This window comes from Cupriavidus pauculus (assembly GCF_022179805.1).
In the GTDB taxonomy this organism is placed as follows: domain Bacteria; phylum Pseudomonadota; class Gammaproteobacteria; order Burkholderiales; family Burkholderiaceae; genus Cupriavidus; species Cupriavidus pauculus_E.
Window position 1 is genome coordinate 1 of sequence record NZ_BPUO01000013.1, and the last position, 57,355, is coordinate 57,355.

At 65.4% G+C, this 57,355-nt stretch carries 49 protein-coding genes and 1 rRNA gene (1 of these 50 cut by a window edge); 35 read left to right on the forward strand and 15 right to left on the reverse strand.

Annotated elements, in window-relative coordinates; all coding sequences use genetic code 11:
* A 5S ribosomal RNA gene (rrf, locus tag MFF62_RS23150) occupies positions 1-102 on the forward strand; the annotation flags it as partial.
* 287 nt (positions 103-389) lie between these two features.
* Positions 390-1,319: a DUF3047 domain-containing protein gene (locus MFF62_RS23155; protein ID WP_238265458.1), complete on the forward strand. Its 930-nt coding sequence runs from the start codon at positions 390-392 to the stop codon at positions 1,317-1,319.
* An 18-nt stretch (positions 1,320-1,337) separates the two neighbouring features.
* Here MFF62_RS23155 and MFF62_RS23160 read toward each other — a convergent pair whose 3' ends face one another.
* Both MFF62_RS23160 and MFF62_RS23165 read right to left on the reverse strand, forming a co-directional pair.
* Positions 1,338-2,363, reverse strand: a complete 1,026-nt coding sequence (locus MFF62_RS23160) for a DUF2891 domain-containing protein (protein WP_238265459.1) — start codon at positions 2,361-2,363, stop codon at positions 1,338-1,340.
* Positions 2,364-2,398: 35 nt separating this feature from the next.
* Positions 2,399-3,592 (reverse strand): M20 aminoacylase family protein, encoded by a 1,194-nt coding sequence (locus MFF62_RS23165; RefSeq protein ID WP_238265460.1) that lies wholly within the window; start codon positions 3,590-3,592, stop codon positions 2,399-2,401.
* Positions 3,593-3,986: 394 nt separating this feature from the next.
* Between MFF62_RS23165 and MFF62_RS23170 the strand changes: the two genes are divergently transcribed.
* The 5 genes from MFF62_RS23170 (at position 3,987) to MFF62_RS23190 (ending at position 9,765) form a co-directional block, all read left to right on the forward strand.
* A complete protein-coding gene (locus tag MFF62_RS23170) occupies positions 3,987-5,588 on the forward strand; it encodes an ABC transporter substrate-binding protein (RefSeq protein ID WP_238265461.1) in 1,602 nt (533 codons plus the stop codon).
* A gap of 182 nt (positions 5,589-5,770) precedes the next feature.
* A complete protein-coding gene (locus MFF62_RS23175) occupies positions 5,771-6,748 on the forward strand; it encodes an ABC transporter permease (protein WP_238265462.1) in 978 nt (325 codons plus the stop codon).
* A 3-nt stretch (positions 6,749-6,751) separates the two neighbouring features.
* Entirely contained in the window at positions 6,752-7,684 is a 933-nt protein-coding gene (locus tag MFF62_RS23180; RefSeq protein ID WP_238265463.1) for an ABC transporter permease, read from the forward strand.
* Positions 7,685-7,708: 24 nt separating this feature from the next.
* The gene (locus MFF62_RS23185; protein ID WP_238265464.1) at positions 7,709-8,707 is read left to right on the forward strand and encodes an ABC transporter ATP-binding protein; all 999 of its coding nucleotides are present in this window, start codon (positions 7,709-7,711) and stop codon (positions 8,705-8,707) included.
* Positions 8,704-9,765: an ABC transporter ATP-binding protein gene (locus MFF62_RS23190; protein WP_238265465.1), complete on the forward strand. Its 1,062-nt coding sequence runs from the start codon at positions 8,704-8,706 to the stop codon at positions 9,763-9,765. Before MFF62_RS23185 ends, MFF62_RS23190 begins: the two co-directional genes overlap by 4 nt.
* A gap of 184 nt (positions 9,766-9,949) precedes the next feature.
* Here the strand turns inward: MFF62_RS23190 and MFF62_RS23195 are convergent, their stop codons facing one another.
* The gene (locus MFF62_RS23195; RefSeq protein ID WP_238265466.1) at positions 9,950-11,146 is read right to left on the reverse strand and encodes an ABC transporter substrate-binding protein; all 1,197 of its coding nucleotides are present in this window, start codon (positions 11,144-11,146) and stop codon (positions 9,950-9,952) included.
* 328 nt (positions 11,147-11,474) lie between these two features.
* On the opposite strand from MFF62_RS23195, the gene MFF62_RS23200 reads away from it, so the two are divergent.
* The 4 genes from MFF62_RS23200 (at position 11,475) to MFF62_RS23215 (ending at position 17,317) form a co-directional block, all read left to right on the forward strand.
* Complete coding sequence (locus MFF62_RS23200; RefSeq protein ID WP_238265467.1) at positions 11,475-13,580, forward strand: molybdopterin-containing oxidoreductase family protein; 2,106 nt, start codon at positions 11,475-11,477, stop codon at positions 13,578-13,580.
* Positions 13,577-14,719 (forward strand): aminopeptidase, encoded by a 1,143-nt coding sequence (locus tag MFF62_RS23205; RefSeq protein ID WP_238265468.1) that lies wholly within the window; start codon positions 13,577-13,579, stop codon positions 14,717-14,719. The genes MFF62_RS23200 and MFF62_RS23205 overlap by 4 nt, the downstream gene beginning before the upstream one ends.
* A gap of 51 nt (positions 14,720-14,770) precedes the next feature.
* On the forward strand, positions 14,771-15,439 hold the full coding sequence (locus MFF62_RS23210) for a TetR/AcrR family transcriptional regulator (RefSeq protein WP_238265469.1): 669 nt from the start codon (positions 14,771-14,773) through the stop codon (positions 15,437-15,439).
* Between the two features lie 195 nt (positions 15,440-15,634).
* A complete protein-coding gene (locus tag MFF62_RS23215) occupies positions 15,635-17,317 on the forward strand; it encodes a long-chain fatty acid--CoA ligase (RefSeq protein WP_238265470.1) in 1,683 nt (560 codons plus the stop codon).
* Between the two features lie 62 nt (positions 17,318-17,379).
* Here MFF62_RS23215 and MFF62_RS23220 read toward each other — a convergent pair whose 3' ends face one another.
* The 4 genes from MFF62_RS23220 to MFF62_RS23235 all read right to left on the reverse strand — a co-directional run bounded on the left by MFF62_RS23220 (position 17,380) and on the right by MFF62_RS23235 (position 20,769).
* On the reverse strand, positions 17,380-17,832 hold the full coding sequence (locus MFF62_RS23220; protein WP_238265471.1) for a hypothetical protein: 453 nt from the start codon (positions 17,830-17,832) through the stop codon (positions 17,380-17,382).
* The gene (locus MFF62_RS23225; protein WP_238265472.1) at positions 17,829-18,335 is read right to left on the reverse strand and encodes a MarR family winged helix-turn-helix transcriptional regulator; all 507 of its coding nucleotides are present in this window, start codon (positions 18,333-18,335) and stop codon (positions 17,829-17,831) included. The genes MFF62_RS23220 and MFF62_RS23225 overlap by 4 nt, the downstream gene beginning before the upstream one ends.
* Positions 18,336-18,407: 72 nt before the next feature.
* A complete protein-coding gene (locus MFF62_RS23230) occupies positions 18,408-19,409 on the reverse strand; it encodes a Bug family tripartite tricarboxylate transporter substrate binding protein (RefSeq protein ID WP_238265473.1) in 1,002 nt (333 codons plus the stop codon).
* Between the two features lie 175 nt (positions 19,410-19,584).
* Entirely contained in the window at positions 19,585-20,769 is a 1,185-nt protein-coding gene (locus MFF62_RS23235) for a porin (protein ID WP_238265474.1), read from the reverse strand.
* A gap of 340 nt (positions 20,770-21,109) precedes the next feature.
* Here MFF62_RS23235 and coq7 point away from each other — a divergent pair, with 340 nt between their 5' ends.
* The 18 genes from coq7 to lpxC all read left to right on the forward strand — a co-directional run bounded on the left by coq7 (position 21,110) and on the right by lpxC (position 41,726).
* On the forward strand, positions 21,110-21,733 hold the full coding sequence (gene coq7, locus MFF62_RS23240; RefSeq protein WP_238265582.1) for a 2-polyprenyl-3-methyl-6-methoxy-1,4-benzoquinone monooxygenase: 624 nt from the start codon (positions 21,110-21,112) through the stop codon (positions 21,731-21,733).
* Positions 21,734-22,260: 527 nt separating this feature from the next.
* A complete protein-coding gene (gene mraZ / locus MFF62_RS23245; protein ID WP_238265583.1) occupies positions 22,261-22,689 on the forward strand; it encodes a division/cell wall cluster transcriptional repressor MraZ in 429 nt (142 codons plus the stop codon).
* A gap of 7 nt (positions 22,690-22,696) precedes the next feature.
* Positions 22,697-23,674 (forward strand): 16S rRNA (cytosine(1402)-N(4))-methyltransferase RsmH, encoded by a 978-nt coding sequence (gene rsmH / locus MFF62_RS23250; protein WP_238265475.1) that lies wholly within the window; start codon positions 22,697-22,699, stop codon positions 23,672-23,674.
* Complete coding sequence (gene ftsL, locus MFF62_RS23255) at positions 23,671-23,988, forward strand: cell division protein FtsL (RefSeq protein WP_238265476.1); 318 nt, start codon at positions 23,671-23,673, stop codon at positions 23,986-23,988. Before rsmH ends, ftsL begins: the two co-directional genes overlap by 4 nt.
* Positions 23,985-25,805, forward strand: coding sequence for a peptidoglycan D,D-transpeptidase FtsI family protein (locus MFF62_RS23260; protein ID WP_238265477.1), 1,821 nt, complete (start codon positions 23,985-23,987; stop codon positions 25,803-25,805). The genes ftsL and MFF62_RS23260 overlap by 4 nt, the downstream gene beginning before the upstream one ends.
* A complete protein-coding gene (locus MFF62_RS23265; protein WP_238265478.1) occupies positions 25,802-27,349 on the forward strand; it encodes a UDP-N-acetylmuramoyl-L-alanyl-D-glutamate--2,6-diaminopimelate ligase in 1,548 nt (515 codons plus the stop codon). The genes MFF62_RS23260 and MFF62_RS23265 overlap by 4 nt, the downstream gene beginning before the upstream one ends.
* Complete coding sequence (locus MFF62_RS23270) at positions 27,346-28,746, forward strand: UDP-N-acetylmuramoyl-tripeptide--D-alanyl-D-alanine ligase (protein ID WP_238265479.1); 1,401 nt, start codon at positions 27,346-27,348, stop codon at positions 28,744-28,746. The genes MFF62_RS23265 and MFF62_RS23270 overlap by 4 nt, the downstream gene beginning before the upstream one ends.
* Positions 28,747-28,759: 13 nt before the next feature.
* A complete protein-coding gene (gene mraY / locus MFF62_RS23275; protein ID WP_238265480.1) occupies positions 28,760-29,929 on the forward strand; it encodes a phospho-N-acetylmuramoyl-pentapeptide-transferase in 1,170 nt (389 codons plus the stop codon).
* A 49-nt stretch (positions 29,930-29,978) separates the two neighbouring features.
* Positions 29,979-31,490: a UDP-N-acetylmuramoyl-L-alanine--D-glutamate ligase gene (gene murD, locus MFF62_RS23280; RefSeq protein ID WP_238265481.1), complete on the forward strand. Its 1,512-nt coding sequence runs from the start codon at positions 29,979-29,981 to the stop codon at positions 31,488-31,490.
* The gene (gene ftsW, locus MFF62_RS23285) at positions 31,487-32,728 is read left to right on the forward strand and encodes a putative lipid II flippase FtsW (RefSeq protein WP_238265482.1); all 1,242 of its coding nucleotides are present in this window, start codon (positions 31,487-31,489) and stop codon (positions 32,726-32,728) included. The genes murD and ftsW overlap by 4 nt, the downstream gene beginning before the upstream one ends.
* Entirely contained in the window at positions 32,725-33,795 is a 1,071-nt protein-coding gene (murG, locus tag MFF62_RS23290) for an undecaprenyldiphospho-muramoylpentapeptide beta-N-acetylglucosaminyltransferase (protein ID WP_238265483.1), read from the forward strand. Before ftsW ends, murG begins: the two co-directional genes overlap by 4 nt.
* Positions 33,796-33,805: 10 nt before the next feature.
* Positions 33,806-35,221, forward strand: coding sequence for a UDP-N-acetylmuramate--L-alanine ligase (gene murC / locus MFF62_RS23295; RefSeq protein ID WP_238265484.1), 1,416 nt, complete (start codon positions 33,806-33,808; stop codon positions 35,219-35,221).
* Positions 35,218-36,201 (forward strand): D-alanine--D-alanine ligase, encoded by a 984-nt coding sequence (locus MFF62_RS23300; RefSeq protein ID WP_238265485.1) that lies wholly within the window; start codon positions 35,218-35,220, stop codon positions 36,199-36,201. Before murC ends, MFF62_RS23300 begins: the two co-directional genes overlap by 4 nt.
* A 39-nt stretch (positions 36,202-36,240) precedes the next feature.
* Complete coding sequence (locus tag MFF62_RS23305; protein ID WP_238265486.1) at positions 36,241-37,137, forward strand: cell division protein FtsQ/DivIB; 897 nt, start codon at positions 36,241-36,243, stop codon at positions 37,135-37,137.
* Positions 37,134-38,366: a cell division protein FtsA gene (ftsA, locus tag MFF62_RS23310; protein WP_061955279.1), complete on the forward strand. Its 1,233-nt coding sequence runs from the start codon at positions 37,134-37,136 to the stop codon at positions 38,364-38,366. The genes MFF62_RS23305 and ftsA overlap by 4 nt, the downstream gene beginning before the upstream one ends.
* Positions 38,367-38,563: 197 nt before the next feature.
* Complete coding sequence (gene ftsZ, locus MFF62_RS23315; RefSeq protein WP_238265487.1) at positions 38,564-39,757, forward strand: cell division protein FtsZ; 1,194 nt, start codon at positions 38,564-38,566, stop codon at positions 39,755-39,757.
* Between the two features lie 390 nt (positions 39,758-40,147).
* The gene (locus MFF62_RS23320; RefSeq protein WP_238265488.1) at positions 40,148-40,654 is read left to right on the forward strand and encodes a peroxiredoxin; all 507 of its coding nucleotides are present in this window, start codon (positions 40,148-40,150) and stop codon (positions 40,652-40,654) included.
* A gap of 154 nt (positions 40,655-40,808) precedes the next feature.
* Positions 40,809-41,726 (forward strand): UDP-3-O-acyl-N-acetylglucosamine deacetylase, encoded by a 918-nt coding sequence (gene lpxC, locus MFF62_RS23325; RefSeq protein ID WP_238265489.1) that lies wholly within the window; start codon positions 40,809-40,811, stop codon positions 41,724-41,726.
* Between the two features lie 78 nt (positions 41,727-41,804).
* Here lpxC and MFF62_RS23330 read toward each other — a convergent pair whose 3' ends face one another.
* The 3 genes from MFF62_RS23330 to MFF62_RS23340 all read right to left on the reverse strand — a co-directional run bounded on the left by MFF62_RS23330 (position 41,805) and on the right by MFF62_RS23340 (position 44,450).
* On the reverse strand, positions 41,805-42,515 hold the full coding sequence (locus tag MFF62_RS23330) for a hypothetical protein (RefSeq protein ID WP_238265490.1): 711 nt from the start codon (positions 42,513-42,515) through the stop codon (positions 41,805-41,807).
* Between the two features lie 14 nt (positions 42,516-42,529).
* Positions 42,530-43,699: a M20 aminoacylase family protein gene (locus MFF62_RS23335; protein WP_238265491.1), complete on the reverse strand. Its 1,170-nt coding sequence runs from the start codon at positions 43,697-43,699 to the stop codon at positions 42,530-42,532.
* A gap of 241 nt (positions 43,700-43,940) precedes the next feature.
* On the reverse strand, positions 43,941-44,450 hold the full coding sequence (locus MFF62_RS23340; RefSeq protein ID WP_238265492.1) for a DciA family protein: 510 nt from the start codon (positions 44,448-44,450) through the stop codon (positions 43,941-43,943).
* A gap of 106 nt (positions 44,451-44,556) precedes the next feature.
* Here MFF62_RS23340 and MFF62_RS23345 point away from each other — a divergent pair, with 106 nt between their 5' ends.
* The 6 genes from MFF62_RS23345 to MFF62_RS23370 all read left to right on the forward strand — a co-directional run bounded on the left by MFF62_RS23345 (position 44,557) and on the right by MFF62_RS23370 (position 53,362).
* A complete protein-coding gene (locus MFF62_RS23345) occupies positions 44,557-45,501 on the forward strand; it encodes a M23 family metallopeptidase (RefSeq protein ID WP_238265493.1) in 945 nt (314 codons plus the stop codon).
* A gap of 230 nt (positions 45,502-45,731) precedes the next feature.
* A complete protein-coding gene (secA, locus tag MFF62_RS23350) occupies positions 45,732-48,521 on the forward strand; it encodes a preprotein translocase subunit SecA (RefSeq protein WP_238265494.1) in 2,790 nt (929 codons plus the stop codon).
* A 108-nt stretch (positions 48,522-48,629) separates the two neighbouring features.
* Positions 48,630-49,853, forward strand: a complete 1,224-nt coding sequence (argJ, locus tag MFF62_RS23355) for a bifunctional glutamate N-acetyltransferase/amino-acid acetyltransferase ArgJ (protein ID WP_238265495.1) — start codon at positions 48,630-48,632, stop codon at positions 49,851-49,853.
* Between the two features lie 66 nt (positions 49,854-49,919).
* Positions 49,920-50,810, forward strand: coding sequence for an ATP-binding protein (locus tag MFF62_RS23360; RefSeq protein ID WP_238265496.1), 891 nt, complete (start codon positions 49,920-49,922; stop codon positions 50,808-50,810).
* 1 nt (position 50,811) lies between these two features.
* Positions 50,812-51,255, forward strand: a complete 444-nt coding sequence (locus MFF62_RS23365) for an NUDIX domain-containing protein (RefSeq protein ID WP_283205371.1) — start codon at positions 50,812-50,814, stop codon at positions 51,253-51,255.
* A 73-nt stretch (positions 51,256-51,328) separates the two neighbouring features.
* Positions 51,329-53,362, forward strand: coding sequence for an OPT family oligopeptide transporter (locus MFF62_RS23370; protein ID WP_238265497.1), 2,034 nt, complete (start codon positions 51,329-51,331; stop codon positions 53,360-53,362).
* A 61-nt stretch (positions 53,363-53,423) separates the two neighbouring features.
* Here the strand turns inward: MFF62_RS23370 and MFF62_RS23375 are convergent, their stop codons facing one another.
* The 5 genes from MFF62_RS23375 to MFF62_RS23395 all read right to left on the reverse strand — a co-directional run.
* Positions 53,424-53,615, reverse strand: a complete 192-nt coding sequence (locus tag MFF62_RS23375) for a DNA gyrase inhibitor YacG (RefSeq protein WP_238265498.1) — start codon at positions 53,613-53,615, stop codon at positions 53,424-53,426.
* An 8-nt stretch (positions 53,616-53,623) separates the two neighbouring features.
* Positions 53,624-54,382, reverse strand: a complete 759-nt coding sequence (zapD, locus tag MFF62_RS23380) for a cell division protein ZapD (protein ID WP_238265499.1) — start codon at positions 54,380-54,382, stop codon at positions 53,624-53,626.
* Positions 54,383-54,644: 262 nt separating this feature from the next.
* On the reverse strand, positions 54,645-55,268 hold the full coding sequence (coaE, locus tag MFF62_RS23385; RefSeq protein ID WP_238265500.1) for a dephospho-CoA kinase: 624 nt from the start codon (positions 55,266-55,268) through the stop codon (positions 54,645-54,647).
* Between the two features lie 52 nt (positions 55,269-55,320).
* Positions 55,321-56,214, reverse strand: coding sequence for a prepilin peptidase (locus MFF62_RS23390; protein ID WP_238265501.1), 894 nt, complete (start codon positions 56,212-56,214; stop codon positions 55,321-55,323).
* 18 nt (positions 56,215-56,232) lie between these two features.
* Positions 56,233-57,355: the 3' portion of a type II secretion system F family protein gene (locus MFF62_RS23395; protein WP_238265502.1), read on the reverse strand. 143 nt of this gene lie beyond the right edge of the window; 1,123 of the gene's 1,266 nt are visible here — the last part of the coding sequence; its start codon lies beyond the right edge, outside the window; its stop codon occupies positions 56,233-56,235.

Genomic DNA, 57,355 nt, shown 5'->3' on the forward strand with positions numbered 1-57,355 from the left:
AGCGAGTTGGAACCACCCCTTCCCATCCCGAACAGGACCGTGAAACGACTTTGCGCCGATGATAGTGCGGACTACCCGTGTGAAAGTAGGTCATCGCCAGGCTCTTATACCCAGAACCCCCAAGCCCGAAAGCTTGGGGGTTTTGCTTTTGCGCGAGCGAAACGCTGCCTGTGTTCCGTGGCAAATCCCCGAAAAGCACCCCTCGTCATGTTGGACTGTTGTATTCAGGGTACCGGAGCATTCCTGCCTCACAGGTGTTCTGATATGTTCTCGTCCAAGCGCTGAAAAATTCAGCACGAAGCAGTCTGCAATACCAAAGCCTCGGCGCCGAATAGCCAGGATGTTGGGATTTCGACGAACGGGTAAGAATCAGGGTCCAGGGGGTTATCGTGGCCATGAAGTTTCGGCCAGCACTGGCTTGTCTGGTGAGCGCGCTCGCGCTTGCCGGTTGTGCATCATCGACGGTCGCTCCGACCGATCCATCCAAGTTGGCTGCCGTCACTGACGGCAATTGCGCTCCATTCGCCGCAAAAGGGCTGTTGAACGCGACAGTTAAAAGCGGTGGCGCAGATGCGCTCGAACTGACCAATCGGGCCGCGAAGTTGTCCGCCGAGGCAGAATCAGGCGGTGGCGATGGCGAGGCGGAAGCCGATCCCGCACCGCTTCCCCTGCTGGCACAACTGCCGCTGTTCTCGACGTCCGCTGATTCGACGACGCCTCCGATGGGCTGGCAGCCCTGGAAGGTCAATCGCAACAAGACTCCCACGACTTATTCGCTGACCGAGGTCGACCAGCGCATGGTGCTTCACGCCGTGTCGGATGCCTCGGCGTCGGGCCTGTACGTGCCGCTGGAACAGCGCGATGCCGGCAAATTGCGCTGGATGTGGAAGACCCGTGACGTGATTCGGGTCGCGGACAACGCTGTCAGCCATCGAGAAGATGCACCGCTGCGGATCTTCGTCGCTTTCGACGGTGATCGCGGCAGCCTGCCGCTCAAGGACCAGCTGATGTACGAGATGGCCCGTATTACCACGGGCCGTGAGATGCCTTACGCCACGCTGATGTATATCTGGGGCGGCAAGCGTCCGGAAGGCAGTGTCCTGAACAATCCGCATACCGATCGCGTCCGCATGATCGTAGTGGATTCGGGTACGCGCCACACCAATGAATGGCGTTGTCATGAGCGCGACCTGCGGGCCGACTATCGCAAGGCGTTTGGCGAGGATCCGGGCAAGGTTCTGGCAGTTGGACTGATGACCGATACCGACAACACCAAGAGCCGCGCCGAGTCCTGGTACGGCGATATCGCGCTGGACTGAGCGGACCGGCTGCGCCGGTCAGCCGACGCCCAGGTCTTCCAGCGCCAGCAGGGCAAAGGTGGCGAGCCAGTGCGTGGCCACGTAGTGGCCGTCCACCGCCTGCGGCAACGACGCTTCCAGATGATCGGACCACGCGCGCACTGCAAACGACTGCAGCGGCGCCGGCAGTGCCGGGCCTAGCAGCCGCCAGCACCACGCGCGTGACAGGTTCAGGCCATCCAGGTGCGACATCTTCGGGTCGGTCCGATCCGAAACCGCCACGGGCGTCAGCCACGTGCCAAGCTCGGCCTGCCCGGGCGAGAACAGATCCCACCATTCCCCGAAGCCGCAGTCGTCCATGACTTGCCGCATCAGCACGGCTTCCATCAGACCACCCGACAGGAATTCATCCCCACCCGGCTCATAGCGCGCCGGATAACGCATGTCATGCGCGAACCAGCGATGCGCGCGCCGCACGATCGATTTGCGCAGCGCCAGGTGCTGGTACTGCCGCGCAAATGCGAGCGCCATCACCAGCGCAAACGCGCTATTGAAGTGCGTGCCCGTGCGGACCGGAAAATCGGCAATGTCGATGTAGTCGATCAGGCGTTGCGCCAGGTGATCGGAAAGAGGCGCGCAGGCGGCCTCCCATCTGGCCGCCTGTGCATCCTGCTGTGCCAGCGCGCCTAGTTCGGCCTGCAGGCGCAGCATCCAGGCCCAGCCGTAGGGCCTCTCGAAGGTCCGGGACGTTGGCCGCTCGAAATAGGCCAGTTCCGTCGCGATGGCTTCGGGCCGAAGCTGCGCATCGAGCGTCTCGCGAATTTGCGCGGCGACGGCCAGGTTCGGCCGCAACGCCAGCAGCCGTACCAGCAGCCAGTGCATGTGCACCGACGAATGCCAGTCGTAGCTGCCGTAGAAAACGGGATGCAGTTCTGCCGGCGTCGCCAGGTCGCCGGCGTTCGCCATCAAATGGTCGACCTTGTACGGGTATGGACGCACGATGTTGTCGAGCGCCACCCGTGCAAAGCGCTCCGCCGTGGCGTCATCCAGCAGCGTATGGGTCATCGTGCGTCGCCAGGAAGGGTCAGTTCAGACGCCGATCAGGCCGGCGCCAGCCACTTTTCCACGAGCTTGACGAAGAACGTCGAGCCCACCGGCAACAGCTCGTCGTTGAAGTCATAGCTGGGGTTGTGCAGCATGCACGGGCCCATGCCATGGCCGGCCTCGCGGTGCGAACCTTCGCCATTGCCGATGAAAAGGTAGCAACCGGGCTTTTCCTGCAGCATGAACGAAAAGTCCTCGGCGCCCATGGTCGGCTCGACATTGCCGTCCACATTGTCGGCCCCCACCAGCTCGCTGGCGATGCCCACGGCGAATTCGGCTTCCGCCGCGCTGTTGATGGTCGGCGGATAGTTGCGGCGGAATTCGAAGTCGATCGTGCAATCGAACGCCTGTGCCACAGCCCGGGCCACTTCTTCCATGCGGCGCTCGATCAGGTCGAGTACCTCGACCGTGAAGGTGCGCACCGTGCCGCCTAGCCACGCTTCATTCGGCACGATGTTGGTCGCATCGCCGGCGTGGAACTGCGTCACCGAGATGACGGCGGTGTCGATTGGTCGCTTGTTGCGGGTGATGATGCCCTGCAGGGCCGACACGATCTGGGCGCCGGTGAACACCGGGTCGCAGCCGTTGTGCGGCATGGCTGCATGCGCGCCCTTGCCGCGCACGGTGATCTTGAACTCGTTGCTCGACGCCATCAACGGGCCGGCGGTGGTGCCGAACGAACCGACCGGCATGCCCGGCCAGTTGTGCATGCCGAACACGGCGTCGCACGGAAACCGGTCGAACAGGCCGTCCTTGATCATTTCGCGCGCACCGCCGCCGCCTTCCTCGGCCGGCTGGAAGATCAGGTGCACGGTGCCGTCGAAATTGCGATGCTCGGCCAGGTAACGGGCCGCGCCCAGCAGCATTGCGGTGTGGCCGTCGTGGCCGCACGCGTGCATCTTGCCTTCGTGCTGGGAGCGATGGCCAAAGGTGTTGGCTTCCTGCAGCGGCAGTGCGTCCATGTCGGCGCGCAGGCCGATGCTGCGGTGGCCACTGCCATTGCGGATCACGCCGACCAGGCCGGTGGTGCCCAGTCCGCGATGGACTTCGATGCCCCAGGATTCCAGGTTCTTGGCCACCACATCGGCCGTGCGCTGTTCCTCGAAGCACAGTTCGGGATGCGCGTGAATGTCGCGGCGAATGGTTTTAATTTCGGCTTGCGCCTGCAGGATTTCGGGGATGAGCTTCATGGTGCCGTCCAGGCGAATGGGGCAGTTGGATGTCCCCCGATCATACGCGGGCTCTGCACGAAGCGCCAAAACAAGGCGTCGCCTGCACCCGCGCACCGTATCGTGCAGTGCGGCGGCTTGCCGGTGCGCGGGCCAGCCTTTATTCGCCCCGTGTACGGCCTTGCGCGGTGGCGCGGCGCAGCATGCGCCATGCCCCCCGAGCGGGTGGGTTTCCCCGCATGGCGGACGCCCAGCACTGCTGGAACAGTTCATGCTTGAAGTGCCCGGCCGGTCGCGCGCCACGTTGCCCAGCACGATGTCGCACCAAAATGCGGCGCATGTTGATGAGAACTCAACGACGAGCGCGACCGATCCTCAATGTCATTTCAAGACTTCCCACAGGGAGAATCGTGCGATGTCCCTTCGTCACGTCAAGAAGGCCGTAGGCAAGGCAGTTGGTACCGTCCTGCTGACCGGTGCCCTCGGCCTCGGCCTGGCCGCGCAGGCCCATGCGGTCGATCTCAAGATCGCCATGAGCTCGCCGCCAACCTCGATGGATCCGCATTTCTACAATCTGTTTTCGAACATCAACGTGTCCGAGCACGTGTTCGAGTCGCTGATCAAGCTCGACCCCGACAGCAAGGTCGTGCCGGGGCTGGCCGAATCGTGGAAGCTGGTCAATAACCTCACGTGGGAATTCAAGATCCGCAAGGGCGTGAAGTGGCACGACGGCACCGAACTGACCACCGAGGACATCGCGTGGTCGCTGGACCGTCCGGCCACCATCGTCAACAGCCCGGGCAAGTTCGACGTGTACACCAAGGCGATCATCAACAAGAAGATCATCGACAAGTACACGATTCAGCTAACCACCAACCAGCCTTACCCGCTGATGCTCAACGACCTGACGTCGGTGTTCATGGTGCAGAAGAAGGCCACGCAGGGCCTGTCTTCCGACGACTTCGCGCAGGGCAAGGGCATGGTGGGCACGGGCCCGTTCAAGTTCGTCAGCTATGCGCGCGACGACCGGGTCGAACTGGTACGGAATCCCGATTACTGGGGCAGCAAGCCGGCCTGGGACAAGGTGACGCTGCGCTTCATACCGAATCCGGCCACGCGTCTGGCGGCGCTGCTTTCGGGCGACGTGCAGGCCATCGAGAACGTGCCCACGCCTGACCTGCCGAAGGTGCGCAACGATCCCAAGCTGTCGTTCTTCTCCAAGATCTCGCACCGCGTGATCTACCTGTACTTCGACGTCAAGCGCGACAAGTCGCCGTTCGTGACGACGAAGGAAGGCCAGCCGATGGACAAGAACCCGCTGAAGGACGCGCGCGTGCGCATCGCCATCAGCACGGCCATCAACCGCCAGGGTATCAAGGACCGTCTGATGGAAGGCCTGTCCGAGCCGACCAACAACCTGGTGCCGCCCACGCTCTTCGGCCACAACCCGCAGCTGAAGACGCTCAAGTACGACCCGGAAGCGGCCAAGAAGATGCTGGCCGACGCCGGCTATCCGAACGGCTTCGGGCTGACGCTGCATACGCCGAACAACCGCTACGTGAACGACGAGAAGATTGCGCAGACCATCGCGCAGAACCTGACGCGCATCGGCATCAACACCAAGGTGGAAGGCATGCCGATGGCCACGTACTCGTCGAAGGCCATCAAGCGTGAATGGTCGTTCGGCCTGGTGGGCTGGGGCGCGCAGACCGGCGAGGTCAGCTCGCCGCTGCGTGCGCTGGTGGCCTGCGAGGACTCGAAGAAGGGCTTCGGCACCACCAACTGGGGCGAGTACTGCAATCCGAAGATGGATGCGGTTCTGGAAAAGGCGCTGGCCACCGTGGATGACAACGAGCGCTCGAAGCTGCTGCAGGAAGCCACGGCCATCGTGGTGCTGGACGGCGGCATCATCCCGGTTCACCATCAGGTGACCACGTGGGCCACGCAGAAGGGCATCACGTACACGCCGCGTACCGACGAACGCACGTACGCGCACCTGTTCAAGCCGGCGCAGTAAGTTGGTGCGATAAACCGGCAACGCAGGCCAGGGCCGTCGCGCGCGAATGACGGCCCGGGTATGATCGCGGCCCCGGCTTCTCGGCGAGAGGCCGGGGCGGTGTCCCCACGATGTCCCCCGTGGGTCGCGAATCCGCTGGCGGTGCGTAACCGCGCCCCGGCGAAAGGATAGGCGTCTGGAACATGCTGGTCTTCATCATCCGGCGACTGATGCAGAGCGTGGTTGTGCTGCTGGTCATGTCGTTGCTCGTATTTCTTGGCGTATTTGCGATCGGCAATCCGATCGACATCCTGATCAGCCCGCAGGCCGACCAGGAAGACATCAAGCGCACCATCGCCGCGCTCGGGCTGGACAAGCCTCTCTGGGAGCAATACTGGATCTTCCTGCAGAACGCGCTGCACGGTAACCTGGGCACGTCGTTCGCGCACGGCACGCCGGCGCTGAAGCTGATCTTCGAACGCATGCCGGCCACGCTGGAACTGGCGGTGTGCGCCATCATGCTGGCCATCGTGCTCGGTATTCCGCTAGGCCTGTGGGCCGGGCTGCGGCCGAACGGCTTGTCGGGCAAGACCATCATGACCGTGTCGATCCTGGGCTTTTCGTTGCCCACGTTCTGGGTCGGCCTGATGCTGATCATGGTGTTTGCCGTGCAGCTTGGCTGGCTGCCGTCCAACGGGCGCGGCGAGACCGTCAGCGTGCTGGGCGTGCCGCTGAGCTTCCTGACCGTCGACGGTATCCGCCACCTGGTCCTGCCCGCGGTGACGCTGTCGCTGCTGAACATCGCGATGGTGATCCGCCTGACGCGCGCCGGCACGCAGGAGGCGATGCTGCAGGACTACGTCAAGTTCGCACGGGCCAAGGGCCTGTCCAATTCGCGCATCGTCGGCGTGCACGTGCTCAAGAACATCCTGATCCCGATCGTCACGGTGATCGCGCTGCAGTTCGGGTCGATCATCGCGTTCGCCATCGTCACCGAATCGATCTTCGCGTGGCCGGGCATGGGCAAGCTGATCATCGACTCGATCCAGTTGCTGGACCGCCCCGTGATCGTGGCCTACCTGATGGTGATCGTGACGCTGTTCATCCTGATCAACCTCGTGGTGGACATTGTCTACAGCATGCTCGATCCGCGCGTGCGCATTGCCGACAACAAGGGCTGAGCCATGAGCACATCGACCGTTCCCCAGGAAGCCCCGGTCAAACCGGCCGCCGCCGCGCGCGAGCAGACGCCGTGGCGCCGCTTTGCGCGGCAATTCTTCGAAAGCAAGCTTGCAGTGGTGGGGCTGGTGACGCTGGCGCTGATCATCCTGATCGCGATCTTCGCGCCGCTGCTGGCGCCGCAGAACCCGTATGACCTGGCCACGCTGGACGTGCTGGACGCCCGCATGTCGCCGGGCGAGCAGGCGGGCAGCGGCATGACGTTTATCCTCGGCTCGGACGAGCAGGGCCGCGACATGCTGTCGGCCGTGATGTATGGCCTGCGCATCAGCGTGGGCGTAGGCGTGGTCAGCACCGTGATCGCGCTGCTGCTGGGCGCCACGCTGGGGTTGCTGGCCGGTTTCCTCGGCGGCCGCACCGAGGCGTTCATCATGCGCGTGGCCGACCTGCAGCTGTCGTTCCCGCCCATCCTGCTGGCGCTGATTCTGCTGGCGTTCCTGCGCCCCGGCATCGGCAATATCGTCATCGCGCTGGTCGCCGTGCAGTGGGCCTACTACGCCCGCACCACGCGTAGCGCGGCGCTGGTGGAGCGGCGCAAGGAATATATCGAGGCGGCCACCTGCCTGGGCCTGCCGCCGCGCCGCATCATGTTCCGTCACCTGCTGCCAAACTGCCTGCCGCCGCTGATCGTGATCGCGGCGCTGCAGGTGGCGTCGGCCATCACGCTGGAGGCCACGCTGTCGTTCCTGGGGCTGGGCGTGCCGGTGACGGAGCCGTCGCTGGGCATGCTGATCGCCAACGGCCAGCAGTACATGCTGTCCGGCAAGTACTGGATCAGCTTCTTCCCGGGCATCGCGCTGGTCCTGACCATCGTGGCGATGAACCTGGTGGCCGACCAGCTGCGCGACGTGCTGAATCCGCGCCTGCAGACGCAATAACGGATCGGGGAGCAAGGAGCCGATATGACACAGCCAACCCTGGTCGTTGAAAACCTGAAGACGCAGTTCTTCACGCGCGCCGGCGTGGCCAAGGCCGTGGACGATGTCTCGTTCACGGTGGGGCGCGGCGAAATCATGGGCCTGGTGGGCGAGTCCGGGTCGGGCAAGTCGATGACCGGTTATTCGATCATGGGCCTGATCGATCCGCCGGGACGCGTGGTGGACGGGCGCATCGCGCTGACCAGCCGCGATGGCGTCACGCGCGACCTGCGCACGCTCACGCCCGCGCAGCAGCGCGACGTGCGCGGCAACCGCATCGCGATGATCTTCCAGGATCCGATGATGACGCTGAACCCGGTCCTGCGCATCGACACGCAGATGATCGAGGCGGTGCGCGCGCATGACGACGTCAGCAAGGCCGCCGCGCGCGAGCGGGCCCGCAACGCGCTGGCACGCGTGGGCATTCCGTCGCCGGACGAACGGCTGCAGGCGTATCCGCACCAGTTCTCGGGCGGCATGCGCCAGCGGGTGGCCATTGCCATTGCGCTGCTGAACAAGCCGGACCTGATCATCGCCGACGAACCCACCACGGCGCTGGACGTCACCATCCAGGGCCAGATCCTCTACGAGATGCAGACGCTGTGCCGGGAATCGGGTACCGCGCTGATCTGGATCACCCACGACCTGTCCGTGGTGGCCGGCCTGGCCGACAAGGTCTGCGTGATGTACGCGGGCAAGATTGTCGAATCGGGCGACGTGCGGCAGGTGCTGGAGCGGCCCGAGCATCCGTACACGCACGGGCTGATTGGCTCGGCGCCGTCGCGCAATCCGCGCGGGGCGCCGCTGCGGCAGATTCCGGGCATGACGCCGTCGCTGCTGAACCTGCCGGGCGGCTGCTCGTTCCGCAATCGCTGCCCGTATGCCACCGATGTCTGCAAGACCGACCCGCCGCTGGAGATCTTGCCCGACGCACGCCAGCTGCGCTGCTTCCACCCTGTCCAGGCCCAGCAGGAGGCGGCATGAATACCGTGATCGAACATCCCAATGCCGTGGCAACGGACGCCGCCGCCGAGGCTGGTACGCCGGTCGCGCCGCTGCTGGAGTTGCGCGGCGTGTCCAAACGCTTCGTCAAGTCGCTGGACGTGGCCGCCCGCATCGCCAATGTCTTTGGCGCGAAGCAGAAGATGGAAGTGGTGCACGCCGTCGACAAGGTCGATCTGGCGATTCGCACCGGTGAGGTCGTCGGCCTGGTTGGCGAGTCGGGCTGCGGCAAGTCCACGCTCGGCCGCATGGCCGTGGGCCTGCATACGCTGACCGAGGGCGAACGGCTCTGGCGCGGTACCGACCTGGACCGCCTGCCGCCGGACAAGCGGCGCGAGCGGCAACTGGCGATCCAGATGATCTTCCAGGACCCCTACGCGTCGCTGAACCCGCGCCTGCGCGTGCTGGACATCGTCGGCGAAGCGCCGGTCGTGCACGGCATGGTCGACAAGGGCGCGCAGAAGACGTATGTGGAAGACATGCTGGTGCGCGTAGGCATGGACCCCACGGTGCTGCGGCGCTTTCCGCACCAGTTCTCGGGCGGGCAGCGCGCGCGCATCGGCATTGCCCGCGCGCTGGCCGTGAAGCCGGAATTCCTGGTCTGCGATGAGTCTGTGGCGGCGCTCGATGTCTCGATCCAGGCCCAGGTGCTGAACCTGTTCATGCGCCTGCGCGAAGAGCTGAACCTGACCTATCTGTTCATCAGCCATGACCTGGGGGTGGTCAAGCACATCAGCGACCGCGTGGTGATCATGTACCTGGGCCGCGTGGTGGAGTCGGCGCCCACCGAGGAAGTGTTCGCATCGCCGAACCATCCGTACACCCAGGCGCTGCTGGCGGAGGCCCCCAAGCTGGAGGTCGGCAAGAAGACGTATGTGGCGATTCGCGGCGAAATCCCGTCACCGCTCAACCCGCCGCCGGGCTGCCACTTTCACCCGCGCTGCCCGCACGCGATGCCGCGCTGCAAGGAGGAGCAGCCGGCGCTGAAGGAGATCGCGCCGCTACGGTGGTCGGCCTGCCATTTGAACGATATGGCGTAGGCGGGGATTCGCTTCTTTGTTGGGTTTGCTCCCCTCTCCCACGCAGTGGGAGAGGGGTTGGGGGTGAGGGCAGCACGTCCCTGCTTGCCGAGGCGGTCTGGATTTGAGCCGCCGATCCCTCACCCCCATCCCCTCTCCCGCATGCGGGAGAGGGGAGCCAATCAAAACACAAGGCGACCCGCAACTACCGGATCACCACCCCGCGCGAATTAATGATCGTCATCTCGACGAACTTCGAACCCACGTGGCTTTCGGGGCCGAACTGGATGATGAAGCCGCCCAGGTCCACGTTGCGCATGCTTTCCAGTGCCATCACAAAGCGCTCGCGCGTCAGGTCCTTGCCGGCGCGGCGCAGCCCTTCCACGAACGCCTTGGCGGCGATGAAGCCCTCGACGCTGGCGTAGTCGAATTCATTCTGCTTGCCCGCGGCCTGCAGCAGGCGCAGGTATTCGCGCACCACCGGCAGCGTGGCGTTGCCCGGATGCGGCATCACCTGCGAGATGATCACGCCGCTGCCTTGCGGGCCCACTTCCTTGGCCAGCGCCTGCGTGCCGACGAACGACACGTTGTAGAACTGGCCGCTGTAGCCACGGCGCAGAGCCTCTTTCACGAAGGCGCCGGCAGTGCGGTAGGCGCTGATCAGCACCACGGCATCGGGCTTGGCCTTCATGGCTTCCTGCATCGCGTCGCCGATTTCCACGGTGTTGCGGATCACGCTGGACTGGGCCACGAGTTTCACGCCGCTGTCGGCCGGCAGCACCTTGATGGCGTGCTCGATGCCGGCCAGGCCGGCCTTGCCGTAGCCGTCGTCGTTGTAGACCACCGCCACGCGCTTCAGGCCCGTGGTGCGGATCTGGCGCACGATGGCCGCCGTTTCCTCGTCATAGCCGGCGCGCACGTGGAATACGTAGCGGCTGTTGGGCTCGCGCAGGGTCTGCGCGCCGCTGAACGGTGCGAAGAACGGAATGCGCGCCTGGTTCACCAGCGGCAGCGCGGCCTGGCTGGTGGGCGTGCCCACATAACCGAACAGGGAAAAGACACGGTCTTCCTCGATCAGCTTCTTCGTGTTCTTGACGGCCTCGTCGGGTTCGTAGGCATCGTCCAGCGCCTTGAGCTCGATCTTGCGGCCGAACACGCCGCCATGGGCGTTGATGTAGTCGAAGTAGAGGCGGGCGCCGGCGTTCATCTGCTTGCCCAGCACGGCCGTGGGGCCGGTCAGCGCGGCCGATTGTCCCAGCAGGATCGAGTCGGCGGTCACGCCGGCCTCGGCGGCCGTGGTATTGGCGGCAAACGCGGCGCCTGGTGCGCCGCTGGCCGCGAGCGCGGCCGCCATCATCAGGCCGACGAACTGCCGGCGCTTGACCCCAGAAGTGAAACCCATGTGAATCCCCGTCAAAAATCCGTCAAACGTCTGTCATTGCATTGTTTGCTGCGGTGCTGCTTTCGGACCCCGCGGATGCCGTCCGGATCTTGTGCCGGTACGGCTCCCGGCCCCGCGAGGCCGGACAGTTTCCGGGGTGAGCCGGACTGCGCCGGCACATCATAATCGAATACAATCGGAGCCAAACAAATTCTCCCGGTCAGGAATGTTTGGCCGACGCCACTGCGCCACAGTCATCACGGCCACGCCGTTGACAAGCGCCTGGCCGATAGTCCGCCAATGCCCGTGCCGGGCGCCCCACTGCAGTTTCTGCCTGTCGAATCGCACCATGGCCACCCGCATCGTCCGCGCCGCCTGTCCTCATGATTGTCCCGATACCTGTGCATTGCTCGTCACCGTCGAGGACGGCCGCGCCGTCAAGGTCGCCGGCGACCCGGAGCATCCCACCACGGCCGGCGTGCTGTGCACCAAGGTGTCGCGCTACACCGAGCGCACCTACCATGCCGACCGCCTGCTGACGCCGCTGCGGCGCGTGGGCAAGAAGGGCGAGGGCAGGTTCGAGCCCATTTCCTGGGAAGCCGCGCTCGACGAAATCGCCACACGGCTGTCGGGCATCGCAGCTCGCAACCCGGAGGCGATCATCCCCTACAGCTACGCCGGCACGATGGGCCTGGTGCAGGGCGAGAGCATGGCCGCGCGGTTCTTCCACAAGCTCGGAGCGTCGCTGCTCGATCGCACGATCTGCGCCAGCGCCGGCGCCACGGCGCTGCGCTATACCTATGGCGCCAGCGTCGGCATGGACGTGGAGCACGTGACCGATGCCAAGCTGGTGATCATCTGGGGCGGCAACCCGATCGCCTCGAACCTGCATTTCTGGATGCGCGCGCAGGAAGCCAAGCGGCGCGGCGCCACGCTGGTGGCCATCGACCCGTACCGCTCGCTGACGGCCGAGAAGTGCCACCGCCATATCGCGCCGATGCCCGGCACCGACGGCGCGCTGGCGCTGGCGATGATCCATATCCTGATTCGCGACGGCCTGCTGGACCACGACTACATCGCGCAGCACACGGTGGGATTCGACGCGCTGCGCGAGCGCGCGATGGAATTCCCGCCGGCCAGGGCCGCGGAGATCTGCGGCGTGCCCGTGGAAGACATCGAATGGCTGGCCGGCCTGTACGGCCAGCTTGCCGTCAAGGAACGCCAGCCCGTGGCCATCCGCCTGAACTACGGCGTGCAGCGCGTGCGCGGTGGCGGCCAGGCCGTGCGCGCGGTGGCTTGCCTGCCGTCGCTGGTGGGCGCCTGGCGCCATCCGGCGGGCGGCCTGCAGTTGTCCACGTCGGGCTTCTTCCCGATCGACAATGGCGCGCTGCAGCGTCCCGACCTGCTGCCCCACTGGCCGGAAGTGCCGCGCACGGTGAACATGAGCACGATTGGCGATGCGCTGCTGGACGACGGCACGCGCGGCAACGGCCCGAAGATCGAGGCCGTGGTGGTCTACAACAGCAACCCGGTGGCCGTGGCGCCGGAGTCGGCCAAGGTGGCGCAGGGGTTTGCGCGCGAAGACCTGTTCACGGTGGTGCTCGAACACTTCCGCACCGATACGGCCGATTACGCCGACATCGTGCTGCCCGCCACCACGCAGCTCGAACACGTGGACGTGCACAAGACCTACGGGCACGTCTACTTCATGGCCAACAACCAGGCCGTGGCGCCGCAGGGCCAGGCGTTGCCGAACACCGAGATCTTCCGCCGCCTGGCGGCGCGCATGGGCTTCACCGAGCCGTGCTTTGCCGACAGCGACGAAACTATTGCCGGGCAGGCCATTCTGCCCAACGACAAGCGCGCCGAGGGCATTAGCTGGGACACCCTGAAGGCCAGCGGCTGGCAGCGGCTCAACATCGCCGCCGCGCCGTTCGCCAATGGCGGTTTCCCGACGCCGTCGGGCAAATGCGAGTTCTATTCGGAAGCCATGGCCCGTGACGGGCTCGATCCGGTGCCGGCCTACGTGCCGCCGTACGAAGCCCCGTCGTCGGCGCCCGAACTGGCCGCGAAGTATCCGCTGGCGATGATCTCGCCGCCCGCGCGCAACTTCCTGAACAGCTCGTTCGTGAACGTCGACAGCCTGCGCGCCACCGAGGGCGAGCCGCACATCGACATCCATCCCGCCGATGCGGCGGCCCGAGGCATTGCCCACGGCGACCTGGTGCGCGCCTACAACGACCGCGGCAGCATGCAGGCCCGCGCCCGGGTGACCGACCGCGCCAAGCAGGGCCTGGTGGTGGGCCTGTCGATCTGGTGGAAGAAGCTGGCCCCGGACGGCAAGAACGCCAACGAGCTGACCAGCCAGCACCTGACCGATCTGGGGCGAGCCCCGGTGTTCTACGACTGCCTGGTGGAAGTGGAGACGGTGCGGGCCGAGGCCCTGACGTCATGAAGCGCTGGCCGGCCCGCCGGCGCCTGGCGGGTGTCCTCGTGGTACTCGCCGTGGCAGCGCTGGCGGCCGGCTGCGACACGGTCGGCTATTACTATCAGTCGATTGGCGGCCACTTGGGTGTGATGGCGTCGGCCCAGTCGCTCGACGATGCCATCGCCACCGCGAACACCGCCAACGACGCCCGGCTCGCGCAGCGGCTGGAACTGGCGCGACGCATCCGCGACTACGCATCGCGCGAACTCAAGCTGCCCGACAACGGCAGCTATCGCAAATACGCCAATCTGCATCGCCCCTATGTGGTGTGGAGCGTGTTTGCCACCCCCGAGCTGTCGCTGGACCTGCGCAGGTGGTGCTTCCCCATCGTCGGCTGCATCACGTACCGTGGCTACTACAGCCAGGACGATGCCGATCACTACGCCGCGGGTTTGCGCCGCGATGGCTTCGAAACCTATGTGGCGGGTATTCCGGCCTATTCGACGCTCGGCTATTTCGACGATCCGTTACTGAATACCTTCGTCTACCAGCCCGAGGGCGAGCTGGCGCGGCTGATCTTCCACGAACTGGCGCACCAGGTGGTGTACGTGCGCAACGACACCGCGTTCAACGAATCGTTTGCCACGGCTGTGGAAATGGCCGGCGTGGAGCACTGGCTGGCGCAGGACGGCTCGGTCGACGCGCGCGCCAGCTACAAGATCTACGACGGCCGGCGCCGCCAGTTCCGCGCGATGCTGCTGAGCACGCGCGACAAGCTGGTGACGCTGTACAAGTCGCCGCTGGACGAGGAAGCCAAGCGCCAGGGCAAGGCGCGCATCTTCGACGAACTGCGCCAGGAATACGCGGCCCTGAAAACCGAGTGGGGCGGCTATACCGGCTACGACCGCTGGTTCGACCAGCCGCTGACCAACGCCCACCTGGCCGCCGTGGCCACCTACCAGCAGTGGGTGCCGGCATTCACGGCGCTGCTGGCGCAGTCGGGGGGCGACTGGGAACGCTTCTACGCCGCCGCCCGCCAGCTCGGCGACCTGCCTCCGGCGCAGCGCGAAGCGGCCCTGCGCAAGCTGGCGCCGCCCGCCACTGAAGTGACGCCGCTGACGGCGAGCGGCGGGGCGGGCGCCGCAGCCGGTACGCCGAAACCCTGACACGGGAGTTTCCCGATGGTGACGCGCCCCGTGCATGCGAAAATGGCGGCCATGTCCCATGCCCCAAGAAAATCCGGTCATCCGCCACGCGCCACCGAGGCCGCCACCCTGAGCGAGGACGGCCCCGCCCGTTCGCACGTGGCCGAGCGCCAGGAAGCACGCCGGCGCCAGATCCTGGATACCGCCGCGCAGCTTTTCTACACGAAAGGCTATCCGGGCATGACCATGAACGACCTGTGCCGGGCCTTGGGCGTGACCAAGCCGGCGGTCTACTATTACTTCGCTGACAAGTACGAGATCTTCGACATCCTGTGCCGTGAATCGGCCCAGACCTGCCTGCCGGTGATTCGCGAGACCGCCAATGCGGCGCTGCCGGTGCGCGAGCGGCTGCACACGTGCCTGCTGGAAATGGCGCGCCGCTGCGTCCGATGCCACGTGGCCGCCGCGCTGAGCTTCCGCGACAACCAGTACCTGAAGCCGGAAACCATGGAGTGGCTCAACGCCATGGCGCGCGATTTCTACCGCGACCTGTACGCGCTGCTGGAGGAAGGGCGCGCGGCGGGCGTGTTTACGTTTGGCGATGCCCGGGTCACGGCCCATTCCATGGGCGGCGTGATCGGCTTCATGTACACGTGGCATGAGCCCGGACGCATGGACCCGGAAGTGTTGGCACAGGAGCTGGCGCAGAACATGATGAAGCTGGTGTTGCCGCCGGCTTGATCGTCGCCAAGGTTTGCCGCAGTCGTTGCCCGGATCGTCAGGGTATTCCCTCGATACCCCCATTGGGTGGCGCATAATCCACGATTTCCACGGTCCAATTCGTGGAGGACTTCGTCTAACGGGTTGTCTTCGGAGGGGGCACGCGTTTAGCATTCCCCAAAAATCGAACGACCATTCAGAAATTCAGGAGACGGTATGGAAAAGCTGTGGCTGAAACATTATCCGGCAGGCGTACCGGCAGAGATCGACGCCAGTCAGTTCCGTTCGCTGGCCCAGTTGCTCGAGCATTCGTTCCGTACCTACGCCGACCGCCGCGCGTTCATCTGCATGGACAAGGCCATCACCTACGGTGAGCTGGACCAGATGTCGCGCCAGTTTGCCGCCTGGCTGCAGTCGCGCGGGCTGCGCCCGGGCGCACGCGTGGCCATCATGATGCCGAACGTGCTGCAGTATCCGGTGGTGCTGGCCGCCGTGCTGCGCGCCGGCTACGTGGTGGTCAACGTCAATCCGCTGTACACGCCGCGCGAGCTGGAGCACCAGCTCAAGGACAGCGGCGCCGAAGCCATCGTCATCCTGGAAAACTTTGCCGCCACGCTGCAGGCCGTGCTGCCGGCTACCCCGGTCAAGCATGTGGTGGTGGCCAGCATGGGCGACATGCTGGGCGGGCTGAAGGGCTCCATCGTCAATTTCGTGGTACGCAACGTCAAGAAGATGGTGCCGGCGTGGGAGCTGCCCAACTGCGTGCGCTTCAACGACGTGCTGGCCGAGGCGCGCGGCATGGGGCTGAAGCCCGTGAGCACCGGCCCGGACGATATCGCGTTCCTGCAGTACACGGGCGGTACCACGGGGGTGTCGAAGGGCGCCACGCTGCTGCACCGGAACATCGTGGCCAACGTGCTGCAGTCGGAGGCGTGGATGCAGCCGGCGCTGGCCAAGGGCGCCCATATCGACCAGGTCATCACGATCACTGCGCTGCCGCTGTATCACATCTTCGCGCTGACGGTCTGCTGCCTGCTGGGCATGCGTAGCGGCGGCCTGAGCATCCTGATTCCGAACCCGCGCGATATTCCGGGCTTCATCAAGGAACTGCAGAAGTACAAGTTCCACATGTTCCCGGCCGTGAACACGCTCTACAACGCGCTGCTGAACCACCCGGATTTCAGCAAGGTCGACTGCTCGGGCCTGCGCGTGGCCAATGGCGGCGGCATGGCCGTGCAGGAAGCCGTGGCCAAGAACTGGCTGGCCAAGACCGGCTGCCCGATCATCGAGGGCTACGGCCTGTCGGAAACGTCGCCGTCGGCCACCTGCAACCCGACCGATTCCGAGGCGTTCTCGGGCACCATCGGTCTGCCGCTGCCGTCGACCGAAGTCTCGATCCGCGACGACGATGGCGTTGAACTGCCGCTGGGGCAGCCCGGCGAGATCTGCCTGCGCGGCCCGCAGGTGATGGCCGGCTACTGGAACCGCCCGGACGAGACCGCCAAGGTCATGACCCCGGACGGCTTCTTCAAGACCGGCGATATCGGCGTGATGGACGAGCGCGGCTACACCAAGATCGTCGACCGCAAGAAGGACATGATCCTGGTGTCGGGCTTCAACGTGTATCCAAACGAGGTGGAAGGCGTGGTGGCGGAATGCCCGGGCGTGCTGGAAGTGGCGGCCGTCGGCGTGCCCGACCAGCACTCGGGCGAGGTGGTCAAGCTGTTCGTGGTCAAGAAGGACCCGGCGCTGTCGGAAGCCGACGTGATCGCCTACTGCAAGGATCGCCTGACCGGCTACAAGCGTCCCAAGTACGTCGAGTTCCGCACGGAACTGCCGAAGACGAACGTCGGGAAGATTTTGCGTCGGGAACTGCGGGATAGCAGGAAGGCGGCGTAACGTTCCTCCTGCCTTTGGGTTTGCTCCCCTCTCCCGCATGCGGGAGAGGGGAGCTTGGTTCTCTAACACTCGTTCGACGGCGCCATCTGCGGTTGCGTTGTCCCATCGGGATAGATCAACCGCACACAGGCGCCCGGTTCCAGCCCTGGCGCCGCCGGCCCGTTGACTTCCGCCACCAGGCCGTCCGCGGTCTTGACCCGGTACTGGAACAAGTCCATCTGCACGGGCGGCTGCGGTTTCCTGAACAGTTGCGTCAGGTCCACCGCGAATCCCACACCGACACCCCCTCCACCGCCGCCACCGCCTGCGGCCACGCCGCCGACGCTGCTGTAGCCGCCATAGCTCGATGCCTGCGGGATATCCACACGCGACAGGAAATTCTTCTCGGTAACGCGCCCCAGCTTGACCGTGGCATTGATCGGCGTGACCTGCGGGGCAGAAGGCGTGCTGCTGCACGCAGCCATCAGGCAGGCAACAGCCAGGGCGGGAACGATACGTAGGGCAGCTTTGGTCATGGCGTGGTCAGGCTCGACTTGAGGCGGCCCAGCAGACGGAAGAGGGCGCGCCTGTCGGTTTCGGCAAGCCCGGAGAACAATTGTTCCACCCACGTCTCGTGGGCGCGCGCCATGCGCGAGAATGCCTCGCGGCCAGCCGGTGTCAGACGGATCAGATAAGCGCGGCGGTCAGTGGGTAGCGCTTCGCGCGTGACCAGGCCTTCCTGCTGGAGCTGGTCGGTGATGCCGGTCACATTGCCGCCGGTCACCATCATGCGCCGCGACAGCTCGCCCATCTTGAGTCCTTCGGGGTGACGGTCGAGCTGGGACATCAGGTCGAAGCGCGGCAGCGTCACCGCAAAGTCCTGGCGCAGGCGCGAGCGGATATCGCCTTCCACCAGCGTGGTGCAGGTCAGCAGGCGCAGCCAGAGCCGCAGCGCCTCGTGGTCCGATTCGCCGGCACTGGTTTCCAGGTCGACCGGCGATCCTTCGGCAGCATTGCTGGCGGCGGTGGGATTGGGCATCTTGATTCGGGCAGCTCAAACATTTGATGCCTCAAGTATATGCGCTGCCCGGCCATCTCCCTACGTGTCGGATCAATCCACCTTGGCGCCCGAATCCTTGACGACCTTGGCCCACTTGGTGGTCTCGGCGCGGATCAGCGCGGCAAACTGTTCGGGCGTGTTGCCTACCGGATCGGCACCCTGCGCCATCAGGCGCTCGCGCACGGCCGGCGTGTTCAGGCTCTTGGCCACTTCCTGCTGGATGCGGTGGATGATGTCCGGCGGCGTACCGGCCGGGGCCAGCAGGCCGAACCACGAGCTGGCTTCGTAGTTGGGCAGGTTGGCGGCCTGCGCAATGGTGGGTACGCCGGGCAGGGCGGGCGACGGCTTGGCGCTGGTCACGGCCAGCGCCTTGAGCTTGCCGGACTTGATCAGTTGCATCGACGACGGCAGGTTGTCGAACATCACCTGCATCGTCCCGCCGGTCATGTCGGTCAGCGCGGGGCCGCTGCCACGGTACGGGAAATGCACCATGAAGGTCTTGGTCTGCGTCTTGAACAGCTCGCCGGCCAGGTGGATCGACGTCCCGTTGCCACTCGACGCCATGTTGAGCTTGCCCGGATTGGCGCGCGCATAGGCAATCAGGTCGTTGACCGAATTGATCTTGTTCTGCTGCGCGAAGGCGGGATTGACCACCAGCACGTTCGGCACCGCGGCCACCAGCGTGATCGGCGCGAAGTCCTTGATCGGATCGAACGGCAGCTTGCCGTACAGCGACTGGTTGATGCCGTGCGTGCCGACCGTGCCCATCAGCAGCGTGTAGCCGTCGGGCGCCGCCTTGGCCACGATGTCGGAGCCGATATTGCCGCCCGCGCCGGGTTTGTTGTCGACCACCACGTTCCAGCCCTGCAGCTTCGACAGCTCCGCCGAGACCGCGCGCGCCATGATGTCAGTGGTGCCGCCCGCCGGGAACGGCACGACCAGGCGGATCGGCTTGGTCGGATATGCATCGGCGGCAAGGGCCGAGGTCAGGCCGGCCGGGCCCAGGGCAAGCGACAGGAGCAGCGCGACGGTGCGCCGGCGAGGTTGGTGCATGGCAATGTCTCCAGGATGAGGCGGCCGGGTGTTCCGGTCTGCAGGCCATTCTAGTCGGCGACACGCCACTTAGCGGATGAGGTGAAACCCGTTGAGACATTCACGCGCCGGGCATGAAAAAAGGCGCCCGGAGGCGCCTTGAAGAAAAGGAACAATGTCGAACTTGAAGCGTAGATCAGAACTTGTGGCGGATACCGACGGCCACGCCGACCTGGCTGGTCTTGCCTTGCTGCAGCGGGTAGCCGTTGGCAAAGCTCACTGCCGAGGTGTCGAAGTTCAGGCCCGAGTTCTTCACGTAGCCGGCCGTCAGGTAGACGTCGGTGCGCTTCGAGAAGTTGTAGTCGGCAATGATGCTGACCTGCCACGGGTTCTTCGGGTTGTCCTGCAGGAACGCCGAAGAGGCGCGCATCGTGCGCACGTCGTCGTAGTAGTACGCGAGCGTCAGGCCCAACGGCGCGGTAACCTGGTAGTTCACACCGAACCAGTAGTAGTTGTCGCGCAGCAGTTCGTTGTCGTTGGCGTCGGTGGTACGGCCGTAGCGGTAGCCGGCCATGACCTTGGTCGGGCCGAACTGGTAGCTGGCCGCGGCACCCACCTTGCGCGAACGGCCGGGCTGGCCGATCGTGATCGTCGGACGCCATTCGTCGTACGCGATCGTCAGGCCCAGCGGGCCGCTCAGGTACAGCAGGCCGGCACCGCCGCCCGCATTGTTGTTGAAGTTGCCCGGGGTTTCGCCGGCACCTGCACCAGCCAGCGGCACGGGGCCGATGGCGGCCACGCCGGTGCCGAAGCTCCAGTGCGCCTCGGCGGTCAGCCCGCCGAACACAGCCGTGTACTTGACCGTGTTGTCCGAACGGAAGTTGGTACCCAGTTGGGCCACCACCGGTTCGTAGATCGTTGCGTAGCCAGTCGGCGAGAAGTTCGCGAACATGTCGAACATCGTCGTGTACTGGCGACCGAACGTCACGCGTCCAGCCTTGTCGCTTTGCAGACCCACGTACGCCTGACGACCGAACAGGCGGCCGCCTTGCTGCGAACGGCCATCGTCAAGGCCGAAACCGCTTTCCAGCACGAACAATGCCTTCAGGCCGCCGCCAAGATCCTCGGTACCACGCAAGCCCCAGCGCGAGCCGGACAGGCCGCCACCGGTCTGCAGACCGACGCGGCTGCCGCCGCCAGCCAGCGAAGGCGGACGACCATTCGGGCCCCAGGTGGCGGGGTTGGTGTTGAAGCCGGGTGCCAGGTTGTTGTTGTATTCGATAGGCACGTCAACGACGCCATACAGGGTCACGCTCGATTGCGCATTTGCAGCCGTGGCAAAAGCGCTCATCGCGGCAAGCGCGAGTAGCGATTTTTTCATGCTGGGTGATCTCCACTTAAGAATTATTAGTTGAAGCTATGCGGAAGGACCTCCTGTCAGCCCTCTTCATCCCTCCGTGCTTGACTTCCTTGGAAGCTGCCGACCACTCTAGCAAGATCTTTATTTTTTTGACCCTGTGGTAAACGTCTTGTCTTCTTTTCACAACTCAGGGTTATTGGGGACCCGGACTTAGGCAAAACGCGCGTTGGTGTGCCAATGCGCAAACCTGCACAAAATGGCGCGGGTACAATGCGGGAATTCCCGGAACGCGGTCGAGGCAAAGCTCTACCTATCGGTGGGGCATGCGCCGGCTGCGCCCGCAGACCTTCCATTGACACGTATGGATACGCTGATCCACGAATTCGATGTCGCGCTGCGCGCGATTGCCGGCGCGACGCGCGCGGACCGAGACAATCCGGCCGACCGGCAGGCTCCCGATACGGAGCAGATGAGCGCGGAAGAGCGACGCCACGTGGCCGGGCTCATGCGCATCAACCATGTCGGCGAAGTCTGCGCGCAGGCCCTGTACCAGGCGCAGAAACTGACCGCCCGCACCGCAGCGGTCCGCGCGCAGATGGATGCCGCCGCGCGCGAGGAAGAAGACCACCTTGCCTGGTGCGCGGAACGGCTGCGCGAACTCGGATCGCGGCCCAGCCTGCTGAATCCGGTCTGGTATGCCGGGGCGTTCGCCATCGGCCTGGTGGCTGGGCGCGCGGGCGACCGCATCAGCCTGGGCTTCGTGGCCGAGACCGAGCGCCAGGTCGAGCATCACCTGAATGGCCATCTGGACCGCCTGCCCGCCGCCGACGGACGTTCGCGCGCCATTCTCGAACAGATGCGCGACGACGAAGTACGGCACGGCGATGCCGCGCGCGATGCCGGCGGCGTGCCGTTGCCGGGCCCGGTCCGCGCGCTGATGCGCACCGCGTCCAAGGTCATGACCACCGCGGCGTATCGTATCTAGTTAGTGAGTTGGCGCGCCGGTCTGGCGCGGGACGAGTGGCGACGGGCGTGTACGCATCGTCGCCATTTTCGTTTTCGCGATGCGGTCGGCCGCTGCCTCGCACAGTTGTGGAAAACTGCTGCGAGCCCTTGCTTCAGCGGGGCTCGCGGCAAAACGTTGTATCCTTCCCCACGGCGCGGAACCCGATGCGGTTCTGGCTGTCGGCAGTCCTCCCTCAGATTGTTCTCAGGTGGTTTCTCTGCTTTCTTCCCCAAGTGCTTCATTTCATTAAGGATTCACTGTTGCGGTGCGTGAAGTCAGCGCGCTAAGTCTTTGTTCTGATTAAAAAAACCCTGATTTCTGCCCCATGACTAGCCTTGACCGGCCAAAATGCTTCCTCTAAAGTGGGAAATAGTGTGAGGAAGTGTATTTTTGTGTGATTAACCGGCCAGTGTTTGCGATGATCCGCATCGGACTGGACGGTTTCGGACAAGGACGAATCGACCTGCCGACCGGGCGAAATGCCGGCGGCTACCGGGGGAAAGAGCTTGTTTCAGGGAGCATCGGCGCTGTCGCTCGATGCCAAGGGCCGGATGTCCATTCCGGCCAGGCACCGCGAGGCGCTGCAATCGCAGGCCGAGGGCCGGGTGACGCTGACCAAGCACCCGGATGGCTGCCTGTTGCTCTTTCCAAGACCCGAGTGGGAGGTTTTCCGTGGCCGTATCGCGGCGCTGCCAATGGATGCCCATTGGTGGAAGCGGATCTTTCTCGGCAACGCCGCCGACGTGGAGATGGATGGCGCGGGCCGCGTGCTGATTGCACCGGAACTGCGCACTGCCGCCATGCTCGACAAGGAAGTGATGCTGCTCGGCATGGGCAGCCATTTCGAAGTCTGGGATGCCGCCACCTACGCCGCCAAGGAACAGGCTGCGATGGCGCAAGGCATGCCGGACGCATTGAAGAATTTCTCATTCTGAAGAGGTCATGACCCCTACCGAAACGCCGGGGACCACCGCCCTGCGCCATCGCACCGTGCTGCTGGACGAGGCCGTCGACGCGCTCGTCTGGCGGCCCGACGGCGCCTACGTGGACGGCACCTTCGGCAGGGGTGGGCACAGCCGCGCCGTGCTGGCGCGGCTGGGGCCGGCCGGCAGCCTCGTCGCCTTCGACAAGGATCCGGCAGCAATCGCAGAAGCGGGCACCATCAAGGATGCCCGCTTCTCCATTGAGCATGCGAGCTTTGCGGAGATGGGCGACCGGCTGGCCGGCCGCGACCCCGTGGCTGGCGTGTTGCTCGACCTGGGAATCAGCTCGCCCCAGATCGACGAGGCGGCGAGGGGATTTTCCTTTCGTTTCGAAGGCCCGCTGGACATGCGCATGGACACCACGCGCGGCGTCACCGCCGCCGAGTGGCTTGCACAGGCGGACGAGCAGGACATTGCCAGGGTGATACGAGACTATGGGGAAGAACGGTTTGCTGTACAGATTGCAAAGGCGATTGTTGCTCGCCGGCGCGAACCCGGCGATGGCGGACCAGTCGCCACTACTTCAGAGCTTGCCGCGCTCGTGGCGAAAGCCGTCAAAACACGTGAGAAGGGTCAGGACCCTGCGACCCGCACCTTTCAAGCTCTACGGATTCACGTCAATCAAGAGCTTGCGGACCTCGAAAGAGGCCTGACGGCGGCTTACGACCTGCTGCAGACCGGCGGCCGCCTCGTGGTGATCAGCTTTCACTCGCTGGAGGACCGCATCGTCAAGCGGTTCATGCAGGCGCACGCCCGTCCGCAGCAGGACGCCGATCCGGCGCTGCGCCGCGCCCCGCTGCGCGCGGCCGACCTGCCGCAACCCACCATGAAGCTGCTGGGCCGCTTCAAGCCCGGCGCCGAGGAAGTGGCCGCCAACCCGCGCGCGCGCTCGGCCGTGATGCGCGTGGCGGAAAAACTCGAGGGACGGCCGGCATGAACCGCCTGACCTTCTTCCTGCTTGCCGCGCTGATGCTGTGCGCGCTGTCCCTGGTCAGCGCGCAGCACCAGGCGCGCACGCTGTTCGTGGCGCTGGAGCGCGCGCAGGGCGAGGAGCGGCAGCTCGATATCGACTGGTCGCGCCTGCAGTACCAGCAAAGCTCGCTGAGCAAGAGCGCGCGCATTGCGGACTCCGCACGCGCGCAGCTCAAGATGGCGCCGGCCATGGCCGGGCGTACCCAGTACCTGCAAGGCGTGGTGCTGCCCGACACGCCGCCCGATGCCCAGCAACCCCAGGGGGGAGCCGCCAAATGAGCCTGGCCCGCCCGAGCCTGAACCGCGCCCGCTCCGGCAACAAGCCGCGTGGCGAGGCCGCGCGTCCGCGTACCGGCCAGTTCTCCGCCAGCCCGGTGCTGGGGCTGCGGCTGCCGATGTGGCGCTCGAAGTTCGTGGTGTTCCTGATGTTCGCAGCGTTCGCGGCGCTGGCCGCGCGCGCCATGTGGATCCAGGGGCCGGGCAACCAGTTCTATGAGATGGAGGGCAAGAAGCGCTTCCAGCGTACGCTGGAGCTGCCCGCCACGCGCGGCAAGATTCTGGACCGCAATGGCCTGGTGCTGGCCACCAGCCTGCCGGTCAAGGCGATCTGGGCCGTGCCCGAAGACGTTCCGAACGACCTGGACCCGCAGCGCATGCGCCAGCTTGCCCGCCTGCTGGACATGTCCGAGAAGGACCTGCGCACCAAGTTCAACGAGGACAAGAGCTTTGTCTACCTGAAGCGCCAGGTGCTGCCGGACGCCGCCGACAAGATCGCCGCGCTGAAGATCGACGGCGTTCACCAGACGCGTGAATACAAGCGCTTCTATCCGGAAGGCGAGGCGATGGCGCACATCGTCGGCTTCACCAACGTCGAGGACAAGGGCCAGGAAGGCGTAGAGCTGGCGCGCGAAAGCGGGCTGGCTGGCAGCCCTGGCGCACGCCAGGTGATCAAGGACCGCCTGGGCCGCGTGGTGGAAGACGTCGGCATCCTGAAGACGCCGCGCGACGGCCAGGACATGCAGTTGTCGATCGACGCCAAGATCCAGTACCTGGCCTACAACGAGGTCAAGGCCGTGGTGGAGCGTAACAAGGCCAAGGCCGCCAGCGCCGTGGTGCTCGACGCCCAGACCGGCGAGGTGCTGGCGCTGGCCAACTGGCCCACGTACAACCCGAACGACCGCAGCCGCCTGTCCGGCGAGCAACTGCGCAACCGCGTACTGACCGATACCTTCGAGCCCGGCTCGATGATGAAGCCGATCACGATTGGCCTGGCGCTGCAGCTCGGCCGCGTGACGCCGGCCACGACGGTGCAGACCACGGGCAAGTTCACGTTCGAGGGCGCCACGATCTCGGACACCCACAACTACGGCACGCTCACGGTGGGCGGCGTGATCCAGAAGTCGAGCAATATCGGCACGACCAAGATCGCGATGATGATGAAGCCGCAGGAAATGTGGGACATGTTCACCAGCGTCGGCCTGGGCCAGGCGCCGAAGATCGGCTTCCCGGGCGCTGTGGCGGGCCGCGTCCGTCCATTCAAGAGCTGGCGCCCGATCGAGCAGGCCACGATGTCGTATGGCTACGGCCTGTCGGTGTCGCTGTTCCAGGTGGCGCACGCCTATACGATCTTCGCGCACGATGGCGAGCTGATCCCGGTGTCGATGTACAAGACCAACGGCCCGGTCAGCGGCGAGCGCATCCTGTCGCCGCAGGTGGCGCGCGACGTGCGCGGCATGCTGGAAACCGTGACGGCGCCCGGCGGTACGGCCCCGGAAGCCCAGGTCATGGGCTACCGCGTGGGCGGCAAGACCGGTACCGCATACAAGCACGTGGGCCGTGGCTACGACCGCAGCAAGTACCGCGCATCGTTCATCGGCCTGGCGCCGATGTCGAACCCGCGCGTGATCGTGGCCGTCAGCGTGGACGAACCCACGGCAGGCAGCCACTACGGCGGCGCGGTGGCCGGCCCGGTGTTCTCGGCCATCACCGGCGGCGCGCTGCGTTCGCTGAACGTGCAGCCCGATTCGCCGATCCGCCAGCTGATGGTCACCGACAAGGTGCAGGAAAGCGAGCCACCGTGGAGCGCCACGCAATGACGGCCAAGCCGCTGCTCCCGATCGAGATTGCCACCCAGGCCAGCAACGCGCTGGCCTGGCTGCGTACGCACGCCCCCGCCGGTGCGAAGCTGACGGGCGATACGCGCCGTCTGCAGCCCGGCGACGTGTTCTTTGCCTACGTGCTGGGCAACGAACGCCTGGCCACCGATGGCCGTCCGCATATCGACAAGGCGATTGCCGCCGGCGCTTCGGCCGTGATCTTCGAGGCCGACGGCTTCGACTGGCCGCATGGCGATGCCGTGCCGCACCTGCCGATGTCCCAGTTGCACTGGCTGGCCGGGCCGATCGCGGCCGGCTGGAATGACATTGGCAGCCGTGCCCTGGCGGTGACCGGCATCACCGGCACCAATGGCAAGACGTCGTGCGCGCAATGGCTGGCACGCCTGCTGCAGGCCACGGGCACGCCCTGCGCGACCATCGGCACGCTGGGCACGGGCTTTCCGGACGCACTCAAGATCACTGGCTTCACCACGCCCGACGCGGTGCAGCTCCAGGCCAGCCTGGCCGAGCTGAATGACGCCGGCGCACGGGCCATCGCCATGGAAGTGTCGTCGCATGGCCTGGAACAGGGCCGCGTGGCCGGCACCGGGTTTGCCGTGGCCGTGCTGACCAACCTGACGCAGGACCACCTCGACTACCACGGCACGATGGCCGAGTACGAGGCCGCCAAGGCAATGCTGTTCCAGTGGGACGGCCTGCGTGCCGCCGTGGTCAACCGCGACGATGCGATGGGCCGCCGCCTGCTGGCCGGCAACGCTGCCACGGTGGCCGCGCCGCAGGTGATCGAATATGGCATCGATGGCAAGGCTGACGCGTCGGCCGCCCGTGGCCAGTGGCTGCGCGCCACCGATGTGCGCGCCACGGCCTCGGGCATGGCGTTCCACGTGGACGGCAGTTTCGGCAGTGCCGATGTGAACACGCCGATGATCGGCGCGTTCAACGTCAGCAATCTGCTGGCCGTGCTGGGCGCCGCGCTGGCGCAGGGCGTGGGCTGGGACGCCGCCATCGGCGCGCTGCGCACGCTGACGCCGGTCGATGGCCGCATGGAACTGTTCGGCGGCCACGACGCGCCGCTGGCCGTCGTCGATTACGCCCACACCCCCGACGCGCTGGTGCAGACGCTGACCGCGCTGCGCCCGGTGGCCGACGCCCGCCAGGGCCGGCTCTGGTGCGTGTTCGGTTGCGGCGGCGACCGCGATGCCACCAAGCGCCCGCTGATGGGCGACGTGGCCGAGCGCCTGGCCGACGACGTGGTGCTGACCAGCGACAACCCGCGCAGCGAAGATCCGCGCGACATCCTCGAACAGATTGCCGACGGCATGCAGGACCGCGCCCACGCGCGCCTGATCGAGGATCGCGCCGCTGCCATTCTTTATGCAATCAAGCACGCCGCCCCGGCCGACGTGGTGCTCGTGGCCGGCAAGGGCCATGAAGCCACCCAGGAGATCCAGGGCCGCAAGCGGCCGTTTTCGGACCGCGAACATGTGCGCCTGACCCTGGGCACGCGGGGGGTGTCGGCATGAACGGACACCAGATGACGAATTTGCAGCAAGCCGCCGGCTGGATGGCCGGCGCGCGTATTTCAGGCGATGCTACGCGCACGTTCTCGCGTGTGCATACCGACAGCCGCACCGTGGCGCCCGGCGACCTGTTCGTGGCGCTCAAGGGCGAGCGCTTTGATGCGCATGACTTCCTGGCCGATGTGGTGGCGCGTGGCGCCGCCGCCGTGCTGGTGAGCCGCGACCCGGGGATCGACATTCCGGCGCTGATCGTGCCGGACACGCGTATCGGCCTGGGCGAGCTGGGTGCCGGCTGGCGCCGCCAGTTCACGCCCCCGGCCGTGGCCGTGACGGGCAGCAACGGCAAGACCACGGTCAAGGAAATGATCGCGGCGATTTTTGCCGCGGCCGTGGGCGAGGCAGACCGCCTGGCCACGGGTGGCAACCTGAACAACGACATCGGCCTGCCGCTGACGGTGCTGCGCCTGCGCGCGCACCACAAGCTGGCGGTGCTGGAACTGGGCATGAACCACCCGGGCGAAACGGTCTACCTGGCCGGTATCGCCCAGCCGACCGTGGCCGTGATCACCAACGCGCAGCGCGAGCACCAGGAATTCATGGTCAGCGTGGAAGCGGTGGCGCACGAGCACGCGAGCGCGATTGCCGCGCTGCCGGCCGATGGCGTGGCGGTGTTTCCGGTCGACGCGCAGAGCGGTGGTGAACATGCTGGCATCTGGCGCCAGGCCGCTGGCCAGCGTCGCGTGCTGGCGTTTGGCCTCGATGCATCGGCCGATGTGCGCGCGACGGTGTCGATCGACGACGGTGTGCAGGTGCTGCAGGTGAGCGCGCCGGGCCAGGCATTCGAGGTTCGGCTGCAGTTGCTGGGCGCGCACAACGTGCGCAACGCGCTGGCCGCCACGGCGTGCGCGCTGGCAGCCGGTGTTGGCGTGGACGCGATCCAATGTGGCCTGGCGGGCTTTTCCGCCGTGAAGGGTCGCCTGCAGGTCAAGCACACGCCGGCCGGCACGGTGGTCATCGACGACACGTACAACGCGAATCCGGATTCCATGCGCGCCGCCATCGACGTGCTGGCCGGCTTTGCCGCGCCGCGCGTGCTGGTGCTGGGCGATATGGGCGAAGTGGGCGACCAGGGTCCGGCCTTCCACCAGGAAATCGGTGCCTATGCGCGCGAGCGCGGCATCGACACGCTGTGGGCCACGGGCGAACTGGCGCCGCACGCGGTGCAGGCGTACGGCCCGGGCGCGCGGCATTTTGCCCGCGCGGAAGACCTGGCGCAGGCGCTGCAGGCTAACGAGGAGGGTGTGGTGGCCGGTGCGGCCGCCGTGCTCGTGAAGGGATCGCGCTTCATGCGCATGGAACGGATGGTCGATGCGCTGGTCGCATCACCTTCCGCTCACTAATAGAAGACACACGATGTTATTGGCTCTGGCCCAGTGGCTGCAAAACGATTACAGCTTCCTGCGGGTCGTCAACTACCTGACCTTCCGCGCGGTGATGGCCAACCTCACCGCGCTTGTGATCGGCCTCGGATTCGGGCCGTGGGTCATCCGTCGCCTGACCGAACTGAAGATCGGCCAGGCCGTGCGCACCATCGGCCCGCAGACCCACCTGGTCAAGGCGGGCACGCCCACCATGGGCGGCGTGCTGGTGCTGATCTCGATTTGCGTGTCGACGCTGCTCTGGTGCGACTGGGGCAACCGCTTTATCTGGGTGGTGCTGCTGGTGACCATCGGCTACGGCGCGGTGGGCTGGGTCGATGACTACCGCAAGGTGGTGTACCGCGACCCGCGCGGCATGTCGAGCCGCGAGAAGTTCTTCTGGCAGACCCTGATCGGCATGGTGGCCGCCGTGTACCTGGCGTTCTCGGTGTCCGAGGCCAGCAATGTGCGCGTGTGGAGCCTGTTCCTGAGCTGGATCGAAGGCGGCATGTTTGCCGACGTGCCGTACAAGATGAACCTGATCGTCCCGTTCTTCAAGGAAATCAGCTACCCGCTGGGCGTGACCGGCTTCATCGTGCTGACCTACCTGGTGATCGTGGGCTCCAGCAACGCCGTGAACCTGACCGACGGCCTGGACGGCCTGGTGATCATGCCGGTGGTGCTGGTGGGCGGCGGCCTGGGCGTGTTCGCGTACGTGATGGGCAACGCGGTCTACAGCAAGTACCTGCTGTTCCCGCATATCCCGGGCGCCGGCGAACTGCTGATCTTCTGCTCGGCCATGGCCGGCGCGGGCCTGGCGTTCCTGTGGTTCAACGCGCATCCGGCGCGCGTGTTCATGGGCGACGTGGGCGCGCTGGCGCTGGGCGGCGCGCTGGGCACCATCGCCGTGATCGTGCGCCAGGAAATCGTGCTGTTCGTGATGGGCGGCATCTTCGTGGTGGAAACGCTGTCGGTGATGCTGCAGGTCACGTGGTTCAAGTTCACGAAGAAGCGCTATGGCGAAGGGCGGCGGCTGTTCCGGATGGCGCCGCTGCATCACCATTTTGAACTGAGCGGCTGGAAGGAAACGCAGGTCACCGTGCGGTTCTGGATCATCACGATGCTGCTGGTGCTGATTGGCCTGTCGTCGCTGAAGCTGCGCTGACCGGATCGGCCCCGACGAACCCCCTCTATATAGAACAGGAAAAAACGAAGTGTTTGGCGTGTTGCAGAAACCTCATGTGCTGGTACTTGGCCTCGGCGAATCGGGGCTTGCCATGGCACGCTGGTGCGGCCTGAACGGCTGCCGCGTGCGCGTGGCCGACACACGCGAGGCGCCCGCCAACCTTGCCCTGCTGCAGGCCGAGCAAAGCGCGGCCCGCTTTGTCGGCGGGGCGTTCGCCGAAAGCCTGCTCGACGATATCGGCCTGGTGGCGATCAGCCCGGGCCTGTCGCCACTCGACCCCGATACCAGGGCACTGCTCGATGCGGCGCAGGCGCGCAACATTCCGGTCTGGGGAGAGATCGAACTGTTCGCACAAGCGCTTGGCTACCTGGAAGCCACGGCGGGTTACGCCCCCCGCGTGCTGGCCATCACCGGTACCAATGGCAAGACCACGACTACCGCACTGGCCGGCCGCCTGGTCGAACGTGCAGGCAAGACGGTCGGCGTGGCTGGCAACATCAGCCCGTCGGCACTGGACAAGCTCTCGGCATGCATTGCCAGTGCCACGTTGCCCGATGTCTGGGTGCTCGAACTGTCGAGCTTCCAGCTTGAGTACACATTCTCCCTGGCGCCGCACGCGGCGACTGTGCTGAACATCACACAAGACCACCTGGACTGGCACGGCAGCATGGAAGCCTACGCCGCCGCCAAGGCCCGAATCTTCGGGCCGGCCGGCAAGGGCTGCATCCAGGTGCTGAACCGCCAGGACAAGCTGACGCTGGACATGGCCCGCCCCGGCGCGGTGCCGGTGACCTTTGGCACCGACCTGCCCGAGACGGCTGGCAGCTATGGCGTGCTGCGCGACGGTGGCATGCCGTGGCTGACCGTGGCCGAGCCCGATCCGGAGATGGAGTCGGAGCAGAAGCCGCGCCGCCGCAAGAAGGACGAAGTGGTCGAGGAAGCCGTGCCGGTGCGGCACAAGCGCCTGATGCCGGCCGACGCGCTGCATATCCGTGGCATGCACAACGCCACCAACGCCATGGCGGCGCTGGCGTTGTGCCGCGCCATCGACCTGCCGCTCAACGCGCTGCTGCACGGCTTGCGCGAGTACCGCGGCGAGCCGCATCGCGTGGAGTGGGTGGCGACCATCGACGAAGTCGAGTACTTCGACGACAGCAAGGGCACCAACGTGGGCGCCACGGTGGCCGCGCTGAACGGGCTGGACAAGCGCGTGGTGCTGATCGCCGGGGGCGAGGGCAAGGGGCAGGACTTCTCGCCGCTGGCCACGCCGGTGGCGCAGTACGCCCGCGCCGTGGTGCTGATCGGCAAGGATGCCGGCGCCATCCGCGAGACGCTGGCCGGCACCGGCAAGCGGATTGTGGACGCGGCGTCGCTGGAGGAAGCGGTCGAAAAGTCGGCCAGCCTGGCTGAAGCGGGCGATGTCGTATTGCTGTCGCCTGCCTGTGCCAGCCTCGACATGTTCAAGAACTACGTCCATCGCGCCCAGGTGTTCCGTGGCGCGGTGGAGGAACTGGCCCTGTCCCGGGGGATCATGCCATGAGCGACTCGCAGGTCAAGCGCAGCGGATTCATCGGCGCCACCATCGGCAATGCCTGGGGTGGCCTGCGTGACGCGGTGTCGGGCGTCAAGCCCACGCGTTCGCGCATGATGGAGTACGACCAGCCCCTGCTGTGGGTGGCGATCGTGCTGCTGACGTTCGGCCTGGTGATGGTCTACTCGGCATCGATCGCGCTGCCCGACTCGCCGCGCTACGCCAACTATCGCGAAGTGCACTTCCTGATGCGCCACGCGTTTGCGCTGTTCATCGGGTTGTCGATGGGCCTGGTGGCGTTCCAGATCCCGGTCAAGGTGTGGGACAAATACGCGCCCAAGCTGTTCATCATCGCGCTGGTGCTGCTGGTACTGGTGCTGGTGCCGTTCGTGGGCAAGGGAGTGAACGGCGCGCGGCGCTGGATTCCGCTGGGCGTCATGAACTTCCAGCCGTCGGAGCTGATGAAGCTGGCCGTGGTGCTTTACGCCGCCAACTACACGGTGCGCAAGCAGGAATGGATGCAGACCGTGGCCAAGGGCTTCCTGCCGATGGGCGTGGCCGTGGTGGTGGTGGGCATGCTGCTGCTGCTGGAGCCGGACATGGGTGCGTTCCTGGTGATCGCGGCCGTGGCGATGGGCATCCTGTTCCTGGGCGGCATCAACGGCAAGCTGTTCGCCGGACTGGTGGGCGTGGCGGTTGGCGCGTTCGCGCTGCTGATCACGGCGTCGCCGTGGCGCCGCGAGCGGATCTTCGCCTATCTGAACCCGTGGGAAGAGAGCAACGCACTGGGCAAGGCGTACCAGCTCACGCACTCGCTGATCGCGTTCGGCCGTGGCGAATGGACCGGCGTGGGCCTGGGCGGCAGCATCGAGAAGCTGCACTACCTGCCCGAAGCGCATACCGACTTCATCCTGGCCGTGATCGGCGAGGAATTCGGCTTTATCGGCGTGATGGTGATGATCGTGCTGTTCTACTGGCTGGTGCGCCGCTGCTTCAACATCGGCCGCACGGCGCTGCAGCTCGACCGCACGTTCGCCGGCCTGGTGGCCAAGGGCATCGGCGTCTGGGTCGGCTGGCAGACCTTCATCAACATGGGCGTGAACCTGGGCCTGCTGCCCACCAAGGGGCTGACGCTGCCGCTGGTGAGCTACGGCGGCTCGGGCATCCTGATGAATTGCGTGGCGCTGGCCATCGTGCTGCGCGTGGACTACGAGAACCGGGTGATGATGCGCGGAGGCAAGGTATGACCGCACGCACCCTGCTCGTCATGGCCGGCGGCACCGGGGGGCATGTCTTCCCGGGGTTGGCGGTCGCGCATGCACTGCGCGACGAGGGCTGGCGCGTGGTCTGGCTGGGCAACCGGTCGGGCATGGAAGCCACGCTGGTGCCCAAGCACGACATCCCGATGGAGTACATCCAGTTTGGCGGGCTGCGCGGCAAGGGCACGATGACCAAGCTGCTGCTGCCCCTGAACCTGCTGCGTGCGTTCTGGCAGAGCATCGGCGCGCTGCGCCGCGTGAAGCCGGACGTGGTGCTGGGCATGGGTGGGTACATCACGTTCCCGGCCGGCATGATGGCGTCGCTGCTGGGGCGTCCGCTGGTGCTGCACGAGCAGAACTCGATCGCCGGCCTGGCCAACAAGGTGCTGGCCAGGGTGGCGGATCGCGTGCTGTGCGCGTTCCCGGACGCGCTGCCGGGCGGCGAGTGGACCGGCAACCCGGTGCGGGAAGAGCTGGCCTCGATTCCGGCGCCGGAGGCGCGCTACGACCATCGCACCGGGCCGCTGCGCATCCTGGTGGTGGGCGGCAGCCTGGGCGCGGCGGCGCTGAACGACGTCGTGCCGAAGGCGCTGGCGCTGCTGCCGGAGGCAACCCGGCCGGTGGTGAAGCACCAGGCCGGTGCCAAGCAGATCGACCAGCTGCGCGCGAACTACGCGGTGGCGGGCGTGGCCGGCGAGACCGTGCCATTCATCGACGACATGGCGGCGGCTTATGCCGACGCCGACCTGGTCATCTGCCGCGCAGGCGCGATGACGGTATCCGAAGTGGCGGCCGCCGGTGTGGCCGCGCTGTTCGTGCCGTTTCCGCACGCGGTGGACGACCACCAGACCACCAACGCGAAGTTCCTGTCGAAACAGGGTGCCGCGTTGCTGGTGCAACAGAACGCACTGACCGCGGAAGGGCTGGCGCAAACGATCGCCGGGCTGGACCGAGGACAGTTGAAGGACATGGCGCGCACCGCGCGCAGCCTGGCCAGACCTGAGGCAACCCGGCGTGTCGCCGAGATCTGCCGTCAGATGGCCGGTGAAAAGTGAAACGAATTCAATGAAGCATATCGTCAAGAACATCCATTTCGTAGGCATCGGCGGGGCCGGCATGAGCGGCATCGCCGAGGTCCTGCTGAACCTGGGCTACAAGGTCTCGGGCTCGGACATGGGCAGCAACGCCGCCACGCGGCGCCTGGCCTCGCTGGGCGCGCGCGTCTGCCACGGCCATGATGCCGCCAATGTGGAAGGCGCCAACGCCGTGGTGGTGTCCACCGCCGTGACCAACGACAACCCCGAAGTCCTGGCCGCGCGTGCCAAGCGCATTCCCGTGGTGCCGCGCGCCGTGATGCTGGCCGAGCTGATGCGCCTGAAGCAGGGCGTTGCCATTGCCGGCACGCATGGCAAGACTACGACCACGAGCCTGGTGGCCTCGGTGCTGGCCGAGGGCGGGCTGGACCCGACCTTCGTGATCGGCGGCCGTCTGAACTCGGCCGGCGCCAACGCGCGCCTGGGCACGGGCGACTTCATCGTGGCCGAGGCCGACGAATCGGACGCGTCGTTCCTGAACCTGTTCCCGGTGATGGAAGTCATCACCAACATCGACGCCGACCACATGGACACCTACGGGCATGACTTTGCCCGGCTCAAGCAGGCGTTCGTGGAATTTACCCAGCGCCTGCCGTTCTACGGCATCGCCGTGGTGTGCGTGGATGACCCGAACGTGCGCGAGATCTTGCCGTTCGTGTCCAAGCCGGTGGTGCGCTACGGCTTTGCCGAGGACGCCCAGATCCGCGCCATCAATGCGCGGGCCGTGGACGGCCAGATGCATTTCACGGTGCTGCGCCAGCTCAACGGCCATGCGGAGCCGCCGCTGGACGTGGTGCTGAACCTGCCCGGCGAGCACAACGTGCAGAACGCGCTGGCCGCCATCGCCATTGCCACCGAACTGGAAGTGCCGGACGCCGCCATCGTCAAGGCACTGCGCGAATTCCACGGTGTGGGCCGCCGCTTCCAGCGCTACGGCGAGGTTGCCACGCCGGACGGCACCGGCACGTTCACGCTGGTGGACGACTACGGCCACCACCCGGTGGAAATGGCCGCCACGCTGGCCGCCGCGCGCGGCGCGTTCCCGGGCCGCCGCCTGGTGCTGGCGTTCCAGCCGCACCGGTACACCCGTACGCGCGACTGCTTCGAAGATTTCGTGAAGGTGCTGGGCACCGTCGACGCGCTGCTGCTGGCCGAGGTCTACGCCGCGGGCGAAGCCCCGATCGTGGCCGCCGACGGCCGCGCCCTGACCCGCGCGCTGCGCGTGGCCAACAAGGTTGAACCCGTATTTGTCGAGCAGATGGAAGACATGCCCCAGTCGATCCTGGATGCCGTGCGACCCGGCGATGTGGTCGTGACGATGGGTGCCGGCACGATCGGCACCGTACCGGGACAACTGGTGTCGCACCAGACGGGAGGCCAGCAATGAGCTTCGTGGCCCATCCCAATATCGATCCGAAGTCGCTGGGCAAGGTTGGCGTGCTGCTGGGCGGCCGCTCCGCCGAGCGCGAGATTTCGCTGATGTCCGGCAACGGCGTGCTGGCCGCGCTGAAGTCGCGCGGCGTGGATGCCCACGCGTTCGATCCTGCCCTGCAGTCCGTGGCCGAGCTGGCCGCGGCCAAGTTCGACCGCGTTTTCATCGCGCTGCACGGCCGCTACGGTGAGGACGGCACCATGCAGGGCCTGCTGGAACAGCTGGGCGTGCCCTACACGGGCAGCGGCGTGCTGCCGTCGGCGCTGGCCATGGACAAGCAGGCCACCAAGCGCCTGTGGATCACGCACGGCCTGTCCACGCCGCGCTTTGCCATGCTGCATGCCGATACCGATTTCGACGCCGTGGTGCGCGACCTGGGCCTGCCGCTGATCGTCAAGCCGGCCCGCGAAGGGTCGTCGATCGGGCTGACCAAGGTCACCGAAGCGGGCCAGATGCGCGAGGCTTTCGAGAAGGCCGCCGGCCTGGATGCCGACGTGATTGCCGAGGAATTCATCGACGGCGACGAGCTGACTTGCCCCGTGGTGGGGGAGGGCGCAGCGGCCGAAGCGCTGCCCGTTATCAAGATTGTCGCGCCCGAGTCGAACTACGACTATCAAAATAAGTACTTTACTGACGTTACCCAATACCTGTGCCCTTCAACTTTGCCGCAAACGCTTGAGGACGAAGTCCGGGCGCTGGCTGTTGAAGCGTTCCGGGTGCTGGGTTGCCGTGGCTGGGCCCGCGCGGACGTGATGCTGACGCGCGCCGGCAAGCCGTACCTGCTCGAAATGAATACGTCGCCCGGCATGACCGGCCATTCGCTCGTGCCGATGGCGGCGCGCGCGGCGGGCATCAGCTACGAGGACTTCGTGATGCAGGTACTGGCCGCCGCTACGCTGGACCTGCATCCGAACGAGCACTGGAAACCCGAATAACCGCAGTACCAAACGGCTGACCGCCCGACTGAACCGACCATGTGGCACAACACGCGCCTGCTCAACCTGATCGCCTCAGCGCTCTATGCGCTGGTGGCGCTCATGGCGCTGGGCGCTGGCCTGCTGTGGCTGGCCCAGCGGCCCGTGTTCGCCATCACCCACGTCGAGCTGACGTCGATGGACGGCGCCCAGCTGCGCCACGTGAACGCGCCGAGCGTGCGGGCCAACGCGCTGAACAAGCTGTCCGGCAACTTCTTCACGCTGGACCTCAATGCCGCGCGGCAGGCGTTCGAGTCGGTGCCCTGGGTGCGTCATGCCAGCGTGCGGCGCGAATGGCCGAACGGCCTGGCGGTGCAGGTGGAAGAGCACGAGGCGCTGGGTACCTGGGGTGGGTCGGACAGCGGCCGGCTGATCAACACCTATGGCGAGGTGTTCGTGGCCAACACCGCCGAGGCCGAGGAAGACGCGCAGCTGCTGGCGCTGGACGGGCCGCCGGACAGCGAGGAAGACGTGGTTGAGAAGCTGGAAACCATGCGGGAGTGGTTCCGGCCGATCAAGGCCGAGCCGCTTTCGGTGGCGCTGTCGGGCCGCTACGCCTGGCGGGCCAAGTTGTCGAACGGGGTGGTGATCGAGTTCGGCCGCGAGCAGAACGACGACGACCGGACGGCCATGGAGGCGCGGGTCAAGCGCTTCGTGGCGTCGTGGCCGCAGTTGACGCAGCAGTGGGGCAAGCAGATCGAGAGTGCGGACCTGCGCTATCCCAACGGATTCGCGATCCGCACGTCCAGCGTGCGCTTCCTGACCGACGCCCAGGCCCAGGCCGCGGCCAAGGCGGCAGCCAAGGCGGCAGCGGGTGGTGCCCAGGCGGCCTCGGCCGGCAATTCCAACAACAATCCGACGCGACTCAAGAGTAAGAACGCGGAGAAAACTCGATGAGCAAGGAATACAAGGACCTTCTGGTCGGTCTCGATATCGGCACCTCGAAGGTGGCGGCCGTGGTGGCGGAACTGCGCCCCGACGGCAGCTACGAGGTCATCGGGATGGGCCAGTCAGAGTCCAAGGGTTTGAAGAAAGGGGTCGTGGTCAACATCGAGGCTACCGTGCAGTCGATCCAGCGCGCGCTGGAAGAAGCCGAGCTGATGGCCGACTGCAAGATCGCGGAGGTGTTCACGGGCATTGCCGGCAGCCATATCCGCAGCTTCAACTCCAGCGGCATGGTGGCGATCAAGGACAAGGAAGTCACGCAGACGGACGTGGCCCGCGTGATCGAGACCGCCAAGGCGGTGAATATCCCGACCGACCAGCAGATCCTGCACATCCTGACGCAGGAATTCATCATCGACGGCCAGGAAGACGTGCGCGAGCCCATCGGCATGAGCGGCATCCGCCTGGAAGTGAAGGTGCATATCGTGACCGGCGCGGTCAGCGCGGCGCAGAACATCGTCAAGTGCGTGCGCCGCTGCGGGCTGGAAGTGCACGACCTGATCCTGCAACCGCTGGCATCGAGCCTGGCCGTGCTGACCGAGGACGAGAAGGAACTGGGCGTGGTGCTGGTGGATATCGGCGGCGGCACCACCGATATCGCCATCTTCAGCGAAGGCGCGATCCGCCATACGGCCGTGATCCCCATCGCCGGCGACCAGATTACGAACGACATCGCGATGGCGCTGCGCACGCCGACGCCCGATGCCGAGGACATCAAGATGCAGTACGGCATTGCCAAGCAGGCGATTGCCGACCCGGAAGACATGATCGAGGTGCCTGGCGTGGGTGACCGTGGCACGCGCACGCTGAGCCGCCAGGCGCTGGCCGCCGTGATCGAGCCGCGCATCGAGGAACTCTATTCGCTGGTGCACCAGGTGGTGCGCGAATCGGGCTACGAGGAACTGCTGTCGTCGGGCGTGGTGATCACCGGCGGCACGGCGATGATGCCGGGCATGGTGGAGCTGGGCGAGGACATTTTCCTGAAGCCGGTACGCGTGGGCGTGCCTGAATATCGCGGCAACCTGCACGAAGTGGTCAAGAGTCCGCGCTATTCGACCGTAATGGGTCTGCTGCAGGAAGGCTGCGTCCAGCGCATGCGCGGCCGCAAGGTGGCGGTGCAGAGCGGCCAGGTCAAGCAGGTATGGACACGCATGAAGGAATGGTTTGTCGGCAACTTCTGAGCCGCATGTGTGTCAGGAATTCTTCAGTGCAACGGTTTTGATGCAGTCAGCGGATCGGATCGTGGCACGTTGAGCAGGGTTTAGCAGTTTCGTTTGCCTTATTGGCTAGTAGTTCTTTGATGGTTTCTTGTTCAGGAACCAAGGGTTGCGGCGGGGAGGCTGCAGCGTTTGGGGACTGATTTTTCTCGGAGGCAGTGATGGACTTTGACATGATCGAAACGGAGATTCAGGACGGCACCATCATCAAGGTGGTGGGCGTGGGTGGTGCGGGCGGCAACGCCGTGCAGCACATGATCAGCCGGGGCGTGCAGGGCGTGGAATTCATCTGCATGAATACCGATGCCCAGGCACTGAAGCGTTCCACCGCTTCGCGCGTGCTGCAGCTCGGCAACACCGGTCTGGGAGCCGGCGCCAAGCCTGAAGTGGGCCGTAATTGCGCAGAGCAGGCGCGCGAGCAGATTGCTGACTCGCTGCGCGGCGCCCACATGGTCTTCATCACTGCCGGCATGGGCGGCGGTACCGGTACCGGTGCCGCGCCGATCGTGGCGCAGGTGGCCAAGGAAATGGGCATCCTGACCGTGGGCGTGGTCAGCAAGCCGTTCGACTTCGAAGGCGCACGCCGCGCCAAGGTGGCCGAACACGGCTCGGGCGAGCTGGAATCGTCGGTGGACTCGCTGATCGTTGTGCTCAACGAGAAGCTGTTCGAGGTGATGGGCGACGATGCCGAGATGGACAAGTGCTTCCAGTGCGCCGATGACGTGCTGCACAACGCCGTGGCCGGTATCGCCGAAATCATCAATGTCGATGGTCTGGTGAACGTCGACTTTGAAGACGTGAAGACGGTGATGGGCGAGCAGGGCAAGGCCATGATGGGCACGGCGACCGTGTCCGGCGTGGATCGCGCCCGCCTGGCTGCCGAACAGGCCGTGGCCAGCCCGCTGCTGGAAGGCGTGGACCTGTCCGGCGCGCGTGGCGTGCTGGTCAACATCACGGCCAGCCGCTCGCTGAAGCTGTCGGAAACCAAGGAAGTCATGAACACGATCCGCAGCTATGCCGCGGAAGACGCGACCGTGATCTTCGGTACGGTGTACGACGATTCGATGGGCGACGCGCTGCGCGTGACCGTGGTGGCCACGGGCCTGGGCCGTTCGGCCAAGAAGCAGCAGCCGATGACGCTGCTGAAGACCGGCACGGACAACATCCCGATGCAGATGATGGCAGGCCTGACCGCCGCGCCGGCTCACCATGCCGCGCCGGACTACAGCAACCTGGACACGCCGGCCGTGTGGCGCAGTTCGCGTGAGTCGGCATCGGCCCACGTGGCGGCGCTGCAGGAAAAGGGCGTGGACACGTACGACATCCCGGCCTTCCTGCGCAAGCAGGCGGACTGAGTTGTACGCCGGCAGGGCAGTGGCTTCCGGCCGCGCGCCTGACTGGGTGTTCGAAGTCCATCACGCATCGACACGGCGCTCCCTATCCGCCCGTCGATAGCCAGGACTGACATCGACCCGTCAGTGCGTACGGCTGCGCCGCTGCCGCGCCGCATGTCGTCCGTCGCATCCCGTTGCCGGGCAGGCAGGCCATCGGCCGCCTCCCCGGACTGGTTTCCCGCCCTCCCGGCGCGGGATGTCTCCGTCCGCGCGGCGCGTTTATCCAGACGCGCCGCGTTGGCGTTTTGAATCCAAGGTATTCCCTGCTGCACCCGCACACCGGCCCGCTTGGTTGCGGCGGCATCCGCCCCTATGATGCAGGCAGGTTTTCTCCGCTTGAGGACAGTTCAAATGATCGCCGTTGGCCAGCGCGTCCCGGACGCCACGTTGTACGAGTTTTTCGAAACGGAAGCCGGCGGCTGCTCGCTCGGTCCCAATGCATTCCCCGTGGCCGAGCTGGTCAAGGGCAAGAAGATCGTGGTGTTCGGCCTGCCTGGCGCGTTCACGCCCACCTGCTCGGCCAAGCATGTGCCGGGCTTCGTCACGCTGAACGACCAGCTTCGGGCCGCCGGTGTGGACGAAGTGTGGTGCCATTCGGTCAACGACGCCTTCGTGATGGGCGCCTGGGGTCGTGAACAGAACACCGGCGGCAAGGTTCGCATGATGGCCGACGGCGCAGCCCAGTGGGCCCGCGCGCTGGGCCTGGACCAGGACCTGAGCCAGCGTGGCCTGGGCGTGCGCGCCAAGCGCTATGCCATGGTCATCGACAATGGCGTGGTGACCCACGTGGCCGTCGAAGAGCCCGGTGAATTCAAGGTCAGCAGCGCCGAGGCAGTTCTGGAAGCGTTGCGCGCCTGACACGAAGCGTGTCAGTAAAAGTGATGTATTGGGCGATTCATTAACATTGCATAACACCCGGACACAAAGTGGTGCAGCGCAATACAGCGACTGGTGGTAGTATCGCGTTATTGGATTTTTCGCCCAATAGCTTTTAATAATAGTTGAGGCCGTCATGCTCAAACAGCGCACTATCAAATCCGTGGTGAAGACGGTCGGTATCGGTTTGCACTCGGGTCGCAAGGTGACGCTGTCGCTGAGGCCGGCCCCCGCCGATACCGGCATCGTGTTCACCCGCGTCGATCTACCGGAAGCGGTGGAGATTCCCGTTGCCGCATCGGCAATCGGCGACACGCGTCTGGCGTCGGTCCTGCAGAAGGACGGCGCCCGCGTTTCCACGGTCGAACACCTGATGTCGGCTTGCGCCGGCCTTGGCATCGATAACCTCTACGTCGACGTCGACGCCGAGGAAATTCCGATCATGGACGGCAGCGCCGCTTCGTTCGTGTTCCTGTTGCAGTCTGCAGGGATCGAGGAGCAGCCGTCGGCCAAGCGTTTCATCCGCGTGAAGAAGGCCGTGGAAGTGCGCGAGGGCGACAAGCTGGCCCGCCTGGAGCCGTTCTTCGGCTTCAAGCTCGCATTCACGATCGACTTCCGCCATCCGGCCGTCGACAAGACTGGCCAGACTTTCGAGATCGATTTTGGCGATACGAGCTATGTGCGTGAAATCGCCCGTGCTCGCACGTTCGGTTTTGCCCACGAAGTGGAAGCACTGCGCGAGATGGGCCTGGCACGCGGCGGCAGCCTCGACAACGCCATCGTGCTCGACGAGCACCGCATGCTGAACAACGAGGAACTCCGCTACGGCGACGAGTTCGTCCGCCACAAGATTCTCGACGCGATCGGTGACCTCTACGTGGTGGGCCATCCGCTGATCGGCTCGTATATCGCGCATAAGTCGGGCCACGGCCTGAACAACCAGCTGCTGCGCGCACTGCTGGCGGATCAGGAAGCCTACGAGATCGTGACGTTCGACAAGCTGGAGGAAGCGCCCACGGCGTTCCTGCCGCAGGTCCAGCCGGCGTTTGCCTGATCGTCGGCCAACGCGCCGAGTAGAAGATAAAAGTCCCGCGTTCGAGAGAACGCGGGACTTTTTGTTTCTACCGCGCCGTTAGACCGCTTGCGTCTCGGGCATCGTGGGCTTGGGGCCCGCAATGGCCAGCACGATCCCCAGCGCGACGCCAAGCAATGCCGCAAACAGGATCTGGGAGTCGGGCGGCAGCAGGAACGTCAGGCAATGGGCGGGAATCCAGAAGAACGGAATCGTCTTCTTGAAGACAAAGCCCCACTGGGTTTGCCAATCGAGTGCCTTCAGGTGTTCCGCGACAGCGACCGGCCGATATAGCGCACGCACCGATCCCTGGTGCCGGGCAATATGCATGTCGGTGATCTTGTGGGTCGCCATCATGACGGGAGAGAAAATCAGGTTCATCAGCGTACTGATGAACAGCGCCCCCACCAGTTTCAACGTCGTGAATTCACTGGCCATCGCGGCGACGACGCCGTCGACGCCAAGGTATTCCGCGAAATAGGGCGAGCCGACAGCGAAAACCTTGAAGGCGGCGCTGATGGCCAGGCCGAGAAGCCCCCATACGACCATTCTCGGCACGAGGCCAAAACCCTTTCCCGGATAACGGCCGATGCGTATGCGCTGCCCAATCACCTCGCCCAACGTCGCCAGCACGCCGAACTTGATGAAGGCCATCACCATCCCGTGGTCCGCATTGAAGTCCTTGTGGACGGCGAGTAGCTCCAGCAACAAGGAAAACGGCAGGAGGATCAGGCAGAGCAGCGCCGCTAGCGCAAGGTCCTGGATTTTCATGGGCTGCGGCAGCGTTACTTCAGGTAGCTCTCAGCCATCGCACACCAGTAGGCGGCGGGCACGAGGCACTTGTCGTTGAAGTCGTAGCCCGGGTTATGGACCATGCAATAGCCCGGTTCGTCGCCACTGCCGATCAGCATGTAGCAGCCGTTCGGATTCGCTTCCAGCATGAACGCGAAATCCTCGCTGCCCGGCAGTTGCGGTGCGTCGGTATGGACCCTGTCTTCCCCGAACATGTCCCGGGCTACCTGCACGGCAAATCGGGTGGCATCGCTGCCATTCACCAGTACCGGACTGCCGTTGACGTGCTTGACCTCGGCCGTGGCGCCAAAACTTTCCGCCTGCAGCCGGGCCACTTCGCCAATGCGCTTGAGCAGCAAGGTCCGGACGGCCGGGTTCAGCGAGCGGACGCTCAGCTTCATCAGCGCCTTGCTGTTGATGATATTGGGCGCCTGGCCAGACTGGATACTGCCGATCGTGATGACGGCTGCCTCGAATGGGGAGACGTTGCGCGAGACGATGCTTTGAAGGGCGGTGCCAATGTGGCAGGCGATGAGCGTGGCATCGATGGCTTTCTCGGGAATCGCGCCGTGGCCGCCAACACCGTTGATTTCAATATGCAGCGTATCGGACGACGCCATGAATGGGCTATCCCGGAAATAGAACTCGCATTCCCGAAATCCCGGCATATTGTGCATGGCGAAAATGGCGTCGCAGGGAAACTGCTTGAATAATCCATCGTCCAGCATTACCTTGCCGCCGTACAGCAATTCCTCGGCCAGCTGGAATAACAAATGCAGCGTGCCGTCGAAATTCCGCGTTTTCGCGAGATACTCGGCGGCACATAATAAAATCGCCGTATGCCCGTCATGGCCGCAGCCGTGGAATCTGCCCGGGACGGTGCTGCTCCATTCCTTGCCACTGTTCTCGGTCATCGGCAAGGCATCCATATCGGCGCGAATCCCTAGGCGCTTGCTGCCGTTGCCGCACTTCAACGTGCCGACCACGCCGGTCTTGGCCAGGCCGCGATTGACCTCGTAACCCCACCCGGCGAGCATCTCCGCCACCAGGTCGCTGGTGCCGGATTCCTCGAATCCCACTTCCGGGTGCTGGTGAATCTGGCGTCGGATTTTGACGAATTTCTCCCCGCTCTCCGCGATTGCTTTCAGGATGTTCTGGTGCATGGCAATTCTCCTTTGATCTTTGGCAAAAAAGATTTTCGATGGAGGCGCAATGACCATTATGCTGTCAACCCGCGCGAGCGGATTGATGTGCGGCAATTCAGGGGAAACGATTTGAACGGCGGGAAAAATCAGCGGGCAGACGTTGTTTTGGAATCCGAGCGCGCGCTCGGAAGGTAATCGTCGCGGAAAGTGAGAATCCTCTGATTACAAATACCGATGGCGCGCCATCGGTTGCGATCAGTCAGCCCTTGCGATGATGCGCGAGCAGTGCCTGCACGGCGTCTTTCAGCGGGGAGTCTTCCAGGTTGTGGGCCAGCACATCCATGCTCTGCAGGCCGGCCGGCGACATGTTCTCCGCGCGCGGCTTGCGCTCGGCGGGGCCGGTGTCCCAGTCGCCACGTCCTACCTCGGGTTGTACCCGTACACGGATTGCAGTAATCTGCGAGCCACGTTGTTGCAGCCGGGAAAGCAAAGTGGGCACCACTTGCCTGACCCGGGCGGCCGCCGCGCCATGGGCAGCCAGCAACAGCAGCGTTTGCTCCGCCTGCGGGCCGCGGCTGTCGGTCTTGATGCCGCCCACGGCGATGCCGGACCGCAAGGCCGGTGGCAGCAACGCGAAGACTTCCGCCTCCAGAGACGCCAGATGCCGTGCGGTCTGCATCAGCGCAGAAACCGGCCCGGCCTTGGCCAGCCAGTCATTCAACGGCTTGGCGTTCGGGGTCTTGTGAGCGTGGTGGGTGAACAAGCGCATGCGTGCATTCTAGCGCGCAATCCTTGCCCGTCCGAGAGCCGGGATGCGATGCCTGCATGCGCGCCGGAGCCAATGGCTCCGTCCTTGGGAACTGTGGGGGTAGGTCATGCAAATCATCGTGCTGCATCCGCGCGAGCCGCGGGTGTTCCGCTTTCAATTGACGCGTATGCGCGTCGTGCTGCTGGGCCTGGCGCTGTGTGCGCTGGTGGCCATGGCATCGTCGGGGCTGACCTGGCTGGTCGCCCGCAACCAGGCCACGCCCGAGGTGTCGCGCCAGGCTCGCGACAGTGCCTACCTGCGCGAAAACGTGGCCGTGCTGGCCACACGCCTTGGCGAACTGCAGGCGCAGATGGTGCGGCTGGACGCGCTCGGCGAGCGGGTGTCCGGACTGGCCGGCATCGCGCCCCAGGATTTCGATTTTCGCCATCGGCCGGCACGTGGCGGTCCTGCCCGCCCGGCCCCGGCCGGCGAGCTGACGCTGCCCGAACTGCAGGACGAACTGAACCAGCTGGGCAAGCAGGCCCAGCACCGGGTCGATTATTTCGACGTCATCGAAACGGCGCTGATGGACCGCCAGCTGCGCGAACGCCGCCAGCCCAGCGTGCTGCCGGTGGCCACTGGCTACGATGGGTCGAGCTTCGGCACGCGCATCGATCCCTTTACCGGCCGCCGCTCCCAGCATGACGGGGTGGACTTCGTGGCGCCGGCCGGCACGCCGATCGTGGCGGCCGCCGGTGGCGTTGTGGTGGCTTCGGAATGGCACCACGAGTACGGCAACATGATCGACGTGGACCATGGCGACGGGGTCAAGACGCGCTATGCCCACGCATCGAAAGTGCTGGTCAAGGTGGGCGATCTGGTCCGCGCGGGCCAGCAGATCGCCCGCGTGGGCAGCACCGGGCGGTCTACGGGCGCCCATCTGCATTTCGAAGTCCATGTGAATGGCGTGCCACGCAACCCCGGCGCGTTCCTGGTGGCCGCGGCACCCGCGCCGGCCCAGGCCGCCCTGGCGGCCGCGCCGGTGCCGACCGACCGCACCGCCATCCGCTGACAACATTGCGCTTCACCGGAACATTGAAGGTGGCGCACCTGTCCCAACCTGCTGCAAAGGCTGCCCGTCAAAGTGGCCGAGGCTGTTGCACCTGTACAGAATCTGTGCTGGCAACAGGCCCGGTCAGGACATCGGCACATGATAAACTCGGCGTTTCGCGCCAATCTACCCATTCCTCGCGCGTGTCTGGCCGGTCTTGCGCCGGTCTGCCGCGCAGGTGAAAGCACTCGATGATCACGGGCCTTCTCAAGAAAGTCTTCGGCAGCCGCAACGAACGGCTGATCAAACAATATCGCCGCACGGTCGCGCAGATCAACGCGCTCGAGCCGAAGTTCGAGGCACTTTCGGACGACGAACTGCGTGGCATGACGGAGACGTTCCGCCAGCGCCATGCCGGCGGCGAATCGCTCGAATCCCTGCTGCCAGAGGCGTTTGCCGTCTGCCGCGAAGCCAGCAAGCGCGTCATGAAGATGCGCCACTTCGACGTGCAGATGATCGGCGGCATGGTGCTGAACGACAACAAGATTGCCGAAATGCGCACCGGTGAGGGCAAGACCCTGACCGCCACGCTGGCCGTGTACCTGAATGCGCTGACCGGCAAGGGCGTGCACGTGGTGACGGTGAACGACTACCTGGCCCAGCGCGACGCCGAGTGGATGGGGCGCCTGTACAACTTCCTGGGGCTGTCGGTGGGTGTGAACCTGTCGCAGATGCCGCACGACCAGAAGCAACTGGCGTACAACTCGGATATCACGTACGGCACCAACAACGAATTCGGCTTCGACTACCTGCGCGACAACATGGTCTACGACCCGTCGCAGCGCGTACAGCGTCCGCTGCATTACGCGATCGTCGACGAAGTTGACTCGATCCTGATCGATGAGGCGCGTACGCCGCTGATCATCTCGGGTCAGGCCGAGAACCAGACCGATCTCTACCAGCGCATGAACGGCATTCCGAAGCTGCTCGAGCGCCAGATCGGCGAGGAAAAGGCCGACGGCACCGGCGTAGAGAAGCCGGGCGACTACTACGTGGACGAAAAGGGCCATCAGGTCTACATGACCGAGGCCGGACACGAGAAGGCCGAGCAAATCCTGGTCGCGCAAGGCCTGATTGGCGAGGGTGAATCGCTCTACGCGCCGCAGAACATCACGCTGATGCACCACCTGTACGCGGCATTGCGCGCGCACTGCCTGTTCCACCGCGACCAGCATTACGTGGTGCAGAACGACGAAGTGGTGATCGTGGATGAATTCACGGGCCGCCTGATGACGGGCCGCCGCTGGTCGGACGGCCTGCACCAGGCCGTGGAAGCCAAGGAAGGCGTGTCCGTCCAGCAGGAAAACCAGACGCTGGCGACGATCACGTTCCAGAACTATTTCCGCATGTACGAGAAGCTGGCCGGCATGACCGGCACGGCCGACACCGAAGCGTACGAATTCCAGGAGATCTACGGCCTGGAAGTGGTGGTGATTCCGACCAACCGCCAGGCGCAGCGCAAGGACATGCAGGACCAGATCTACAAGACGTCGAAGGAGCGCTACGACGCCGTGGTGCGCGATATCCGCGACTGCTACGAGCGCGGCCAGCCGGTGCTGGTGGGTACGACGTCGATCGAAACGTCCGAATATCTGTCGGATCTGCTGAACAAGGAAAACCTGCCCCATCAGGTGCTGAACGCCAAGCAGCATGAGCGCGAAGCCGAGATCGTGGCGCAGGCCGGACGTCCGAAGATGATCACGATCGCCACGAACATGGCCGGTCGCGGTACCGACATCGTGCTGGGCGGCAACGTGGAAAAGCAGGCCGGCTTCATCGATGCCGACGCGAGCCTGCCGGACGCGGAGAAGGCGGCGAAGATCGAGCAGCTCAAGAACGAATGGCAGTCGCTGCACGAGCAGGTCAAGGCATCGGGCGGCCTGCATATCGTCGGCACCGAGCGCCACGAGTCGCGCCGGATCGACAACCAGCTGCGTGGCCGTGCCGGCCGCCAGGGTGACCCGGGTTCGTCGCGCTTCTACCTGTCGCTGGACGACCAGCTGCTGCGCATCTTCGCGGGCGACCGCGTGCGCGCGATCATGGAACGCCTGAAGATGCCCGAAGGCGAGCCGATCGAGGCCGGCATCGTCACGCGCTCGATCGAATCGGCGCAGCGCAAGGTGGAAGGCCGCAACTTCGACATCCGCAAGCAGCTGCTGCAGTACGACGACGTGGCCAACGACCAGCGCAAGGAGATCTACAAGCTCCGTAACGACGTGCTGGAAGCCAACGACGTGGGCGACATGGTCGCCAACCTGCGCGAAAGCGTGATCGTGGAGCTGTTCCGCGACCACGTGCCGGCCGAGACCATGGAAGAGCAGTGGGACATCGCCGGCCTGGAGCAGCGTCTGCGCGACGACTGGAGCCTGGACGTGCCGCTGGCCAAGACCATCGAAGGCGCCCAGAGCATCGAGGACGAGGAACTGCTGAACCTGATCCTGAAGACCGCGCGCGAAACGTACGACGCCAAGGTGACGCAGGTGGGCCGCGACTCGTTTGCCGGCTTCGAGCGCTCGGTCATGCTGCAGAGCATCGATACGCACTGGCGCGAGCACCTGGCCGCGCTGGATCACCTGCGCCAGGGTATCCACCTGCGCGGCTACGCGCAGAAGGATCCGAAGCAGGAGTACAAGCGCGAGTCGTTCGAACTGTTCGCGCGCCTGCTGGACCTGATCAAGAGCGAAGTCACGCGCGTGGTGTTCAACGTGCAGATCCAGTCGCCGGAGCAACTGGAACAGGCTTCGGAAGAAATCGAGGAAGGCCTGTCGCACCTGGCGAACGTGCAATACAAGCACGACGAGTTTGCCCAGGGTGGCGAGCCGGTGGAAGAGGCGTCGCCGCGCAGCGGCACGGCCGCCGCCGCGCTGGCCGCGATGGGCGGCGACGTGGCGCTGGCCGGCATGCCCAAGGTCGGCCGCAACGATCCGTGCCCGTGCGGATCGGGCAAGAAGTTCAAGCAATGCCACGGCAAGCTGAGCTGAAGCCAGCCGCGACATAGCAGTCAACCAGACATGCCCGCTTGAGTTGGTGCTCAAGCGGGCATGTTCGTCAGAAGCATCGGAAGTATCAGAGATTTAGAGGAAACGCACATGCCCGTGAACTTGCCCCTGCCGCAGGCAGAAAACCTGAAATCCGTCGCTGGTGTCGAGCTCGGCTGGGCCGAGGGCGGCATCCGCAAGGCCAATCGCAAGGATGTGCTGGTGGTGAAGGTGGCCGAAGGCAGCACGGTGGCGGGCGTGTTCACGCAGAACCGATTCTGCGCCGCGCCGGTGCAGGTTTGCCGCGAACACCTGGCAGCAGGTGCCATCCGCGCGCTGGTGGTCAATACCGGCAATGCCAACGCGGGCACTGGCGAGCCGGGCCTGGCAGCGGCGCGGGCCACGTGCGACGCGCTGGCCAAGCAACTGGGCATCGCCGCCAACCAGGTGCTGCCGTTCTCGACCGGCGTGATCCTGGAGCAACTGCCGGTGGACCGCCTGACCGCAGCGCTGCCTGCCGCCATCGGCAACCTGCGCGCCGACAACTGGCTGGCCGCCGCCGAGTCGATCATGACCACCGACACGCAGCCCAAGGCGGCATCGCGCACGGTGCAGATCGACGGCAAGACGGTGACGATGTCCGGCATCAGCAAGGGCGCCGGCATGATCCGCCCGAACATGGCGACGATGCTGGGTTTCATCGCCATGGATGCCGCCGTGGCGCAGCCTGTGCTGCAGAAGCTGGTGTCGCACGCCGCCGACCATTCGTTCAACAGCATCACGATCGATGGCGACACGTCGACCAATGACTCGTTCGTGCTGATCGCGTCGGGCAAGTCCGGCGCTACGGTGAACAGCGCCGAAGGCCCGGCCTTCGAGGCACTGCGCGACGCGGTGACCGCGCTGGCGCAGGAACTGGCGCAAATGATCGTGCGCGATGGCGAAGGTGCCACCAAGCTGATGACGATCCGCGTAGAAGGCGGCAAGGATGTGGCCGAATGCCGCCAGATCGCCTATGCCGTGGCCCACTCGCCTCTGGTCAAGACCGCATTCTTTGCGTCGGACCCCAACCTGGGCCGTATCCTGGCGGCCGTTGGATACGCTGGCGTGAACGACCTCGACGTCGACCGCGTGAACCTGTGGCTGGACGACGTCTGGGTGGCACGCGACGGTGGCCGTAACCCCGACTACCGTGAGGAAGACGGCCAGCGCGTGATGAAGCAGGCCGAGATCACGGTGCGCATCGCGCTGGGCCGTGGCAATGCCGACGCGACGGTATGGACCTGCGACCTGTCGCATGACTACGTGTCGATCAACGCTGACTACCGTTCGTAAGCCGGCTCGCAAGCCCGGCTCGTAAATTCCGGAACCCTTTCGTTTTCGCCTGAGAAGAAGCGCCCCATGTCCGATCTTGCTACACGCCTCGATGGCTTCCTTGCCCGCCTTGAACAATGGCTCCCGCCCGAACTGACCGAGGCGGACTGGAAGGAGGCGGTAGCGTTTCGCTGGCGCAAGCGGCAAAGCCTGTTCGGCAACATCGGCTATCTGCAGGCGATTCGCCAACTGCCGCCGATCCATCTGGGCGACCTGAAGAACATCGATCGCCAGAAAGATGCCATCGTCCGCAACACGCGCCAGTTCGTGAAGAACCTGCCGGCCAACAACGTGCTGCTGACGGGCGCGCGCGGTACCGGCAAGTCGTCGCTGATCAAGGCGTGCCTGAACGAATTCGTGCAGGATGGCCTGCGCCTGGTGGAAGTGGACAAGGACGACCTGGGTGACCTTGGCGACATCGTCGAGAACCTGGCATCGCGTCCGGAGCGCTTTGTGATCTTCTGCGATGACCTGTCGTTCGAGGAAGGCGAATCGGGCTACAAGTCGCTGAAATCGGCGCTGGACGGATCGGTGGCCGCGCAGTCGGACAACGTGCTGATCTACGCCACGTCGAACCGCCGCCATCTGCTGCCCGAGTACATGAAGGACAACGAGACGTACCAGCACACGGCCGATGGAGAGATCCATCCGGGCGAGGTGGTGGAAGAAAAGATCTCGCTGTCGGAGCGCTTCGGCCTGTGGTTGTCGTTCTACCCGCCGAAGCAGGACGAATACCTGGCGATCGTCGGTCACTGGCTGTCGCACTTTGGTTGCTCGCCGGCCGATATCGAGGCCGCGCGCGGCGACGCGCTGGTGTGGGCGCTGGAACGCGGGTCCCGCTCGGGCCGTGTGGCCTGGCAATTCGCGCGCGACTGGGGCGGCAAGCATGGCCAGCCGTTCGTCGCGGACAAGGCATAGCATGACGAGTCAGGTGGATACCGTGACGACCGCCGACGGACAGACGCGCAAGGTCACCGAGGTGGCCGTGGGCGTGATGATCCAGCCCGATGGCCGCTTTCTGCTGGCGCAGCGCCCGGCCGGCAAGCCGTACGAAGGCTACTGGGAATTCCCGGGCGGCAAGCTGGAGCCGGGCGAAACCGTGGAGGCCGCGCTGGCGCGCGAGCTGCACGAGGAGCTGGGGCTCGACATCCTGCGCAGCGAACGTTGGCATACGCTCGAACACGACTATCCGCACGCCTATGTGCGGCTGTATTTCTGCAAGATCACCGATTGGCGCGGCGAGCCGGTCGGCAGGGAAGGCCAGGCGTTTTCCTGGCAGGCGGTGCCCGTTGATGTGGGGCCGCTGCTACCGGCGACGATTCCGGTCGTCGACTGGCTGGCGGAGGAATCCCGCACCAACTGATGCAGAGAAAGCGTGCCCGGCAAATTAGCCGGGCATTTTCGTTAACCGGCCAGAAAACGAATCAGGAGGCTCCATGCAACGTGTCGATCGTATCGATGACGCTGTCTCGCTGCCCGAACTGACAATACGCGGCATCATCCTCGGTGCACTGATCACGGTAGTGTTCACCGCTTCGAATATCTACCTTGGTCTCAAGGTGGGGCTGACCTTCTCGTCGGCCATTCCCGCCGCCGTGATCTCGATGGCCGTGCTGCGGCTGTTTCCCGGCGCGAACATCCTCGAAAACAACATGGTGCAGACGCAGGCGTCGGCGGCCGGCACCCTGTCCTCGATCATTTTCATCCTGCCCGGCCTGGTCATGCTGGGCCACTGGCAGGGGTTCCCGTTCTGGCAGACGCTGGCGATCTGCGCGGCCGGCGGCATGCTGGGCGTGATCTTCAGCATTCCGCTGCGCCACGCGATGGTGGTGCAGAGCGACCTGCCGTACCCCGAAGGCGTGGCCGCGGCGGAAATCCTGCGCGTGGGTAGCGCCGCCGGCCAGGACGCCACGGGCAAGAAGCAGGCTACCGGCCTGGCGGACCTGATGGCTGGCGGCTTGGCGGCCGGACTCTTCAGCTTTGCCGCCGGGGGCCTGCGATTGCTGGCCGAAGGCGCCAATGCCTGGTTGGCGGCGGGTGCGTCGGTGGTGCGCCTGTCGATGGGCTTCTCGCTGGCACTGGTGGGCGCGGGTTACCTGGTGGGCATCGTCGGCGGGCTGGCCATGCTGCTCGGGCTGATTCTGACCTGGGGGATCGCGGTGCCGTGGCTGACGGCCATCACGCCGATGCCGTCGGGTGCCACGCTGCAGAGCTTTGGCACATCGGTCTGGAGCTCGCAGGCGCGGTTCATCGGCGCTGGCACCATCGGTATCGCGGCGATCTGGACGCTTGGCACGCTGTTCAAGCCGATGGTGGAGGGCGTGCGCGCGTCGATGGGCGCGCTGCGCGGCGGCGCGGGCAATAGCGGCGGCGAGATTCCGCGCACGCAGCGGGACATGCCGGCCATGTGGATCGGCATCATCACATTGGTGCTGCTGGTGGTGCTGGCCATCACGTTCGGCCACTTCCTGGCGCCCGCGCCGCTGGACGCCAGTGCCAGCTGGAAGCTGGTGGCGTGCGCCGTGCTGTTCGCGTTCGTATTCGGGTTTCTGGTCGCGGCGGCGTGCGGCTACATGGCGGGCCTGGTCGGATCTTCCGCCAGCCCGATCTCGGGCATCGGCATCATTGCGGTCATCCTGGTGTCGCTGCTGATCCTGGGGCTGGGCACGCTGGAAGGGCTGCTCGACACACCGGAAGGCGGCAAATTCGCGATTGCGCTGGCGATCTTCACGACATCGGCCGTGGTGGCGGTGGCGTCGATCTCGAACGACAACCTGCAGGACCTGAAGACGGGCTGGCTGGTCGGTGCCACGCCTTGGCGCCAGCAGGTGGCGCTGCTGATTGGCTGCGCCGTGGGCGCGGCGGTCATCCCGCCGGTGCTGGAGTTGCTCTATCACGCGTACGGCTTTGCCGGCGCCTTGCCGCGTGCGGACATGGACCCCAACGCCGCACTGGCCGCGCCCCAGGCCACGCTGATGACGGCAATCGCCACGGGCATTTTCACGCACCAGCTCAACTGGACGATGATCCTGATTGGCGTCGGCCTGGGCGTGGTGCTGATCTCGATCGACGAGATGCTGCGGCGGCGCGGTGGCGTGGCGCGCCTGCCCGTGCTGGCGGTCGGCATCGGCATCTACCTGCCGCCGACGATCAGCTCGGCACTGGTGGTGGGCGCGGTGCTGTCGTGGTGGCTGCTGCGTACGGAACGCCGCCGTGCCGAGGCGCGTGGCGACGACGTGAAGACAGTGCTCGACCATGCCGAACGGCGTGGCACGCTGCTGGCGTCGGGACTGATTGTCGGGGAAAGCCTGGTGGGCGTGGCGCTGGCCGCGATCATCGGCCTGTCGGGCAAGGAAGTACCGCTGGCCGTGGTGGGCGAGGGGTTTGCCGCTACGTCACAGTGGCTGGGACTGGCGGCGTTCGTGCTGGTCTGCGTGGGATTCTGCCGCAGGGTGCTGGCCGCACGTTGAGTGTCATTCTGATTCCCTCTCCCGCGGGGCGGGAGAGGGGAGAAAGACAGTCGGTGGAGTTCTAGTCTTCCTCGTCCGCCGGCAGGTCCGGCGACGGTGTCTCGTCCGGCTTGCCACCGATGACGTACTTCTCGGACGCCCAGGCGCCAAGATCGATCTGCTTGCAGCGGTGGGAACAGAACGGGCGGAACTTGTTTTCCGGCACCCAGGAAACATCCTTGCCGCAGGTGGGGCACTTGACGACAGCTGGCATTGCGAACTTCAGAAATTGCAGAGTTTGAGCAGGAACGGGATGTCCGCGTCGACCGAGCGCGGACGCATATCGCCGTCCTGCTGGGTAAAGCGCACCCAGAGCATGTACTTGTTGGCGCTCATCTCGGGGATGAAGGCCAGCAGCGATTCGTCCAGGTACACCTGCATGAGCTGGTAGCTGCGGCCGGACAGCATCTGCTGGTAGCTGCCGCCCGTGGCGATCACCTTGCCGCTCTGGCCGGATTCGCGCAGCAGGCGCAGCACGATGGTGGCGCCCATGCGCAGCGAAGCCAGCGGCCGGGCCCACTTGAGAATGTCGGCACGGCGGTCGTCGGCGGGGCGGTGTTGCCAGGCGTAGTACGCAGGCAGGTCGAATTCGCAGGTACCGCCAGGAATGATCGCGCGGCTGCGGATGCTGGTGAGCCACTCGTTGTCGGTCAGCAACTGGCCGGCCTTGCCAACGGTCTGGCTCAGGGCCGCAATGCCTTGCTCGATTTCGCCGATCACGCTGACCAGCGCATCCTGGTCGATCTGCGGATTGGCACGCAGCGGTGCCAGGGCCTGGCGCTGGCGCTCCAGTTCCTTGATCAGGTCGGTCTTGAGGTCGGCACGGCCAGCCACGTCGATGATCTCGAAGATCGTGGTGATGGCAACGTGGTGCTGCAGCGGATGTTCCTGCCCGAGGAAATAATCCAGCCGATCGAACAGGTCCTCCAGGCGCAGGAGTGTCCTGATGCGTTCGTTGAAAGGATATTCGTACAGGATCAAGTCGGTATCCGTGCTACGCGCCGTATGGCGGTTCGTTTCAGTCGAGGGCGCCGGGCGGGCCCACTGCCGGTTCCCGCGTGTGCGTTGGTGGTCCGGCCAGGGCACTGGGCCACCAACCGTCATGCAACGCACCTTTTCCGGCATGTTTCAGCGCATTCTATGCGAGTCGAGGCCCGAGGACAAATCGAATGTTCCCGGGGATAGCCCGTACTGGGCGCGACACGTCGCCCGCGGTGCCTGCCGCGTGGCATGCGCTTCCGATCTAAACGCCCGCTTGCTTTGCCGACAGCGTTCGATACAGCGCATCGAGCCGCTCCACCTGCGGCGCAAGTGCGTCGGGCGGTCCATCGTTGTCAATGACGTCGTCGGCCACGGCCAGCCGTGCCGCACGCGTGGCCTGCTTCTGCATGATGGCCTGGACCTGGTCCCGCGTGAACCCGTTGCGGGCCATGACGCGCGCCACCTGTGTGTCTTCCTGGCAATCGACCACGAGCACACGGCCCACGCGTGCGCGCCACGTGCCCGATTCCACAAGCAGCGGCACCACGTAGATCAGGTACGGATGTTGCCCGGCAGCCCGGACGGCGGCGGCGCGCGCCTCGGTCAGCTGGCGGATCAATGGATGCGTGATGCCTTCGAGCCGGGCCTTGGCGTCAGGGTCGGAAAACACCAGCGCGCGCATGCCGTCGCGGTCCATCGCGCCATCGGGCCTCAGGCAGCGCGGGCCGAAGGCTTCCAGTAACGGTGCGATGGCGGACCCGCCGGGCGCGGTGATTTCGTGGGCGAGCAGGTCGGTATCGATCAGCGCGGCACCGCGGGCGGCAAACATGTCCGCGACGCGGGTCTTGCCGGAGCCGATGCCGCCGGTCAGGCCGATTTCCAGCATGAGCAGATGTCGTTGGTCGTTGGCGATGCCGCCAACGATACCAGTTTTACGGTCAGTGGCCGGGCGTCAGGCCCAGCGGCAGCACGTCCGGCCCGAAGAACAGCACGATCAGGCCAGCGCCGGCGATATACGGGCCAAACGGGAACGTGGTCTCGCTGCCCTTGCGCTGGATCAGCAGCATCGCGCCGCCGATGACGGCGCCCACGATCGACGACATCAGGATCAGTGCCGGCAGCGCCTGCCATCCGAACCATGCGCCCAGCGCGCCCATGAGCTTGAAGTCGCCGTAGCCCATGCCTTCGCGGCCGCGCACGAGCTTGAAGATCCAGTAGACCATCCACAGCACCAGATAGCCCGCCGCCGCGCCGATCACGGCCTCCGCCAGCGGTGCAAAGTAGCCCTGCAGGTTCAGCAGCAGGCCCAGCCACAGCAATGGCAGCGTGATCTGGTCAGGCAGGAGCTGGGTGTCGGCATCGATCATGAACAGCGCCACCAGCGACCAGATCAGGGCAATGGCGGCCAGTGCCTGGACGGTTGGCCCGAAATGCCACATCGCCAGCGCGGTCAGCACGCCGGTCACGGCCTCCACGAGCGGATAGCGCGCGCTGATAGGGGCCTTGCAGGACGAGCACTTGCCCCGCAGGAACAGGTAGCTGACGATCGGCACGTTCTCCCACGCCGCGATCTGGTGCCCGCAGTGTGGGCATGCCGAACGCGGCACCATCAGGTTGTACCGGTCGGGGTGCGGCAGCGGTTCGCCACGCACTTCAGCGATGTAGTTGGCCTCGTCGTAGTCCATCATCTTCGGCAGGCGATGGATCACGACATTGAGGAAACTGCCCACCAGCAGGCCGACCAGGCCTGCCACGACGATCAGGAAAGGCGCCGGAAGCGCCGCCAGCGAATCCAGCGTGACGGCGCCCACCGGTCCAAAAACGGCTTGCATGCGAAAGACCACCCGTTGTTAAACCACCTGGCCAAGCTTGAAGATCGGCAGGTACATTGCCACCACCATGCCCCCGATCAACACGCCCAGGATCACGATGATCAGCGGCTCGATCAGGCTGGAAATGGCTGCCACGGCATCGTCCACCTCGCGCTCGTAGAACTCCGCCACCTTCAGCAGCATGTTGTCCAGCGCACCGGATTCCTCGCCGATCTGCGTCATCTGCAGCACCATGTTGTCGAACAGGTGCGTGGCCTGCATGGCGTTGGTCAGGCTGGTACCGATACGCACGGCTTGTTCGATCTCACGCGTGGCATCGTAGTACAGCCAGTTGCCGGCGGCGCCCGCCACCGACTCCATCGATTCCACCAGCGGCGTACCCGCGGCGAACATCGTGGCCAGGGTACGCGTCCAGCGTGCCACCACGGCCTTGCGGAACAGGCTGCCGAAGATCGGCATCTTCAGCAGCGCCTTGTCGTGCCAGCGCTGCACCTTTTCCGAAGTCTTGCGCGCCCGGAAGTAGGCAATGATGGAGAAGACCGGGGTGCCGACGATCAGGTACCAGTACTGGACAAAGAAGTCGGACAGGCCGATCACTACCTGGGTCGGCGCGGGCAGGGCGGCGCCAAAGCTCGAGAACACGCCCTTGAAGGCCGGGATCACGAACAGCATCAGCACCACGGTCACCGCGAAGGCCACGGTCAGCACGGCGATCGGGTAGATCATCGCGGACTTGATCTGGCTCTTCAGCGCGATGCTCTTTTCCATGTACAGCGACAGCCGCTCGAGCAGTGCATCGAGAATACCGCCCTGTTCACCGGCATCGATCAGGTTGCAGTACAGCGTGTCGAAGTACTTCGGTTGGCGCCGGAACGCCTGGGCCATGCTGCTGCCGGACTCGATATCGAAGCGGATGTCGTTGAGCAGCTGCGTGAAATTCGGATTGGAGTGGCCGCGCGCGATGATGTCGATCGATTGCAGCAGCGGAATGCCCGCCTTGAGCATCGTCGAAAGCTGGCGCGTGAAGTAGGCGATGTCCTTCTCGGTGATCTTCTTGCCGCGCGCCGCCTTGCGCTTCTTCATCTTGACGACGGTCAGCCCTTGCTTGCGCAGGGTGGCGGTCACTTCCGACTGGCTCTCG

Bases quoted from the DNA above. Each gene is read 5' to 3' on its own strand.
- MFF62_RS23335 (WP_238265491.1), bottom strand. From the start codon at position 43,699: ATGCACCAGAACATCCTGAAAGCAATCGCGGAGAGCGGGGAGAAATTC.
- MFF62_RS23180 (WP_238265463.1), top strand. From the start codon at position 6,752: ATGAGCACATCGACCGTTCCCCAGGAAGCCCCGGTCAAACCGGCCGCC.
- rsmH (WP_238265475.1), top strand. From the start codon at position 22,697: ATGACCCCTACCGAAACGCCGGGGACCACCGCCCTGCGCCATCGCACC.
- MFF62_RS23175 (WP_238265462.1), top strand. From the start codon at position 5,771: ATGCTGGTCTTCATCATCCGGCGACTGATGCAGAGCGTGGTTGTGCTG.
- MFF62_RS23340 (WP_238265492.1), bottom strand. From the start codon at position 44,450: ATGCGCTTGTTCACCCACCACGCTCACAAGACCCCGAACGCCAAGCCG.
- MFF62_RS23330 (WP_238265490.1), bottom strand. From the start codon at position 42,515: ATGAAAATCCAGGACCTTGCGCTAGCGGCGCTGCTCTGCCTGATCCTC.
- MFF62_RS23265 (WP_238265478.1), top strand. From the start codon at position 25,802: ATGACGGCCAAGCCGCTGCTCCCGATCGAGATTGCCACCCAGGCCAGC.
- MFF62_RS23225 (WP_238265472.1), bottom strand. From the start codon at position 18,335: ATGCCCAATCCCACCGCCGCCAGCAATGCTGCCGAAGGATCGCCGGTC.
- secA (WP_238265494.1), top strand. From the start codon at position 45,732: ATGATCACGGGCCTTCTCAAGAAAGTCTTCGGCAGCCGCAACGAACGG.
- MFF62_RS23345 (WP_238265493.1), top strand. From the start codon at position 44,557: ATGCAAATCATCGTGCTGCATCCGCGCGAGCCGCGGGTGTTCCGCTTT.
- MFF62_RS23160 (WP_238265459.1), bottom strand. From the start codon at position 2,363: ATGACCCATACGCTGCTGGATGACGCCACGGCGGAGCGCTTTGCACGG.
- MFF62_RS23170 (WP_238265461.1), top strand. From the start codon at position 3,987: ATGTCCCTTCGTCACGTCAAGAAGGCCGTAGGCAAGGCAGTTGGTACC.
- ftsL (WP_238265476.1), top strand. From the start codon at position 23,671: ATGAACCGCCTGACCTTCTTCCTGCTTGCCGCGCTGATGCTGTGCGCG.
- MFF62_RS23205 (WP_238265468.1), top strand. From the start codon at position 13,577: ATGAAGCGCTGGCCGGCCCGCCGGCGCCTGGCGGGTGTCCTCGTGGTA.
- mraY (WP_238265480.1), top strand. From the start codon at position 28,760: ATGTTATTGGCTCTGGCCCAGTGGCTGCAAAACGATTACAGCTTCCTG.
- MFF62_RS23210 (WP_238265469.1), top strand. From the start codon at position 14,771: ATGTCCCATGCCCCAAGAAAATCCGGTCATCCGCCACGCGCCACCGAG.
- MFF62_RS23365 (WP_283205371.1), top strand. From the start codon at position 50,812: ATGACGAGTCAGGTGGATACCGTGACGACCGCCGACGGACAGACGCGC.
- murC (WP_238265484.1), top strand. From the start codon at position 33,806: ATGAAGCATATCGTCAAGAACATCCATTTCGTAGGCATCGGCGGGGCC.
- MFF62_RS23220 (WP_238265471.1), bottom strand. From the start codon at position 17,832: ATGACCAAAGCTGCCCTACGTATCGTTCCCGCCCTGGCTGTTGCCTGC.
- MFF62_RS23370 (WP_238265497.1), top strand. From the start codon at position 51,329: ATGCAACGTGTCGATCGTATCGATGACGCTGTCTCGCTGCCCGAACTG.
- ftsW (WP_238265482.1), top strand. From the start codon at position 31,487: ATGAGCGACTCGCAGGTCAAGCGCAGCGGATTCATCGGCGCCACCATC.
- ftsZ (WP_238265487.1), top strand. From the start codon at position 38,564: ATGGACTTTGACATGATCGAAACGGAGATTCAGGACGGCACCATCATC.
- MFF62_RS23305 (WP_238265486.1), top strand. From the start codon at position 36,241: ATGTGGCACAACACGCGCCTGCTCAACCTGATCGCCTCAGCGCTCTAT.
- MFF62_RS23215 (WP_238265470.1), top strand. From the start codon at position 15,635: ATGGAAAAGCTGTGGCTGAAACATTATCCGGCAGGCGTACCGGCAGAG.
- MFF62_RS23390 (WP_238265501.1), bottom strand. From the start codon at position 56,214: ATGCAAGCCGTTTTTGGACCGGTGGGCGCCGTCACGCTGGATTCGCTG.
- MFF62_RS23270 (WP_238265479.1), top strand. From the start codon at position 27,346: ATGAACGGACACCAGATGACGAATTTGCAGCAAGCCGCCGGCTGGATG.
- MFF62_RS23190 (WP_238265465.1), top strand. From the start codon at position 8,704: ATGAATACCGTGATCGAACATCCCAATGCCGTGGCAACGGACGCCGCC.
- MFF62_RS23300 (WP_238265485.1), top strand. From the start codon at position 35,218: ATGAGCTTCGTGGCCCATCCCAATATCGATCCGAAGTCGCTGGGCAAG.
- argJ (WP_238265495.1), top strand. From the start codon at position 48,630: ATGCCCGTGAACTTGCCCCTGCCGCAGGCAGAAAACCTGAAATCCGTC.
- MFF62_RS23185 (WP_238265464.1), top strand. From the start codon at position 7,709: ATGACACAGCCAACCCTGGTCGTTGAAAACCTGAAGACGCAGTTCTTC.
- MFF62_RS23320 (WP_238265488.1), top strand. From the start codon at position 40,148: ATGATCGCCGTTGGCCAGCGCGTCCCGGACGCCACGTTGTACGAGTTT.
- MFF62_RS23360 (WP_238265496.1), top strand. From the start codon at position 49,920: ATGTCCGATCTTGCTACACGCCTCGATGGCTTCCTTGCCCGCCTTGAA.
- MFF62_RS23260 (WP_238265477.1), top strand. From the start codon at position 23,985: ATGAGCCTGGCCCGCCCGAGCCTGAACCGCGCCCGCTCCGGCAACAAG.
- MFF62_RS23165 (WP_238265460.1), bottom strand. From the start codon at position 3,592: ATGAAGCTCATCCCCGAAATCCTGCAGGCGCAAGCCGAAATTAAAACC.
- MFF62_RS23195 (WP_238265466.1), bottom strand. From the start codon at position 11,146: ATGGGTTTCACTTCTGGGGTCAAGCGCCGGCAGTTCGTCGGCCTGATG.
- MFF62_RS23200 (WP_238265467.1), top strand. From the start codon at position 11,475: ATGGCCACCCGCATCGTCCGCGCCGCCTGTCCTCATGATTGTCCCGAT.
- MFF62_RS23230 (WP_238265473.1), bottom strand. From the start codon at position 19,409: ATGCACCAACCTCGCCGGCGCACCGTCGCGCTGCTCCTGTCGCTTGCC.
- MFF62_RS23375 (WP_238265498.1), bottom strand. From the start codon at position 53,615: ATGCCAGCTGTCGTCAAGTGCCCCACCTGCGGCAAGGATGTTTCCTGG.
- ftsA (WP_061955279.1), top strand. From the start codon at position 37,134: ATGAGCAAGGAATACAAGGACCTTCTGGTCGGTCTCGATATCGGCACC.
- murG (WP_238265483.1), top strand. From the start codon at position 32,725: ATGACCGCACGCACCCTGCTCGTCATGGCCGGCGGCACCGGGGGGCAT.
- coaE (WP_238265500.1), bottom strand. From the start codon at position 55,268: ATGCTGGAAATCGGCCTGACCGGCGGCATCGGCTCCGGCAAGACCCGC.
- MFF62_RS23235 (WP_238265474.1), bottom strand. From the start codon at position 20,769: ATGAAAAAATCGCTACTCGCGCTTGCCGCGATGAGCGCTTTTGCCACG.
- lpxC (WP_238265489.1), top strand. From the start codon at position 40,809: ATGCTCAAACAGCGCACTATCAAATCCGTGGTGAAGACGGTCGGTATC.
- coq7 (WP_238265582.1), top strand. From the start codon at position 21,110: ATGGATACGCTGATCCACGAATTCGATGTCGCGCTGCGCGCGATTGCC.